We start from the raw sequence: 57,671 nt of genomic DNA on the forward strand, positions 1-57,671 counted from the left end.
AGGTAATAAAGATTTATTTGTTGAGATTTATTGGTTTTGCAAGAAGGTGTTTCGCCCTGCACCAGAATATTTAGAGGTGAGGAAAAGAAGAGGAAACTCGTTGATATTGCAAAGAAGAATAATCTAAAACCGGGATGGTGGATTCGTGTGAAAGATTTTGTAGCTTTTGACTTTGAAACGGCTAATCGTGCAAGACACAGTATATGCTCAGTCGGAATGGTGTTTGTAGAAAATGGTGAAATTGTTGAGTCCATTTACCAATTAATCGATCCGGAAGAAGGATTTGATAGGTTTAATATCAGAATACATGGAATTAAACCACAAGATGTTGCAGGCGCGATGACGTTCGATGCTTTCTATCATTCTATCAAGGACAAAATAGAGAATAAGTTGATGATTGCTCATAATCTTTCCTTCGATGGATACGCTTTGAGGGATAATTTAGCTCGTTATGAAATGAAGCCCGTATACAACCAATTTCTCTGCACATATCAAATGTCCAGAAAAATGGTGAAGGGTCTTCCTGCCTATCAGCTATCATCTATTTGTACTTATTTTGGAATCGAATTAGATAATCACCATCATGCTGCAGATGATGCTAAAGCATGCGCTCAATTAATGCTAAAGCTAGGAGAAGAGTACAAGATTACGGACTTTGATTCTCTCTACAATAAGACTCGAATTAAACCGGGAGAAATATCCGAAGGCATCTATCGCTCTTCACTAGTAAGTAAATCTGCTAAATAACTCAACTTTCCGAGAATCTTTATCTTATAATGATATTCAATTGTGGCATCCTCCAGGGGGCTTTTTGTTATCAGTTTCTATTGAATATATTAAGAGATTGGTGTTGAGATGGATGGAGAACACCCACACTCTGACAGTTGATTTCCGCTGCAGGTGCTCAACTCACGCCCCGCGGAAAGCGAGCACCTGCAGCGGAAATCAACTACTGCTATCCTCGTGAAAGTTTTTGAGAGAAAAGACATATATATAGTACAAACCCACCAACTACCAACGAATTCCCATTAACGAACCACCAATTTTATTGTAGAATAAATGAATGGGAGGTTACGAATCATGAATTTGAAAGCAGGACTTTTTCAAAATCAACAATTAAAACTTCAAATGACACAGCAGCTTTCTCAAGCCATCACCATCCTCCAATATTCAACGATGGAACTGAATGCTTATATAGAAGCTAAGCAATTAGAGAATCCCCTTATACAATTAGAACCGCCAAAGCAAGATCCCCTTCATCAACGAGAGCCTCATACGTTTAAACGAAATGCCGGAAATCACGAAAACACGGTGGATTGGTATGAATATGTATCCGTACCAAAGAAGTCCCTTGCGGATGCACTATCTGTTCAATTAAATTTGAAATCGCTTACTTCTTCAGGAAGAAAGATAATGGAAGAATTAATATACAGCTTGGATGACAATGGATATTTAAGAGTAGACGAAGAATCCTTCATTCATAAACATGGTTTGGAAGTGATTCAACTAGATAACTATATTAATAGGCTGCAGGAATTAGAACCAGCCGGTATAGGAGCGAGATCCCTGCAGGAGTGCATATCCCTTCAGTTGCAGAGGAAAGCCGATGTTCCTCCTCTGGTTACAAGGATTGTAGAGAATCATTTTCAAAACTTTGCCGAAAAGAAGTGGAAAGTCATCGCCAAGGATCTTTCGGTAGAGCTTAAAGACATCCAAAAGGCGGCTGACTTCATTCAACATTGCAATCCGAGACCCGGCTCAAAATATTCTCAGCATATCGCTGAATTCATTATTCCTGAGCTGGTCGTGAAGGTGATCGATGGTCATACCGTGGCCGTATCGTTGTATGATGGCACAACCGTTAACGTCACATATAATGAAGAGTACACAGATTTCCTTGAGCGTCACCCTGATAAGGAAGTTCAGTCCTATCTTCAGGAAAAGGAGCAGGACTTCCAGTGGCTGCTGCAAAGTTTAAGGCAGCGAAAGCAGACAATCCTGAAAGTAGGGAAGATGCTTGCTGAAAAGCAAAAAGCCTTCTTTCTTAAAGGACCATCAGCCGTCCAGCCTTTGACCTTGAAGCAGGTGGCTGATGAAATCGATGTTCATGAATCCACTATAAGCCGGGCTGTAAAAGGAAAGTATATGCAAACACCATATGGAATTTATGAATTGAAGTATTTCTTCACCTCAGCCATCAAATCGGTCAAGCTTGAGGATTCCGAAACGGTATCCGCGACGAGCGTGAAAAATGAGCTGCAAAAGCTGATTGATGAAGAAGACAAGAAGAAACCACTATCAGACCAGAAAATGGTCAACCTTTTATTGGATAAAGGCTATGATGTATCAAGAAGGACGATCGCTAAATACCGCGATCAATTAGGGATTGCTTCTTCCACGATGAGGAAGAGATATGAATAGATCGGTTTGGGTCGGTGCCAGGCACAAGCCCAAATCACAGACCGCACATATCCATTCCCGATCACCACAACCTAGCACAAAGTGAGGAACCAAGATGAAACAAGTCCTATTCTACACGCGAAACCAATGCGGACTATGCGAAGACGCAAAAATCACATTAAAGCTCCTCCAGGATGAACTGGGATTCGAGACAATCGAAATCGATATCGAGGAAACTGATGAACTGACCGAACGTTTCGGACTCATGATCCCTGTCGTGGAACTGGACGGGGAAATCCTACAATATGGGCAAATTGATTATTTTACGCTCAGCAAGCGTTTACATGAAAAAACCCGATAGTTTCTAGTTGAATTCCGATTCATACCCTGATAAAATGAATTTTGAAAGCAGGGATGAATTTTTTTTGGAGGTAGTGGGACATAATATGTCTATGTGGGACTTTATAAGTCCATCATATCCACGCACTTCATTTGAAGGAGCTTTTCTATATGGAATCTTTAATTGACATACAAAAGCGATTATTACCTGACCTGCTTGAAGTTATGCAAAAAAGGCATCAGATTCTTCGTTCCATCCGGTTCATGCAGCCTGTCGGGCGCAGAAGTCTTGCTCAGAACATGGGCCTGACCGAACGCGTACTGAGAAGCGAAGTGGAATTCCTGAACAATCAAGATCTCATTGATATCAAAACCTCTGGAATGATTATGACGGAGGATGGTATTCAGCTTTTAGAAAGCCTTGAAACCATGATGAGAGAAGTTTCGGGAATCAACGTAATGGAGCGGGAATTAAAATCTTTACTTAATCTTCATGAAATTGTAATCGTTCCTGGGAATAGTGATGAGTCTCCTTGGGTAAAAGAAGAATTAGGGCGTGCATCAGCTTCTAGTATGAAACGTCGCCTAAAAGGAAATACTATCATCGCTGTGACTGGAGGTTCGACGATGGCCGCTGTAGCAGAGATGCTTACACCGGATTTCTCTGACGAAACCTTGTTTGTTCCTGCTCGGGGTGGAATTGGAGAAGACGTTAAAAACCAGGCTAACACCATATGTGCCAAGATGGCTGAGCATACGAGAACGCGACATCGTGTTTTATATGTGCCGGATCAGGTTAGTAAAGAAGTATACAAGTCCTTCTTGAAGGAACCGATGATCAAAGAAGTTTTAAATTTGATCAAATCGGCTAACATGGTTCTCCATGGGATTGGGGATGCTATCACAATGGCTGAAAGACGAAAGACCACTGATGAGGACTTTGAGAAAATCACGGATGGTCATGCTGTCGGGGAGGCATTTGGTTATTATTTTAACGAAGCGGGTGAAGTGGTACATAAGGTGCCAACGATCGGCCTGCAATTAGAAGATTTAAGTCACATCGAAAACGTCATTAGCGTCGCAGGCGGCAGCTCGAAGGCGAAAGCGATTCGGGCGTATATGAAGAGTGCTCCTACGGGAACCGTGCTTATCACGGATGAGGGAGCCGCAAGAGAGCTTTTAAAAGGGTAAGCCCTTTTGAAATATAAAAAAAATCATCCTTAACTATCTAAAGGAGGAAATTATTCATGGCAACAAAAATTGGTATTAACGGATTTGGACGTATCGGACGTAATGTATTCCGTGCAGCACTTAAAAATAACGACGTAGAGGTAGTAGCGGTTAATGACTTAACTGATGCAAACATGCTTGCTCACCTTTTACAATATGATACAGTTCACGGAACTCTTCAAGAGAAAGTAACTGTTGACGGCGACTACCTTGTAGTTGGCGGTAAAAAAGTAAAAGTATTAGCTGAGCGCGATCCTGCTCAACTTGGTTGGGGAGATCTTGGTGTAGATATCGTTGTTGAATCTACTGGACGTTTCACAAAGCGTGCTGACGCAGCGAAACATATCGAAGCTGGTGCGAAGAAAGTCATCATTTCTGCTCCTGCATCTGATGAAGACATCACAGTGGTTATGGGTGTTAACGAAGACAAGTATGACGCGGCTAGCCACGATGTTATCTCTAACGCTTCATGTACAACAAACTGCTTAGCGCCATTCGCTAAAGTTCTTAACGATAAATTCGGAATCAAGCGTGGAATGATGACAACGATCCACTCTTACACAAACGACCAACAAATCTTAGACTTACCACATAAAGATTACCGTCGTGCACGTGCAGCTGCTGAGAACATGATTCCAACAACTACAGGTGCTGCGAAAGCTGTATCTCTTGTTCTTCCTGAGCTTAAAGGGAAACTGAATGGTGGAGCGGTTCGTGTTCCAACTCCAAACGTTTCTCTAGTAGACTTAGTTGCTGAACTTGATAAGAACGTAACAGCTGAAGATGTGAATGCTGCGCTTAAAGAAGCGGCTGAAGGCGATCTTAAAGGAATCCTTGCTTACAGCGAAGAGCCTTTAGTATCTACTGATTACAACGGTAGCCCGGCTTCTTCTACAATCGATGCATTATCTACAATGGTTCTAGAAGACAACATGGTAAAAGTAATCTCTTGGTATGATAACGAGAGCGGATACTCTAACCGTGTAGTTGACCTTGCAGGGTTTATCGCTTCTAAAGGACTTTAATCGATAAAATTTTGTAAATTGACATCATTAGTATGGTGATTGATGGATAAATTTTGTCCCACCATCTATAATGAAGATGTGATGAAGGGGAGCGGGGAAGATTCCCCTCTCCCTTTTCTTATTGCTATTTCTATTTTTTTGAAAAAGATGTAGAAATTGAAAACTAAAGGAGGCCTTTTACGATGAACAAAAAGTCGATTAAAGATGTCGATGTAAGAGGAAAACGCGTATTTTGCCGTGTAGACTTCAACGTACCGATGTCTGAGGGCAAGATTACAGATGAAACTCGTATTCAAGCTGCACTTCCAACTATTAAGTACTTAGTGGATGGCGGAGCTAAAGTCATTCTGGCTAGTCACTTAGGTCGTCCTAAAGGTGAAGTCGTGGAAGGGCTGCGCTTAACCCCGGTAGCCGAAAGACTTTCCGAACTTCTTGGGAAAAAGGTAGCAAAAGCGGATGAAGCGTATGGAGAAGCTGTTCAATCCAAGATCAGCGACATGGCTGAAGGCGACGTTCTGGTACTGGAAAACGTCCGCTTCTACCCGGGAGAAACGAAAAACGACCCTGAACTTGCAAAAGAATTTGCAGCTCTTGCTGATCTTTATGTAAACGATGCATTCGGTGCTGCTCACCGTGCTCATGCTTCTACTGAAGGAATTGCGAAGCATCTTCCAGCTGTAGCGGGCCTCCTGATGGAGAAAGAGCTGGACGTATTAGGGAAAGCCCTGTCCAACCCTGAACGACCATTTACAGCGATCGTTGGTGGAGCAAAAGTAAAAGATAAAATCGGTGTCATTGACAACCTATTAGATAAAGTGGACAACCTGATCATTGGCGGAGGACTTGCTTACACATTCGTGAAAGCCCAAGGCCATGAGGTAGGAAAATCCCTTCTAGAAGAAGACAAGATTGATTTAGCCAAGCAATTCATGAAAAAAGCAGAAGACAAAGGTGTTAAATTCCTTATGCCTGTCGATGTAGTCGTTGCTGATGACTTCTCAAATGATGCAAATACGGAGGAAGTGGATATCGATTCGATTCCTTCTGATTGGGAAGCACTTGATATCGGGCCTAAAACAAGAGCGTTATTCCAGGACACAATCAAAAGCTCTAAGCTTGTCATCTGGAACGGACCGATGGGTGTATTCGAATTAGAAACATTTGCAAATGGAACGAAAGCCGTGGCTGAGGCGTTAGCCGATGCAACAGATACATATTCTGTTATCGGTGGCGGTGACTCTGCAGCAGCCGTTGAGAAATTCGGATTTGCTGACAAGATGAGTCATATTTCTACAGGTGGTGGAGCTTCACTAGAGTTCATGGAAGGAAAAGAACTTCCTGGAGTAGTGGCTCTTAACGATAAATAATCGCTTTTCAAAGACCAACAATTTTGTGAACCGATTATAAAACAGAAAGGATGAGTACAATGCGTAAACCGATCATTGCAGGTAACTGGAAAATGAACAAGACGTTATCAGAAGCAAAATCTTTTACTGAAGAAGTACAAGGATTAGTTCCTGATCAAGAGGTTGTCGATTCTGTCATTTGTTCTCCAGCCCTATATTTAGAAAGCTTAGTGAACATTTCGAAAGAATACAAGGTAGAAATTGGTGCTCAAAATATGCACTATGAAGAAAACGGAGCATTTACAGGGGAAGTCAGTCCTGTAGCGCTTTCTGATTTAGGCGTAAAGTATGTCATCCTTGGACACTCAGAGCGTCGTGAAATGTTCAATGAAACAGATGAGTCAGTGAACAAAAAGACTCTGGCTGCTTTCAAACACGGCTTAACTCCAATCGTTTGTGTAGGGGAGACGCTCGATCAACGCGAAAACAATGAAACAAAAGAACTTGTTGGTAACCAAGTGAAAAAAGCACTTGCCGGTCTATCAGCAGATCAAGTGAAACACACTGTCATTGCTTATGAGCCAATCTGGGCAATCGGAACAGGTAAATCGTCTACAGCTGAAGATGCTAACGAAGTATGTGCTCATATCCGTCAAGTGGTTGCAGGAGAATTTTCTCAAGAAGCGGCAGACGCAGTGAGAATTCAGTACGGCGGTAGTGTAAAACCTAATAACATTAAAGAATACATGGCTCAATCGGATATCGATGGTGCCCTTGTAGGTGGAGCAAGCCTTGAACCACAAAGCTTCTTGCAGCTTTTAGAAGGGGCAAGCACACATGAGTAAGTCACCAGTAGCGTTAATCATCTTAGATGGTTTTGCTTGCCGTAACACAAAAGAAGGAAACGCTGTAGCCCAAGCGAACAAGCCAAACTTTGATCGTTTGTGGAATCAGTACCCTCACAATCAATTAATTGCAAGTGGAGAAGCAGTAGGACTTCCTGAAGGGCAAATGGGGAATTCCGAAGTCGGTCACTTGAATATTGGTGCCGGACGTATCGTGTACCAAAGCTTAACCCGCGTGAATTTAGCGATTCGTGAAGGGGAATTCGAAACGAACGCCACTTTCCTCGATGCGATCAATCACGCGAAGGAAAAAGGCACGAATCTTCATATCTTTGGATTACTTTCGGATGGCGGAGTGCACAGCCATATCGAACATCTTTATGCCCTCTTAGGTTTAGCGGCCAAAGAAGGAATGAAAGATGTCTATGTCCATGCCTTCCTTGACGGTCGAGACGTCGGCCCTCAAACGGCAAAGAAATATATTGAAGATGCTGAAGCTAAAATGAAAGAAATCGGCGTTGGCCAATTTGCAACAATTTCTGGTCGTTACTATTCCATGGACCGCGACAAGCGCTGGGAACGTGTGGAGAAATCTTACCGTGCCATGGTTTATGGTGAAGGCCCAAGCTACCATGATCCGATGGAACTTGTGAACGATTCATACGAAAATGGGATCTACGATGAATTCGTCATTCCATCCGTCATGACAAAAGAAAACGGGGAGCCGGTTGCAACGATCAAAGATGACGATGCTGTCATCTTTTACAACTTCCGTCCTGACCGGGCGATCCAGATTTCGAATACATTTGCGAATGCAGACTTCCGTTCATTTGAGCGTGGAGAGAAGCATCCGAAGAACCTTCACTTTGTCTGCTTAACACGATTCAGTGAAACAGTTGATGGATTTGTTGCATTCAAACCGACAAATCTTGATAATACACTTGGTGAAGTCCTTTCCCAAAACGGACTGAAACAATTGCGTATCGCCGAGACGGAGAAATATCCTCATGTCACGTTCTTTATGAGCGGTGGTCGTGAAGATGAATTCCCTGGGGAAAAACGGATTCTGATCGATTCTCCTAAAGTGGCAACGTATGACCTGAAGCCTGAAATGAGTGCTTATGAAGTAACGGATGCCCTGCTGGAAGAAATTCGTGAAGACCGTCAGGATGCGATTATCCTGAACTTCGCAAATCCGGATATGGTCGGACACTCAGGAATGCTTGAGCCTACTATCAAAGCAGTGGAAACAGTGGATGAGTGTCTAGGGAAAATCATTGACCTTATCACTGAAAAAGGCGGAACAGCCATCATCACAGCAGACCACGGAAATGCAGATGAAGTTTTGACCGAAGAAGGCAAGCCTATGACGGCCCACACAACGAACCCGGTTCCTGTCATCGTAACGAAAGAAGGAATCGAGCTTCGTGAAGGTGGAAAGCTAGGAGATCTTGCTCCAACTATGCTAGATTTATTAAATGTTAATCAACCAGATGAAATGACTGGAAAAACACTAATTAAAAAATAAGGAGAGATTTTACATGCCATTTATTACAGACGTTTATGCACGTGAAGTATTGGATTCACGCGGTAACCCAACAATCGAAGTAGAAGTTTACACACAATCAGGTGCTTTTGGACGCGCACTAGTTCCATCTGGAGCTTCAACTGGTGAATACGAAGCCGTTGAACTTCGTGACGGAGAAAAAGACCGCTACCTTGGTAAAGGGGTACAAAAAGCAGTCGATAACGTAAACAACGAAATCGCTGAAGAACTGATCGGCTATGACATCACTGAACAAGTAGCAATCGACCAAGCGATGATCGCTCTTGACGGTACAGAAAACAAAGGTAAACTAGGTGCCAACGCCATCCTTGGTGTATCCATGGCTGTTGCTCGTGCAGCTGCTGACTTCTTCGGAGTGGAATTATACCAATACCTTGGTGGATTCAACTCGAAGCAGCTTCCAGTACCGATGATGAACATCGTTAACGGTGGAGAGCACGCTGACAACAACGTAGACATCCAGGAATTCATGGTAATGCCTGTAGGAGCTTCTACATTCAAAGAAGGTCTTCGCATGGGAACAGAAATCTTCCACAGCCTGAAGTCAGTTCTTAAATCTAAAGGCTACAACACTGCAGTTGGTGACGAAGGTGGATTCGCTCCAAACCTTAAGTCCAATGAAGAAGCACTTTCAACCATCATCGAAGCAATCGAAAAAGCTGGATACAAGCCAGGAGAAGAAGTTCTTCTTGCAATGGACGTAGCAGCTTCTGAAATCTACAACAAAGAAGACGGTAAATATCATCTTTCTGGAGAAGGCGTTGTTCGTACTTCAGCAGAAATGGTTGATTGGTACGAAGAAATGTGCAACAAATACCCAATCATCTCCATCGAAGACGGTCTTGACGAAAACGACTGGGATGGTTTCAAACTACTGACTGACCGTATCGGTAAAAAGGTTCAATTAGTAGGAGATGACTTATTCGTTACAAACACCACTAAGCTTTCTCAAGGTATCGAGCAAGGTATCGGTAACTCAATCCTAATCAAAGTGAACCAAATCGGTACACTGACTGAAACCTTCGATGCAATCGAAATGGCGAAGCGCGCTGGTTACACAGCAGTCATCTCTCACCGTTCTGGTGAAACAGAAGACAGCACAATCGCTGACATTGCAGTAGCAACAAACGCTGGTCAAATCAAAACAGGTGCACCATCACGTACAGACCGCGTAGCGAAATACAACCAACTTCTTCGTATCGAAGATCAATTGGCTCACACAGCTCAATATCTTGGAGCGAAAACATTCTATAACGTAAATCGCTAATACAAGCAATTTGAAAAGCAGCTCCGTCTTTGGATGGGGCTGCTTTTTAGTTTGAATGGCATTGCTGTTTCTAAAATCAATGCCAAGTTTGCCAAGACACCTTACAATTAAGGGGTTTTTAGCTGAAATAGGCGTTTGACAAGCTAATGAAGAACGTTTCAATGGTGATGTACCCCATTTTATTTGATTCTATATGGATAAGACTGGCCCAGGTGTCTTTTTGAGGTGGTGAATCGATGGAGATCCAGCCGGTTTTGGTCAAAATCCGGCCGTTTTCGAGAAGAATCCAGCCGTTCTAGGTGAAAATCCGGCCGAAGTTACCCAAAATCCGGCCGATTAACATATAATCCCAAAAACGAAATGCACATCTAATCCTAATCCACACCGACGCACACTCTAATTCCTAACCAACTCTTTCCACAATTCAAACAATATTACCTTGTCCACTACATAATCCCTATGGTAAACTAGTAGTAATGTTATGTTCGTATCAGGAGGTGGGACTCATGCACACTTTATTAGTCACTTTACTTATTATTGTATCAATCGCACTTATCGCCATTGTATTACTACAGTCAGGTAAAAGTGCTGGACTTTCAGGGGCCATCTCTGGTGGTGCAGAACAACTTTTCGGAAAACAAAAAGCTCGTGGTATTGACTTAGTACTGCACAGAATTACAATCGTATTATCGGTACTATTCTTCGTACTAACCATTGCCATCGTAGCTATCTAATACGTACAAAAACCTGATCATTAAGGTCAGGTTTTTTTATTTATCATGCAAGTGGTGTAGCTGAGGGATGCCTCATATGCATGAAAAGAAACTTACTTTTCAAGCGAAATATTGGATTGTCTGACCAATGTTTGCTAAAAATAGAGAAGAAGAGTGGGTTAAACGATCGTTTAACTGTACGAGGCCTGTAATATCAAGCTTCCATCATTACTAATCAAACGTTTGTTTAATAAAAAACCCACTAAAATCTGATTACATAACAAAATCATTTAAACAACTGTTTAACAGTATGGAGCCTTTAAAATCAAGGTTTCTCCCAGCTAATCAAACGTTTGTTTAAAATGAGATAAGGAGTCACTAGCTATGAAAACCGTATTACCAAAACCATTCACATTTGAAGCAGGTCCCCGTGCCGTCTTATTGCTTCACGGATTCACAGGAAACTCAGCCGATGTCCGGATGCTTGGCCGTTTCTTAGAAAAGAAAGGCTATTCATCCCATGCCCCTCACTATAAAGGACACGGTGTACCGCCGGAAGAGTTGGTTCATACAGGACCTGAAGATTGGTGGCAGGATGTCATGGACGGATACGAGCTTTTAAAGAGTAAGGGATATGAAGAGATTGCGGTTGCCGGCCTTTCTCTTGGAGGGGTATTTTCTCTTAAATTAGGTTACACTGTACCTGTAAAGGGTATTGTCCCTATGTGTGCACCGATGTATATAAAAAGTGAAGAAGTCATGTATAAAGGGGTCGTGGATTACGCCCGTGAATTTAAGAAATTTGAAGGAAAACAAGAAGAACAAATTGAAAAAGAAATAGAAGAGTTTAAGAAAACGCCGATGAATACTTTGAAGGCCCTGCAGGAATTGATTGCAGACGTGCGTGGAAATGTGGATATGATCTATTCACCGACGTTCGTGGTACAGGCAAGGCATGACCATATGATCAATACGGATTCTGCGAATATCATCTATGATAACGTTGAATCCGATGAGAAAGACATGAAGTGGTATGAAGAGTCCGGTCATGTGATTACATTAGATAAAGAAAAAGAACAGCTTCATGAAGACGTCTACGATTTCTTAGAGAAATTAGACTGGACGGTTTGATGAATTCGATGATCAGGAGGGATTGTCATGGACGAAAATATTAAAGAGCATGTGGATAGGCTCCTTTCTTATATGAAGGAAGAAGCATACAAGCCATTGACGGTACAGGAGCTTGAAGAAGCATTCGGAATTGAAGGGTCTACGAACTTCAAGGAATTCGTAAAGGCTCTTGTCGTAATGGAAGAGAAAGGGCTGGTCGTACGCACAAGGAGCAATCGCTACGGCTTACCTGAAAAAATGAATCTGGTAAGAGGGAAAGTATCCGCTCATGCAAAAGGTTTTGCGTTTGTGATACCGGAAGAATCAGGAATGGACGATATCTTCATCCCTCCTAATGAAACGAATAACGCCATGCACGGCGATATAGTATTAGTAAGAGTTTCTACTTCTTCTTCGGGTTCCAGAAGAGAAGGGACCGTTGTGAGAATCGTAGAGCGCGGTGTCGACCAAATGGTTGGGACGTTCACGGAAAGTAAACATTTTGGATTCGTCATTCCGGATGATAAGAAGTTTGCGAGTGACATCTTTATTCCGAAATCTGCACAAATGGGTGCAACGGAAGGACATAAGGTCGTTGTGAAATTAACTTCCTATCCTGAAGGCCGCAAGAGTGCAGAGGGTGAGGTCATTGAAATCCTTGGTCATAAAAATGATCCAGGAGTCGATATCCTTTCCATCATCCATAAACACGGGATTGACGTTGAATTTCCTGAAGAGGTCATGGAACAGGCAAATAATGTGCCAAGTGAAATTGACGAATCGGAAATTCCAAACCGAAAAGACCTGCGCGACCAGACAATCGTCACGATTGATGGTGCTGACGCAAAGGATTTGGACGATGCTGTCACCGTAACGAAGCTGGACAATGGAAACTACAAACTTGGGGTACATATTGCAGACGTAACGTACTATGTGAAAGAAAGCTCTCCGATTGACCAGGAAGCGTTTGATAGAGGGACATCCGTATACTTGGTAGACCGGGTCATCCCCATGATACCGCACCGATTATCGAATGGTATTTGTTCTCTTAATCCTCAGGTCGATCGTTTGACTCTATCCTGTGATATGGAAATTTCACCTGATGGCGATGTCGTGAAACACGAAATCTTCCAAAGCGTCATTAAGACAACGGAACGAATGACATATTCAGATGTGAATAAGATTCTTGTGGATAAAGATGAAGAACTTCGTAAAAAATACGAGCCTTTGGTGCCGATGTTCGAGGAAATGGAAGACCTGGCACAGGTTCTTCGTACGAAACGCATGAAGCGTGGAGCCATCGACTTCGATTTCAAAGAAGCGAAAGTGCTTGTCAATGAAGAAGGAGAACCGACGGATGTGGTGCTTCGTGAACGTTCGGTCGCCGAAAAGCTTATCGAAGAATTCATGTTAGTGGCAAATGAGACGGTTGCTGAGCATTTCCACTGGATGGAAGTGCCGTTCATCTATCGTATCCATGAAGATCCGAAAGAAGATAAGCTTCAGCGCTTCTTCGAATTTATAACGAATTTCGGCTTGATTGTAAAAGGAACAGCCAATTCGATTCATCCACGGGCTCTTCAGGAAATTGTCGAAGACGTTCAGGGAGAGCCGGAAGAAATGGTCGTATCAACAATGATGCTGCGTTCCATGCAGCAAGCGAAATACGATCCTGAAAGCTTAGGTCACTTTGGACTCGCGACAGAGTTTTATACTCATTTCACCTCACCGATCCGTCGTTACCCTGATTTGATTGTTCATCGCTTAATCAGGACTTACCTGATTGAAGGCAAGGTTGATCAAGCAACACGGGAAAAATGGGGTGCCCAAATGGGCCATATCGCTGAGCACACGTCAAGCCGCGAACGCCGTGCTGTTGATGCAGAACGTGAGACCGATGAACTGAAAAAAGCAGAGTATATGGAAGACAAAGTGGGAGAAGAGTACGACGGTATCATCAGTTCCGTTACGAACTTCGGAATGTTTGTCGAACTGCCTAACACCATTGAAGGTCTTGTCCATGTGAGCTATATGACGGACGACTACTACCGATTTGATGAACGTCATCTTGCCATGATTGGTGAAAGAACGGCAAACGTATTCCGAATCGGAGACGAGATCACCGTTCGTGTCGTGAGTGTCAATAAAGATGAGCGTGCCATCGACTTTGAAATCGTAGGAATGAAGAATAATCGCAAGGAACGTGAAGACCGTGTGCGCTCGATCCGCTCTGATAAAGGTAAATCGGACCGTGGAAAATCGAATCGATCTTCAGACCGGAAAAAGGACGGAGAATGGTCAACGCGTCCACCGAAAAACAACAAGAAGAAAAAGTCGAATAAGAAACACTTTGAAAATGCGCCCCGAAGCAAACGTAAAAAGAAGAAATAAGAGGACAGGAGCAATGGGACATCCTTTGCTCCTTTTCTTTTCCAAGTGTAACATTACAATTTTTCTAAAGAATATGAGATAATAATGAGTAAACCAAAGGAAATGACTAGGGGGATTCCAATGCCAAAGGGAGAAGGCAAGCTTATTGCCCAAAATAAAAAAGCGCGTCATGACTATGCCGTAGAAGAAACATATGAGGCCGGTCTTGTGCTGCAAGGAACCGAGATCAAAGCGATCCGGGGCGGTCGCGTGAACTTGAAGGATTCTTTTGCCCGTGTTCAAAATGGGGAAATTTTCGTTCATAATATGCACATCAGTCCATATGAGCAGGGAAATCGATTTAATCACGAACCTCTCAGAACACGTAAGCTGCTGCTTCACAAAAAACAAATCAATAAATTGATCGGTGATTCGAAGGAAGCAGGATACAGTATCGTTCCATTAAAGTTATACATCAAAAATGGTGTGGCTAAACTTCTGATCGGTCTAGCCCGTGGTAAGAAAAAGTTTGATAAACGGGAAGATCTAAAACGAAAAGAAGCGAATCGTTCGATCCAGAGAGAACTGGCACAGCGTCAAAAAGGTATGTAATTGTACAGATTTCCGGAATCTGGCATTTGCAATTATCTCAGGATTTGTTATACTAATAGATGTCGCGAGGTAATCTTGTGGCTGTAAGAACAATTGAATAAGTGACTTACACGCTGAACTTATTCTTTCCCGTTCTTCCCTTTCTATCATGGGGACGTTACGGATTCGACAGGGATAGTTCGAGCTTAGGTTGCGAGCCGTGGGGATCGTCCACGATAAAACGTCAAAGCCAATAATAACTGGCAAAACTAACAATAACCTAGCTTTAGCTGCATAATAGCGCTTTAGCTGTTCCTCCCTCCATCGCCTATGTGGTAGGGTAAGGGACTCACTCTTAGTAGGCTACGCCGGAGTCCACCGTCTGAGGACAAAGGAAGAGACCAATCAGACTAGCTGCACGGACGCCCGTTGATAGGCAGAAGCTGCAGTGAACTTGCGAATATATCGACTACGCTCGTAGACGCTTAAGTGGCGATGTTTCTGGACGTGGGTTCGATTAGTTATTAGTCGCCTTATGTGGTAACACATAAGTGAAAATTTGGCTTTATCGGTGAAACCTAAGTCACACACTGTGTGATAAGGCAATGCCGAGCGGTATGTGGAGCAATCCAACAGCCGTGTATCGACTTATAGGCTGCCAATCTTGGTAGTACTAGGATGCGGGATTCTATCTGACAACAGATAAATCTATATTTCGCATAAGACGCCAAAGGACCTCTACTACAAGGTTCAAGATATAGTCAGTGCCATGTCGAAAGCATGGAAGTGCACGTCCCACCGTCTCCACCAAATACATATTTGGTGGTTTTTTATTTTTTATAATTTGAAAAACTCTTCTTCAAATGTTAATTTTTGCTTTAGACATTCTGGATTGTATTTTCCATTTCTAATTGTTACTCTATCATAATGTGTAAGGATCCACTCCGCACGTTTTTTCTTTTTTTCCACTCTAAGAAAAGGTAGAACGAATTTAAATAAGGATAGAACTTGATTTTTGGTCTTAATGGTTAGTGTAAAGGAATTCAGATGACGATCGGGATGGTAGTTTTTCTTTTTAGTAATGTGACCGTTTGTTAGGTTTTTGAGGTATTCTAGAAGTTCTAGGTCTGTCGAGGCAACAGTAATACAAGGTCTCCTATGTTCCTTATCATGCATACGTGTTAATGTTATAGAACCTTCCCCGTCGATAATCCCAGCAAGATAGGCTGCTTCCCATTCTTTCAAACCTTCCAACTCCTTTCATTAAATCTAACTCTTTCCTTTAGTTTCATTACCCATACAGTGGTTGTATTAAATACATTAGATAAAATTTTTTTAATAATTATTAGGTTTATCTAATTGAAATTTAGTTTTTTCAAAGCGATTTTGAGAATAACTGTAAAAGTATTTGAGAATAAACACCCCTTAAACTTTCACAATAATCAACCTATAAACCGCTCTCAAAATTATTCTCGAATAATTTTGAGAGTTATTTTTTTGAGTTGTGAGCAATTCTTTCCAACATTGTTACCGTTCTGTGAATAAACTTCGACAGAATTTCGAAAATCTGTTTAAAGTTTAGTGAAACAAGGGTACCTTTTAATAGAATTTGATAGTATAGGTCTACAGTGATAAATCCGACATAAAGGAAGGTGAATTCCCTATGTTTAATAAATTCAAGCCATACTTGATTGTGTTGATCAGTCTGGTTTCATTATTTTTCATCATTATATTCAGTTCGGGAAGTGAAATGATCATTCTCGATCCTAAAGGACCTGTTGGGGCCCTGCAGAAAGATCTGATCATGCTGTCAATCTACTACATGCTTGGCATTATGGTTGTCGTTCTTTCCTTCTTTACTGTTATTCTCCTAAAATATCGTAGCAGTAAAAAGGATAGTGATTACAAGCCCGAAATGCACGGGAGTACGAAATTAGAAATTATATGGACGCTTATTCCTGTATTGATTGTAATTGCCTTGTCTATCCCAAATACAAAGGCATTATATGAATTAAGGGAAGCTCCAAAAGCAACGGCTCATAAAGATCCGATTGTGATCCATGCCACTGCTGCTGACTGGAAGTGGATCTTCAGTTATCCGGAGGAAGGTATTGAGACCGTTAATTATATCAACGTTCCCGAGGATCATCCGATTTTATTCAAAGTGACGGCTGCCGATTCCATGGCTTCTTTCTGGGTGCCGCAACTTGGCGGACAGATTTATGGGATGCCGGGAATGGTGAATGATTTATATTTACAGGCTGATGAGCCGGGTACTTATGATGGAAGAAACTCAAACTTCACTGGTGAAGGAATGACACACCAAAAGTTTGATTTTGTTGCGTTAGAAGAAGAGAAGTATGAAAAGTGGGTAAAAGATTCTCAGGAAAATGAGCCGAAATTAACCGAAGAGACATATGAAAAACTCATGCTGCCTGATACGGTTGATAAAATGACCTTTTCATCCACTCATTTAGCCTTTGTCGACCATGGGAAGAATTCTGAATATGCCATGGCAATCCGTGAGAAATATGGTGTGGAGGCATCTTCACATGGTGCGGATAAAGATGCTGAGTCAAGTCATGAAAATCACGGAGACATGGAGGATCATGATAATCATGGAGGCATGAAAGATCATGATGGCCATGAAAATGACGAACAGAAAGACAAAGAAAATAACGAAGGACACGAGCACTAAGAAAGGAGGACTCTAGATGTTTGATTTTATTAAAGATAATTTAATCCTCAATGATCCGTTGATTCTTGGAGCCAACATTTCCATCGTTTTCACCGTAATTGGGATCGTCGCGACCCTTACGTACTTTAAAAAATGGAAATGGCTGTGGAATGACTGGATCACGAGTGTTGATCATAAAAAAATCGGGATCATGTATATCATTGCTGCATTGATCATGCTCTTTCGCGGAGGAGTCGATGCCCTTTTAATGAGGGCGCAATTAACGGTTCCAAATAATGAATTTTTATCATCACAGCACTACAATGAAATCTTTACGACTCATGGTACGATCATGATTTTATTCATGGCGATGCCATTCTTACTTGGACTGATGAACGTCGTAGTCCCTCTCCAAATCGGTGCAAGGGACGTCGCATTCCCTTTCCTGAATAACTTAAGTTTTTGGTCATTCATGTTTGGGGCGATCCTTTTCAATATGTCTTTCGTATTCGGTGGATCACCGGATGCAGGTTGGACGAACTACGCACCACTGGCGATTGAAGGAAGTCCGGGACCGGGAATTAACTATTACCTCCTTGGCCTGCAGATTTCCGGAATTGGTACGTTATTAACGGGAATCAACTTTGTTGTCACGATTATTAAGATGCGTGCACCAGGCATGACGCTTCTACGTATGCCGATGTTCACGTGGACGACATTGATCACAGCATTCATCATCGTATTTGCTTTCCCGATCTTAACGGTGACATTGGCGCTGATGACGTTTGACCGATTATTCGGTTCGCATTTCTTCACGCTGACAGACGGCGGGAATCCGATGCTTTGGTCGAATTTATTCTGGCTATGGGGACATCCGGAAGTATATATCGTTATTTTACCTGCTTTCGGTATTTTCTCAGAAATTATTGCTACATTTGCAAGAAAAACATTATTTGGTTATAAATCGATGATCATTTCACTTGTTGCCATCTCAGGGTTAAGCTTCGTTGTGTGGGTTCACCATTTCTTCACAATGGGCGGAAGCGCTGCGGTTAACAGTGTATTCTCGATTTCGACGATGGCGATTGCCATACCGACCGGGATCAAGATATTTAACTGGTTGGGTACCCTTTATAAGGGACGGATTGAATTTACCGTCGCCATGATGTGGTCGGTCGCCTTCATTCCGACATTCCTGATCGGTGGAGTGACAGGGGTCATGCTCGGTATGGCTGCAGCAGACTTCCAGTATCACAATAACTACTTCCTGGTTGCTCACTTCCACTACACGCTGATTGCCGGTGTAGTATTTGCCTGCTTCGCAGGACTCGTGTACTGGTATCCAAAAATGTTTGGACATAAGATGAATGAACGCATAGGGAAATGGGCTTTCTGGTTCTTCTCTATCGGTTTCAATGTATGTTTCTTACCCCAATTCGTCTTAGGTTTTTCCGGTATGCCAAGACGTGTGTACACGTATGGACCGGAAGATGGCTGGATGGCATTGAACGTCATCTCTTCTGTCGGGGCATTCGGAATGGGAGTAGGATTCATGATCATCGTCTATAACGTTTACTATAGCTACCGCTTTGCGAAACGGGAATTATCCGGGGATGCTTGGGATGGACGTACGCTTGAATGGGCGACCAGCTCTGCCATTCCACCTCATTATAACTTCGCTCATGTTCCTGAAGTGAAGAGTGCGGATGCATTCTACTATATGAAACAAGAAAGAAAAGAATCCGGTAAGCCTGAAAAGGTGGAGTATAAACCGATTCATATGCCGAGCAATGCAGGGACACCATTCATCATGTCCGGGTTATTCTTCGTTGGAGGATTCGGATTGGTGTTTGAACTGTGGTGGATGGCGATTCTTGCCCTTATTGGTATCTGCGGATGCATGGCATACCGCTCGTTATTTTCACACAAACAGGATGAAGGTTACTATGTAAGTGTGGAAGAAATAGAAAAAACTGAAAATCCGTATAAGAGGGAGGCGTGAATATGGCACATAGTACGAATGTAGATCCAAATACGCCACTTGAATATCAATCGGAGATCGGCAAATTGAATATATTCGGATTCTGGGTTTTCCTGGGGGCGGAAGTAGCTCTATTTGCCACTATTTTCGCGACATTCTTTGCCCTTGAAAGCGGCACGGTTGGAGGTCCGCTTCCATCTGAAGTGTTTGATCTGAAGAATACAATCATCATGACGCTACTATTATTGATCAGTAGTTTCACGTCAGGTTTATCAATAAATGAATTAAGAAGGAGAAATGTCAAGGGGATGATGGTCTGGTTGATCATCACCCTGCTCTTTGGCGCAGGATTCCTTTACATGGAAATCACGGAATTCCTTCACCTGATTCATGAGGGAGCCGCCATGGGAACCAATGCATACTGGTCTTCTTTCTATCTATTGACCGGGACGCATGGTCTCCACGTAACAATAGGTATTTTATGGATAATGCTTGTGATGTTCCAGGTGAAAAGACAAGGATTAAATCCTGATACCGCTAAAAAACTATTTGTATCCAGCTTGTATTGGCACTTCTTGGACTTTGTATGGATCTTCGTGTTTACAAGCGTTTACTTACTAGGGATGGTGGGATAATGGAACACAATACAGCGAATCATAGTCGTATTCCCTGGACACAGATCATTGGTTTTGTCTTATCCATTGCATTGACATTTTTGGCCGTTTGGTTCGGACTTTACGCAGGACTCGCGTACAATGTGATGGTGGCTCTTGTATTTGTTCTTGCCTTTATCCAGGCAGCAATCCAGCTGTTTATGTTCATGCACGTAACAGAAGGAGAAGGCAGATGGCAGGTAGGAAAAATGATGTCAGCTGCTTTCATCGCCCTTGTAATAGTACTTGGATCGATTTGGGTATTGAGCAATATGCATTAATGGATAGAATTCAACTTGATATATATAAAGAGGTCGTTGAACGCATTCAACGACCTCTTTTTAACGTTTTTTTCTAATAGGCTTTTTCATCCTCATAGTTAAACTGCCACTGAATACCGAACTTATCGGTCACCTGACCATAAAGCTTACTCCAGAAGGTCTCCTGAAGCTCCATGTCCACCTTACCGCCTTCTTTCAGTTTGTGGAAACGGGTCGTCAACTCTTCAGTATCCTTGCTTACCAGGGCCAGGGTGATATTGTTTCCTTGTACAAAGGGCATATCAGGAAACACGTCAGAAAACATGACGTTGCTGCCATCGATTGTCAGTCTTGTATGTAATACCAGGTTCTTGGCTTCTTCAGGAAGGGGATAATCGGGGTGGGGAGGTGCTTCTGCAAATGTCATGATCTGTGGTGGCTCTGTACCGAATACTTCTGCATAATACTCAACAGCTTCTCGACAATTCCCATTAAAATTAAGGTAAACATTGACTGACATGTCTATCACTCCTATTGATTATAATGACTACATTTTTTATTGTAGTATCATCTTGTTCTTATCGGTCAAAAAATATGAATAATCAAAAAATTTATCCAAATAAAAGAGCGTCAACCTCAACGTCGGAGGTGGCGCTCACTACCTTCAGTCTGCTTTTAATTCCTTCAAGACATTGATTCCAAACAAAAGGACACCGACCGTAGTCACTACACCACCGGCAGCAATAACCGGGACGACACCTTCATTTCCAAGCACTAAGAAAAACAATCCAATCATCATAAGGGGCAAGCCGACATTATGAAGCCAGAAATGAGCTTTAGCCAGTTTAGTAGAAGATACTGCCGGGAATAAGTGATAAATAAGACCTGCTAACGTTAGGGCAGTCCAGCCTAATAAGTTAATGTGAACATGGACCGGAGTCAAACTGTAGTCATGGACCATTGACATATATAGCCCGATACATACACCAATCATGAAGTAGACGACAGAAATCCTGATCAGTTTAATGCCCATCTAATAATCCCTCCTTTTCTTTGGTAATATATGAGAAAATAGACCTATGTAGAACTCGGATTTTCCCTCCATATATCTAATTAAATCTCAATAGAAAGGCAGCTTGTGTTGAATAGGTGTTATACTGAAGAAAGAAATGGTTATTCATCTGTCTTTACAGAATTTTTGAAGCCTCTCATAAAGTTAAAGGATGGAAAAAGCGGGATATACCTGCAAAGGGTGTCGTTTTCGAGTGCAATTTGATTAAATGACGTGTTATACGTTTCGTGAATCGACGCGAGACGTTTTTTTTCTGAGAATTTCACCTTTTTAGAACCGTTTTTAAATGGAGAGTAATGAAATTATTTGGGGTTTTGGCATAAATCGTTGCCTACTGTGTCAGGAATTGATAGAATCATCAATTAGAGTAACTGTAATTCGAAAATGAGGAGAAAAAAATGATAAATGTCACCAGTGGATTTAGAATCGAAAAAGATTTTCTTGGAGAAAAAGAAGTACCTGAAGATGTGTACTATGGAATACAAACGTTACGGGCAGTAGAAAACTTTCCGGTTACCGGCTATAAAATTCATAAAGAGATGATTGATGCCTTAGCAGTCGTGAAGAAAGCGGCAGCACTGGCAAACATGGAAACCACACGTCTTTATGATGGGATCGGTCAAGCCATCGTGCAAGCTTCTGATGAAATATTGGAAGGAAAGCTTCATGAATTCTTCATCGTCGATCCCATTCAGGGAGGGGCAGGGACTTCCATCAATATGAACGCCAATGAAGTCATTGCCAATCGTGCCCTGGAGCTCATGTCCCATCGAAAAGGTGAATATGGAAAGGTAAGCCCGAACAGTCATGTGAATATGTCACAGTCAACGAATGACGTATTCCCGACAGTCATCCATATTTCCACACTGAAGTTATTAGAGAAACTACTTGTCACGATGGAACATATGCTGAACGCCTTTAAAAAGAAAGCACAGGGGTTCGATCACGTCATTAAGATGGGGCGTACCCATCTTCAAGATGCTGTTCCGATTCGCCTTGGCCAGGAGTTTGAAGCGTATAGCAGGGTGGTGGAGCGTGATATTAAACGTATCGGACGAACACGGGATCACCTCTATGAAGTAAATATGGGGGCGACTGCAGTAGGAACTGGATTAAACGCGGATCCTGTTTATATCAAGAGCGTCGTCAAACATCTGGCTGATATCAGTGGTTTGCCATTAACGGGGGCTGAGCACCTTGTCGATGCTACGCAAAATACCGACGCATACACAGAAGTTTCGGCTGCACTGAAGGTATGTATGGTCAATATGTCCAAGATTGCCAATGACCTGCGTATGATGGCTTCGGGCCCGCGCGCCGGACTTGGTGAAATATCACTGCCATCCAGACAGCCCGGTTCTTCTATCATGCCCGGTAAAGTCAATCCGGTCATGCCTGAACTAATCAATCAAGTAGCCTTTCAGGTCATGGGAAATGATCAGACCATCTCCTTGGCATCAGAAGCTGGTCAGCTTGAACTGAACGTGATGGAACCTGTACTGGTATTCAACCTCCTTCAATCCATCAGTATCATGAACAATGCGTTCAGAAGCTTTACGGACAATTGTCTTGTCGGGATCGAAGCGAACGAAACACGTATGAAGGAATATGTAGAAAATAGTGTGGGGATCATCACAGCGGTGAATCCGCACTTAGGTTATGAAGTTGTGTCACGTATTGCCAGGGAAGCTATCCTAAAAGGAAAATCAGTGAGAGAGCTATGCTTGGAATATGATGTTCTGACAGAAGAAGAGCTTGATTTAATTCTGAATCCTTATGAAATGACGAATCCAGGGATTGCGGGACGAGTGTTATTTGATCGGGATTAGGTTTTAACCAGTATTACGAATGAAGAGAAGTTTTCCTCTACAAATAGGGAAGGTTTCTCTTCTCTTTTCTTATTTATAGAAATCACACTTGGGAAAGTTTAATAGCGTTCTGATTCTCCTTATACTATAACCATAAGACTTTCGTAGGGTTTAATTGGTTTATACATTACTCCCCATAAACTCATAAAATCCTGTATCAAAATGATTTAACAGATATTATTTCTAAAGGTGTCCCTATATCAGAAGGGACTATACTCCTGCCTTATTCCCCCCATACACCACCCCTTGGCCCTATGCTATATTCTAAATGTTAGAAAATTTAGATAAAAGGGGATGCCATCATTTATGAGTCCAAAAAAGAAAATTCTTGTTTGTGCATTGGGAGCCGGAATGATTATAAGCTCAGCCAATATACCAGGTATCAATGTATTAGCCGAAAAGACGGACACAATTGAATCAGTATTATCCAGCATGACTCCTCAACAATTGGAAAACTATAAACAGCTGCAGTCGGTTGAAAGAGAAGGATTGTACTTATCACAAACCGTAGATCTGGAAAGTGAGGAGCCTATCAAAGTCATTGTACAATTGGACCACCACCCAGAGAAAATAGCACAATTAAAAGCAGAGCTAGAAGGGGAAAGCCTTTCTTCAACTGAAGCGAAAGCAAATATAGAGCTGGATCAAAAAACATTTAAAAACAATGTAGCTGACATGTTTAAAGGAAAGAATGCTAAAGGCTACAAGCTTGGAAAAACATACAAAAATGCCATGAATGGTGTTTCCATGGAGCTGCCTGCCAACAAAGTAAAAGAATTGTTGAGTTTAGACGTAGTAAGGTCCGTTTGGAGCGATGTCGAAGTACAAGTAGAGCCTCCTGTTGAAGATGAAAATCAAGAGAATAAACAAGTGAAACCTTATATGTTGGAAAGCATTCCTTATTTAGGAATTGATAAATTACATAATGAAGGGTTTACGGGTAAAGGCATCAAGGTTGGGGTGCTCGATACTGGGGTTGATTACAATCACCCCGATCTTGATGGAGTATATAAAGGTGGATATGACTTCGTAGACGATGATGATGATCCAATGGAAGCCACATATGAGGATTGGAAAAAGTCGGGGAATCCAGAATTTGCAGGTAGCAATAGTTATTATACTGAACACGGAACCCATGTCGCCGGAACCATTGCCGGTGAAGGCGATAATGAGAGTGAATATCAAATAAAGGGTGTTGCTCCAGAAGCTGATTTATACGCTTATCGTGTTCTTGGACCTTATGGAAGTGGATCAAGTGAGGGGGTCATTGCGGGAATCGACCGAGCCATTGAAGATGGTATGGATGTCATCAATTTGTCTCTTGGAGCCATGATCAATGATCCGCTTTATCCGACTAGTATAGCGGTTAACAATGCGGTCCTAAGCGGTGTCACTGCTGTAGTCTCAGCAGGGAATTCCGGTAGTGGTAGGTTCACTTTAGGTTCTCCCGGAACAGCCGCACTGGCTCTGACCGTCGGAGCAAGTGATGTCCCCGTAGATATTCCGACGTTTAATGGACAATATGGTTCTGAGAAAGTCAATCTTCAGTTGATGGCTAGAAACTATAGTGATAAATTAGAGGAATTTGAAGGTCTGAGTTCAACTGTGGTTGATGTAGGTCTTGGGAAAAACACAGATTACTATGGGAAACCAAGTGTAGCTGGAAAGGTCGTTTTGATCAGCCGTGGTGAAATTGCTTTTGTTGACAAGATCAAAGTGGCTAAAGAGAAAGGAGCCAAAGCAATCCTACTTTATAACAACAATGCGGAAGAAGGGCAAATCCCTCATTACCTGGGAGAGGGAGTCGACTTCATACCGACGTTCACATTGACGAAAGAACAAGGAGAAACACTGAAAAATAGCCTGGAATCAGATAAGGATTTCACGTTTAGCGATTTGGGAGCCATCACGACGGAGGGTGACCGATTGGCAGATTTCAGTTCAAGGGGGCCGTCTAGATCTAACTATGATATTAAGCCTGAAATCACGGCGCCAGGAGTGGGTGTTCTCTCAACAGTTCCTTCATATATAAATGATAAAGAAAACGGTAGCTATGATTATGCTTACGCCAGACTTTCCGGGACATCCATGGCATCACCACATGTTGCAGGAATCTCAGCGCTCCTCTTACAATCGAACATGGAGTACAAGCCGGAAGATATCAAGTCTATCCTGATGAACACTTCAGATCCCCTGAACGGTGATTACAGTGTGTATGAAGTGGGTGCCGGTAGAGTAAACCCATATGAAGCGATTCATTCGGATATGAACTTCCAGGTCATAGATGAGACGACCAATCTTCAGAACGGGGAACGTATGACCATCGATGAGGTAACAGGCGGTATGAGTTTCGGGTTACAATACGTGGGTGAAAAATCACTCCGAAACCAGCGTACGATTTCAGTAGAAAATAACGGTGAAGAAAACAAAACATTTATCGGAAAAGTAGAATTTACTAATCAGTCTCTCAATGCCGATGAAAATGGTGTACAAGTATCATTCGATGACAAACTCACAGTGAAAGCTGGAAAGAAAAAGAAAACGAATGTATTCTTAAATGTCCCTAAATCAGCTGAAAAGGGGTACTATGAAGGGTATATCCATTACGTAAACGAAGCGGATGAGTCAGAGAACTATCAAATTCCATTCGGCATACGTGTTTCTGAAAAAGGCATCGAATACGTCAATGCATTAAATTTTTCTACAAAAGATAATAATCAATTCAGGCCGGTAATCCAATTCACTCCAATGGATTTCGTCCTTAAATCACCAATGGATCAACTCAGTGTTGTCCTGGTCGATGGAAAAACGAATGAAGATTTAGGGTTAGTGGGAGTCATCAATTCTAAAGGTATTCCAGAAGGACAGAGGATTATTTTGAATGATGCGTTTTCAGGAAACTATTATCCATACGAGGATCATTCCATCTCCATTAATCCAACGATGGCACCTGAGGGTCATTACAAACTTAAGTTGGTGGGGGTAAACAGTGAAGGTGAGACCTTTACTTCTGAAGCCGATACGTATATCGATAATACCGCTCCTGAATTCTCGAGCTCCTTACCGACAGGTGTCTATGAATATGAGAATGTAGAAGACACGATGGCATTTTCTATGAAACTTTATGATAAAACCATTGAGGATATGAAAGCAGCGGGATTACAAATCGATCAATCCAGAAACGGGATTGAATATTACTACGGATCTCCTTTTCCAACGGGTATGTTATATCCTGACGCAAATGGAAATCTTTCAGATGAAATTCAAATGAATAGTCGTTTGGGTGCATATCCATTAGGATTCTTTGGATATGACTCAGTGGGCAACTTTAGTAAGCCGGTTATAAACTTTTTTGTTCCAAAAGGTACTCCTTACGTAACGGCATCGATGAATCAGGATGAAGCAAAAGCTGGTGACCTGGTAAAGTATACTTTATCAGCAAAGAATGTGGAGAAATTAAGCGATATCCATTTCTCTACAACGTATGATACGAACCAGCTGAAATTGGTCGATGTAAAGATTCATCCGGATTTTGAAAAGTATGGTCATTCCAGTTTAGAAAAGGTAGTAAAGAAGAAAAATGCATCGACAGATCAAATAGACATTGACGTATCCATTGACGAGAATTCCGAAGTGGAGGCAACGGGAGATATTCCGGTTGTAGAAATCACTCTTGAAGCCCAAGATGCTGATTATAACAAAACAAGTTTTATTACAGGTCCAACCATTTCAGGAACGTATACAAATGTAACGGGTACAGATACAAACCTGCGAGGTTACTATGAAGGGGAGTATACGGAACTATTACGAAGCCATTCAGAGGTAAGAGGAAGCATCGTGCCACAAGGATTCTATGGTACGGATGGTAAATTTGACTATGATATGGATTTCTCAAATGCTCCAATCACCATTGACGTAACAGATTTTGAAGGGAACGTGTTTGCTGGTGAAATTAAAAATGATAATAGATTCAGAGTGGAGCTTCCTGTAACGGATAAGCCATTTAACATGGCGGTAAAGGTTCCCGGTCACTTCCCGGTTAACACGACATTTCATGTGTATGAACAACGTGAAGACAAAATTGTCGCAACTTGGAGTAACCTTGCCCTCAGAACGCAAGATGCTGGAGATATTACTCAAGATAGCGTAATTGATATCTTAGACGCCCTTGCATTAAAAGAACACTGGGGATCGGATAAACAAGAAGCGGATCTAAACTTTGACGGAAATGTAGATGAAAAGGACTTTGAATTAGTAGAGTTTAACTTCCTGGAAACAGATCCAGGGGTGAAAGATGCTCCAAAGCCGATGGATAAATATAAAGGTCAAACATTAAATGACATAAAAGCTGAATTGGGAATTGAATAATTAAAGATAAAAAGCTGGCTCTCTTAGAACGGAATAAGAGCCAGTTTTTTAGCATTTACCTATAAAAGGTAAAAATGTATATTTATTTATAATTTATATATATTATCCACATGGATGAGAATAATTACTTACCATTAATAGCTTATAAGAAACTATTATCCTATGTATAATGAAAGATATATACAAGGGGGAAGTGAAACGATGTCTATCGGCAGAATTATTTACTATCATCGAAAAAAACAAAATAAAACACAAGAGCAACTTTGCAAAGGGATATGTTCAACCACTCATTTAAGTAAGATTGAGAATAGTTCTAAAGAGGGGAACCTGGAAACATTAGAATTGCTTTGTAAACGACTCGGTGTATCGATTGAAGAGGAAACGGCCAAAACGCTATATTTAAAACGGCAGCTGGCACAATTCTATGAAGCGATCGAAAGACTTCATCGAGATCATGCCGAAAGACTGTATCAGGAGTTAGAAAAGCATAGAGATTATATTCAATGTACGGAAATGGTTTACTTATATGAACTTTACATGCTTCGATATCTATTATTCACGAATAACCCGACCGAGTATCAACAAGCTTCTCTAGGACTAAAAAAGAATATGAGCAAATTTTCTTCGTTTGAAAAGTACCTGTGGGAGTTCTTTCAGGGGATCTATTATGGACAGAAACAGCAATATTCCACGGCGATTTCCATTTTTGATAAAATAGAGGATAAAGCCGATCTGTATAGTGAAAAAGTTACGGATTACTATTACTATAAAGCGGCCAATCATGGATTATTGAAGCATTTTACCCTGTCTCTTCACTACTCCTATAAGGCTTTGCGGATTTTTCAGAACACAGGGAATATCTTACGGATCCTTCATGTGAAAATAGGACTTTCAGCTAACTTAATCTATATTAACGATCTTGAACGTGCAGAAGTGATGCTGAATACGGCCTTAAACGATGCGGAGATGTTAAAAGATAACGAAACGAAGATTACAGCTCTTCATAATTTTGGCTTGTTAAACAGAAAAAAAGGAAGGCTACAAGAGTCGTTAGAGTATTTCTCCCAGTCGCTCACATTGAAAAAGAAGCAAACAATCAGTTATTATGGCACATTGGTGGAAATGGTACAAGTATTGCTGGACTTGAAAGAGAGTGAGCTGGCGATTAATCTTTTGCAGGAGAATCTAAGAGACTTTAAAGATCAGCAGTCCAGTAAATATGTAGAATTGATGGTGCTCTATTTAGATGCGATAAAGGATGACAAACGGCTTAGTGATTTCTTAATCGATCGTGGTCTGCCTATGATGAAACAATATGATCTTTATAAGGCTGCAGCATTTTCAGAGCGATTAGCGGTATATTTTAAAGAAAAGGGAGACCTGATTTCTTCCAATCAATATCTTCATTTATCCAATGAACTATTAAAAAAATTGATTTTTAACCATAATGAACCAATCTAAATGAAACGTTTAAGCAAGCAACTGTTAAAGGTTGCTTGCTTTTGATTTTTTTGAACTTTAATAGGTGTTAAATATTCTTTTTGAATAGTAGAATGTACCTGTTTCGTGAGCTGGGAATATGACTATATAGGTATAATTACTTCTTAATCAGAAACTTTCCCAACTTTGCCCCACCCCTGACCTCTTAAGTTACATTAATGACTTCATGAAATGAACAGGAACTTGTAAGAAGTGTCGAAATATATTAAGAATTTTCCCAATTAACAGACTCCTCGAAAATGATTACTATTTAGGTTGTAAACAAATCTGCGTCACGGATGAATATTAGAGGGGGAAGAGTATGAATAAGAAACGTTCAGCTAAGATCTTGACGGTTGCACTGACTGCAAGTCTATTAGGAACATCAGGAATTCCATTTAACGTTATGGCAGAAAGTGCGCCTAATACATCTAAGTTCACACAGGTAAAAGATGTAGAAGAGACGTTGATGAATCTATCGGATGAGCAAAGAAAGGCTTTGAAACAAATCGAAGCAAAACCGGATTTTGAAGTCGCTCCGAATATCAATACGGAAAGCGAAGGGCTTGTTGATGTAATCGTTGAATTTAAACAGGCACCTGCGAAAGTTGAAGTGATGAAACAGGCGGCTAAAGGGGTTCGTACGACTACGAAAGCAGCGGCTGAAAAGGTAGAGAAATCTCACAGTGAATTTAAACAAAACTTCCAGTCTATGAAAAATAAAAAGAGTGCAAGCCCCGGGTTACAAGAGGCAAAAATCACGAAAGAATATCGTTCTGCCATCAATGGTGTAGCGATGTCCATCCCGGGGAATGAGATTAAGAGTTTACTGGATTCCGGGGTAGTGAAACGGGTATGGAAAGATGAAGTCGTTCAGCTTGATCTTCCGGAAATGAAAGGGGAAGCTTCCGAATCCAAAATGATGGACAGTATTCCGCAAATTAATGTGGACAAGCTTCATACTGAAAATATAACGGGTGAGGGAATTAAGGTTGGAGTCCTCGATACAGGAATTGATTATCATCACCCTGATTTGCAGGGTGCCTATAAAGGTGGATATGATTTCATTGATAACGATAATGACCCTATGGAAACCACCTATGAAGATTGGCAGAATTCAGGTAAACCTGAGGTCAATCCTGCTTCTGGAACAGTCTACTATACTGAACATGGTACACATGTCTCAGGAACGATTGGTGGCGAACAGAAAAATACAGTCGACTATGCGGTGAAAGGAGTAGCCCCTAATGTAGATTTATATGGATATCGAGTTCTTGGTCCTTACGGTTCTGGAACATCCACAAGTGTACTTTCAGGGATTGAACAAGCCGTAACTGATGAGATGGACGTCATGAACCTATCTTTGGGTGCTTCTACGAATGATCCGCTATATCCGACTTCCGTTGCAGTTAACAATGCTATGCTCTCTGGTGTGGTAGCAGTAGTCGCTGCAGGTAACAGTGGACCGGAAGAAGGAACACTTGGGGCTCCAGGTGCAGCAGCCCTCGGCATTACGGTTGGGGCAAGTGATTTTGACATGGATATCCCCACCTTCCAATCCATGAGTGTAAATGGTGAAACATTTGAGAACGTTTTATTACTAGGGAAGAATTTTTCAGATGATTTGACATCTCTTCAAAACCAGTCCAAACAAGTGGTTTTTGCCGGACTTGGTTATGAAGCTGATTTCGAAGGGAAAGATGTAACGGGTAAAATCGCCTTGATTCAACGAGGGGAAATTGCCTTTGTCGAGAAAATGAAACATGCGAAAGAAGCAGGGGCAGAAGCTGTCATCATCTACAATAATCTAGACGGAGAGATTCAGGCTTATCTGGGAGAAGGATCAGAATACATCCCGACCTTCCGTATGACAAAAGCGGATGGTGAGCGTTTGAAAGGGTTAGGTGATAACGCGTCCATTGCGTTTGGGGAATTAGCGACTGTTCAAACAGAGGGGGATAACCTGGCTAGCTTCAGCTCAAGAGGACCTGTTGCTGGAAGCTATGATATTAAACCGGATGTTGTAGCACCTGGGGTAGCGATCTTCTCAACCATTCCTGAATATATCAATAGTCCGGAAGAAGGGGAAGACTATTCTGCAGCATATGCCCGCCTTCAGGGGACATCCATGGCAACGCCTCATGTAGCAGGTGTAGCAGCCCTGATGCTTCAAGAACACCCTGAGTATTCTCCATTTGATGTAAAAGCAGCACTAATGAACACGGCAGAAGACTTGAATGGTGACGTATCCGTATTCGAACAAGGGGCTGGACGTGTTGATGCCTATGATGCGGTACATGCCGATGTATCCATCAAAGTGATGGATACAACAAAAAATCTAAATGAAAATGGTGAAGAGGTAGAGATTAATGAAGAAACGGCTTCCATCTCTTTCGGAAGTCACTACAAAGATGACAAAGGAATTAAAGCAGAAAGCAACATGATCATTGAGAACAACGGTGGAGAAGAAAAGTCATTCGAGGTAGAAGTGGAATACCATGGAGAACGTACAGGCATCAAGGATTCAGTCGAAAACGGCATTGTGTTAGACGTTCCAACCAGTGTAGCCGTCTCCGCTAAGGGTTCGAAAGAAATTTCACCAGCGATCACGATTCCGGAAGATGCAGAAGAAGGTCGATATGAAGGGTATATTCACCTTACGAATGCAAGTGATGCGAGTGAAACGTACCAGGTTCCGTTTGCTATTCGAGTAACTGGAAAAGGTTTCGACTATCTTGAAACAGATAGACCAGCACTAGCAAATAATACACCGAAGTGGCAGTACTACAATCCATTCATCTCAGCAGCATTTCAAATGAAAAACCCGTTGACGAGGATAGACATTGTGTTGAAAGATGGAAAATCAGGTGATGCAATTGGATTCATTGCTTCCCTCCAACAAGCGGATGCAAAGCCTGACTTCAGATATTACATTCGTGGTGTTTTTGCTGGAGTCGTGTATCCATTTACAAATGATGAAGAAAATCCGATTTCCGAGCAATACGTTGATCTGCCTGAAGGGGACTATGATATGGAGTTCATAGGGTACGATGAAGAAGGAAAAACGTATAATATCGACACACCTGTCATTGTAGACAATTCAAAACCTAAAGTGAAATTTGATAAAGCTCCTGGTGTGTATGAAATCAGTGAAGATATGTACACAGAAGAGTTTGGAAAGAAAGCATTCTGGATCCACGGGAATGTGCAGGATGAAACAGTGGGTGTATTACGATCAAAAGGAATGGAATATGATCAATCTTCGAACAAATTCTTAATAGCAACCGGCTTCCGTGAGTATTTTAATTGTTGTTTCCCTCCAGCGGATTCAGAAGGAGACACAGAGTTTGGTATAGAGCCTTCTGATATTGCAGACGAGCCATTAAGATTAAGTTTGGCAGCTACTGATATTGCAGCAAACGTTAATTACCAAAGATATATCTTCCTCCAAGAAGGCACTGAGTACCTGACTTCTAAGTACAACAAGGAAGAAGTCGGGTTAAACGATACTGTGACTATGACGCTGAGCTTGAATAACGTGAAAGATCTTATTTCCGGAGAGTACACGATTCAGTATAAAGGGGAAATGTATTCATTCGAATCTGCAAAGCTAAATGAGCAATTTAAAGCCTATGCAGAAGAAAACGGACTTCAGGCATCAATTCTTGATCCTGTTGAGAGCGATTCTGGATATTACGCTAACGTCACGGTAGGGGCTACACTGAGCGGAGAAGGGTACTCAGGTTTGAATGGTGACATGCCTGTTGTGGACGTGACGTTCAAGGTGAATCAAGATGACTGGTTTTATGGATCTGACAAACTTGATGTAACAAAGTCAACTTACACAAAAGCAGGTGAGGATGATGCCGTAACTCTTCCATATTACAGCACTTCATCATATGATTTCGTGTCCAAACATTCAAGGGTTGAAGGGAATATCAAACCAGAAGCATTTTTGAAGAAAAGTGGCAGTGGCAATCTTTTTTTACCAAATGGTGTAGCTCAAACTATCGGAGCGAAGGTATATGCCTTGTCAACGGATGGTGAGAAATATGAGGGCAGCATCGCTTCAAATGGGAAATACACGATCTATGGTGTCCCGGCTACACGTGAGACATACAATGTCGTAGTGGAAATTCCAGGACATTTAAAGACCTACACGCCATTCATAAGTGGATTTGAATTGAAAGGTGAAGACTATGGAAGGTTCGTTTCAGCAGGAACTAAGATCAGTCTTGCTGGAGATGTGAACAACGATAGCTTGATCGACATCAAAGATATCAGTGACATCGTTGAGTATTACGGTCAAGAGAACCCAGAAGTCCAAACATTCGATGTAAATCAGGACGGTATCGTGAACGAGACGGACGTACGTTTCATTGAGAAGAACTTCCTGACGAAGGGACCGGATGCTCCTAAAGGGAAATCACCTAAGGAAACAAACGGGAAAAAAGATCTGGCCTATTATTTGAATATGATTGGATTAGAGCTAACTGAATAAAAGCTTCTCATGAGAAACTAAATCAAAAGGGGGGGAGAACGCTGTCCATGGACAGCGTTCTCCCCCCCTTTTCTGCTATCTATCATTTGAGGAGATGACCCATTACTCTCGTTTAAAAGTAAATGCTATCAGTAGATTGAGCCTATTTTCATAAAACAAATTCTTTTAAAGTGTTCCTACAGGTTTTTCCTCCAAATGTAGAAAATTACCCCAATAAATTAATTGAATATTCCTTCTATTCTCCTACTATTTGATGCTGTAAAAAGGAAATGTAAATCAATCTTGACTATTTAAGGGTGAAACGACCCATTATTCGCCTCTCAATAGACTGGGACTCCCCCAACAGGATACATGATCATTTAATAGAAATGGTTACGTGGTACTCCAAATACGAAAAATAAAGGAGGGGAACGTTTAGGGGGGGAGTATCCATGGCAGGCACTGTCATTAGGATATCTACAAAGGAGGAAGCGAGAGTACTAGATAGAGCTTTGATCATTGTAAGCTTCTATCAAGCTATGAAAAAAGGAAAATACTAATTTTAATAAAAGGGGGAAATAAAGTGGTTTCTAAGAAAAATACGTTATCTATTGGATTGATGTCCGTACTCCTAAGCAGCAGTATGGTTTCGCCAGCAAGTGCTGAATTCTATCAGTCGAAGGAAGAAAAGGCACCTGCACAAATCCAAAAGGCACAGCTTCCATTGATGGATATGGAAAAAAAGGCGACCGATGATCCATTATATGGACAGGATCTAAAAGCATTCAACCCTAATGAGAATATTCGCCTAATCGTTGAAGTGGACGTCAATAAGAAACTGAAAACGTCACCTGAAAAGCAGGTTGAGAAGATTCAAAATACGTTTATGAAAAAGAGGGATGCTTCTTCTAAAGTCATACATACGTATTCAACAGGATTCTATGGATTCAGTATGGAAACGACGATGAAAGACGCTGAAAAGATTAAAGAAATGGAAGGCGTTAAGGATATTCGCGTTGCGAAAACGTACGAACATATGGACGTAAAGAGCAACGAACTAGTCGAAGCGATGAATGTATGGACGAAATATAATTACAGCGGTGACGGGATGGTCGTAGCGATCGTGGATTCGGGAATCGATTATCGACATGAAGCCATGACGCTTTCGGATAAAGGAAAGAAAAAAGCGAAGTATAATGAAACCAACGTCCAAGAGAAGCTTGATGAGTCGGAAGTAAATGATGTTTGGTATACAGACAAAGTACCGACAGGCTATGACTGGGCGGACCATGATACAAATGTCATCCCGGCAAGTAATTCCCATGGAACCCACGTAGCCGGCATTGTCGGGGCATACGAAGAATCCCAGAAAAAGGCGATGGGGGTCGCACCGGATGTACAGCTATTAGCTGAAAAGGTATTCTCTGATAAAAGAAGCGGTGCCTATGACGATGATATTACAGCGGGAATCTATCATGCCGTGGAGTTCGGTGCGGATGTCATCAATTTAAGCCTCGGATCTGATGCAGGAAGCGTAGATGCGAATGATCCGGTACAACGTGCCATTCAATATGCAACAGAGCATGGTGTGTTGGTCGTAGCTGCGGCAGGGAATGCATCTTATAGTACAAAACAAAACTTGCTGGAAAGATCTCAATTACCTCTGGCTAAAAATCCGGATATCGGTCTAGTAGGTGACCCAGGTGTCACGCCCTCCGCACTGCAGGTTGCTTCATCTGAAAATGATCAGATGAATGTCAATGCTTTTAGTTTGAATGATGGAAGTAAGCTTGGGTACCAAACGCAGTACAGTTCTAAAAAGTTCAGTGATGAACTCGAAGCCGATAAAGAATACGAATTGATTTTCGCAGGTGAAGGTTTTGGCAGTCATCTGGATGGCTTGGATTTAGAAGGGAAGATTGTAGTTGCAAAGCCAAAATCGTATTCTGTTTATTCGACCCTTCAATATGACTCTGCAAGAAAAGGGGCAGTCGGCATCATTGTCATTCCACCGGATAAGTACCCATCTTATGCAAGTTTAAATTTCTCAAGATACACTATTCCAGCTGTTACGACTGGACATACAGAGGGAGATAAACTGGTAGAACGATTACAAGGCGGAGAGAAAATCTCAGTAGAATTATCAGAGGAAGGTGTTTGGGTGCAAAATCCGACAACTGAACCGATGTCTTATTTCTCTTCTTATGGTTCACCAACAGATCTTAGCTTTAAACCTGAAATCACAGCACCTGGCGGAAAGATCAGCTCAACAGTACTCAACAACGAATATGAAGTCATGAGTGGAACGTCCATGGCCACTCCACATGTAGCAGCTGGAGCGGCTTTACTCCTTGAAAAGTATTACGAGGAGTTAGGTTTACCAAAAAATGAAGATACGGTCTTAAAAGCGAAGAATGCTTTAATGAACACGTCTGAGGTGTTAACGAATCCAGATGATGAGAACTCCTTATACTCACCAAGACGCCAAGGGTCAGGCTTGATGAAGATTGAGCAGGCGATTAAATCTCCTTATCTTGTAGAACATGTAGGGGCTCCTTTAGAAAAGGCAGCATCTGTTGCATTAAAAGAAGTAGGCAGAACATTCGATTTCACATTGGATGTCGAGCCGCTCTCGAGGAAGCTTGAAAAAGCCAATGACCAGTATGAAATCGTCGTAGATGTGCTAATGGATGAAACAGAGAAGAAGACATATAACGGAGTGGAAAGAGACTATCTAACCTTACACTCGGTTCCTATCGATGGGGCAGTTGTAAAAATCAACGGAAAACAGCTGGGTGACCAGAAATTTCAATACAAACCACGTCGTGATGGCGAAGTAAAGATCTCTGTCACATTGCCGGAAGAGCTAAGTGAAGGACGTTTTGTTGAAGGGTTTGTTCGCTTTGTTCCTAAGGGAAGCTCTGTAAAAGATTTAGCGACTTTAACGATGCCGTTCATGGGATACTACGGTGATTGGGGTGCCATTGATAATATTGATGAGAGCCCGGTTAATGGAGATCCTTTCTTAGGATACACTGTTCTTTGGAATGACATGCTGAACTTGCCTATGGGATATAACACTTCTACTGGAACATTTGATCCGGATGAGATCGGTTATTCCAAGAATGCAGTCCCTACAGGTATGTACCCATCCTTCACAGCGTTTCGAAATTTGAAAGAAATGTCTCTAAAGGTGGAAGATGAAAATGGAAAAACGGTTGCCCATATCACGAATTTTGGTGAGTTCACGGAAGACGGCAGTCCTTATCCTTTCAGAAAGAATATCATGAGCTATGGAGATTATTCCTATAAGTTCGATGGGATGTACTGGAGTGGTAAAGATGACGAAGGAAACCAACTTCCTGACGGTAACTATACGTATGTATACGAAAGTACCTTGAATTATGAGGGGGCTGATCCTCAACAAACGAAGATTCCGATTAAACTTGATTCTGGTGCTCCCGTTGTTAAAAATATCAACATTGCAGAACTTGCAGATGGGAAGTATAAGGTCACGTGGGATGTACAAGAAGAAGGAACGAAACATATCGGGAATTTCATCTGGGTCAATGATGGCTATCAGAAGTCAGTAAGCGCGGATTCAAATGAGTATATTACCGAAGAGAAACCTGAGATTGTCATGATTTCAGCAATAGATGGTCTTCGGAATGTTGGCGTCGGGTATACCGGAAATGAAGAATTGCTACATGCAGGTCCTTTTATCAATTATTTGAACATTTCTGGAACCAATGTAAATGAAACAAAACCTGCTTCCATCTTAATCTTTGGATATAAACGAATGGATTGGCATATTGAGATTTCAAATGCAGAAGGCGATATGATCGAGTATGCCGATATTGAAAATGAACACTCTATTTATGGTTTGAAATGGTATGCTGGGACAGAGTATCCAGACGGTGACTATTATGTGACTGTAACAGGAACGGATGAGACAGGATTATCCTTGACGTCTGAGAAGAAGAAAATTACTGTGAAACATTAAATGACAAGCCAAGAAGATCCTGTAGAATGGGATTTTCTTGGCATTCTCTATTTAGAATAAATCTGTCTGCCTCTTATCCTGTGAAAATACTTCACACGAAGATACGATTATCATTTTTTATTAGTTTCAGAAATCACTGTTATATTTTGGTGTTGATGGTATCGGCTTTCAATAAATACGACATTGTAACCAAGTATCCCCCAAGTTTAGTAGAACAAAAGATATGGTCCTTATGTACTATTTTGTGTGAGGAGCCCTTAGCTATCTTTCGGAAATAGTTGATTTTTCTGATTTTCTTCGTTAGGTATACACAAAAACCATCATATCCGGTCTCCCTAATTTGACAAAATTCCCCCCAATGACTGATTTATCTTTCGACCTTATAATTGAATTAGAAAGAAAAAGGGGTTGAAGTCATGAAAGCTAGCAAATATTCAAAAATTGTATTAAGTGCGGGGCTTCTTATGGGTGGAGTTGCACCTTTAAGTCATGGGCCAGCGGTACATGCAGAAACACAGTCTGATGCGATGAAAATCTTGGCGGGTTTGTCAACAGAACAACGTGAGGCCTTGGACAAATTAGAAGCCAATCGATCAATGAGGGGTTTGCAATTATCAAGAGACATTGATTTGAAAAGTGAAGAAGAAGTGACCGTCATTGTCGAATTTGAACAACTTCCTGCAAAGACAGAACAAATTCAACAATCTTTAAAGGGGAAAGAAGTTTCTTTTGAGAAGGCAAAGAAACAGGTAGAAGAGTCACACGCAAAATTTAATAAAGACTTAAATGAAAAATTAGTGAAAAAGACGAAATCGGGGAAAGACAACTACGAAATTAAGCACACGTATAAAGATGCGTTTAATGGTGTAGCGATGACTCTACCAGCCAATGAAGTTGAAAACCTATTAGAATCAGAAATCGTTAAGGCTGTATACAGTGAAGAGGAAGTCCAGCTTTCTCCACCACCGAAAACGGATGAAGAAGAAGGATCAACCACAAAAGTGGACAGTATTCCTTTCATGAATATTGACCAGCTACATAAAGAAGGGTTCACTGGCAAAGGAGTTAAGGTTGGTGTTATTGATACAGGAATCGATTATAACCACCCTGATTTAAAAGATGCCTATAAAGGCGGATACGATTTTGTAGATAAAGATGATGATCCGATGGAATCGACGTATGATGACTGGAAAGCTTCTGGATATCCTGAGAACAATCAAGGGAACAGTTACTACACGGATCATGGTACACATGTTTCAGGAACGATTGTGGGTCAAGCTGTAAATGATTCAGATTACAAAGTGATTGGTGTCGCTCCAGATGCGGAATTGAATGTATACCGGGTATTAGGACCATACGGATCTGGATCAACGAGTAACATTCTTGCAGGAATCGACCGTGCCGTGGCAGATGGAATGGATGTCATCAACCTCTCCCTTGGAGCAGCAACGAATAACCCTTTATATGCAACGAGCATAGCCGTTGATCATGCCGTATTAAGTGGTGTTACAGCAGTTGTTGCCGCGGGGAACTCTGGGGATCAAGGGAATTATACGTTGGGATCTCCAGGTGCCGCTGCCCTTGCTTTGACGGTAGGAGCAAGTTCTGCACCATCTTTTGTCACGACGTATGATGGCGTGTTCTCTGTGGAAAGTAAGGATCTGGATGGAGTTCTACAGTTAATGACGAACAAATGGACGGATGAGTTTAGTAAGCTCCAAGGCCAAAGCTTTGAAATGGTTGAAGTAGGAGAAGGTGGACCTGCTGATTACAACGGGAAAGATGTCTCTGGAAAAGTAGCCTTCGTGGCTCGCGGCTCCTATGCACTCATCGAAAAAATGGAATACGCGAAACAAAATGGTGCAAAAGCCGTCATCATTTATAATATGAATCCAGATGAAGGGCATATCCCTCATTATTTAGGCGAAAGCAATGACAATATCCCTACTTTTTCATTAACGAATCAAGATGGTTTAGCAGTGAAAGAACTATTCAAAGATGGAACACCAACCATCACTTTGGGAGAAATGGGGGAAGCGGAAATCAGCGGTGATGAGCTTGCATCCTTCAGTTCAAAAGGTCCTTCAGGAACATTGTATGATATCAAGCCAGAGGTAACGGCACCTGGGGTCAATATTCTCTCAACCGTTCCATCCTATATGCAGAATAAAGAAGATTCATCGGATTATTCACATGCCTATCAACGGTTATCAGGCACATCAATGGCGTCACCTCAAGTAGCGGGGATTGCAGCATTATTACTTCAAGCACATCCTGATTATACGCCAAGCGAAATTAAATCTGTGTTAATGAATACGGCAAATCCATTGAAGAATCAATATAGCGTATTTGAAGTTGGAGCGGGAAGAGTCGATCCAATGCAAGCCATCCATTCGGACACGATGATTTCCGTTCTGGATGAAACACCATTTATTGAAAACCAGGAAGAAATCATCATTCCGGAACAAACCGGTGGTCTAAGCTACGGTTTTATCCCAATGGGGGATGAACATATTACAAAAACGACGAATCTATCGATTACAAATAATAGTGATAAAAATAACAAATATGATATTTCAGTAGAATTTAATGTGGGCGCAAAAGCTTCTGATTCCCTGGATGCAGAGAAAAACGGTGTGAAGCTCGATGTGCCAACCTCCATGAAAGTCAAGAAAGGGAATGTGGAACAATTCAACGCAGTAATCACCATCCCGAAAACGGCTCAAAAAGGAACATATGAAGGATACATCGTGATTCAAAATCAAAAGGATCCAGAGAACAGCTATCGTATCCCATTCGGAGCGAAAGTCGTGGAGGAAGGAATCGGCTACTTTGATGTTTATACGAAAAGTATTTCGACTAATCGCGTGAACAATCCTTATAGCAGAAAAGAAACCGATCTTGATTTCAGATTGAATTCCCCGATGGAAAGATTGGATTGGGTACTGGTTGATCCAGATACGAAAGAAGACCTGGGATGGATTACAGGTGTGAATGCAACAGGAGCTGCAATCGATGTCGATTATTATATTGAAGAGGGGTTCTATGGATATTATTATCCATTAACAGGACATGATAAAAAGCCGATCAGCTATACAAAAGTGAGAGTGGAAGATGGCATTTATGATGTGAAGATGATCGGAACGACGAAAGATGGAAAGCAGTTTGCCAAAACATCCACCATTAGCTTAGATAACGGGGCACCGACAGTCGTTTATGATCAGACGAATTCATTGCCAACCGGTGACTTTCCGATTGTAGAGCTGGAAGAGGGCCAAGAAACAGTCACTTTATCAGGAACTTTATTGGATTCAGAAATAGAGGAAACGGCAAAGACCGATATCCCGCTCACTCAAGCAAGTAATAATATATGGTATGGGACGAATGGTCCAAGCTATCGACTACAAGTGGATGAAAATGGACAGTTTTCAAAGGAAATCAATGTAAAAACGTCATCCATCAGAGAAATGCAATATTTAGGAGCTGATTATGCTGGAAATACAGCTATTCCTAAAGTGGTCTACTATGCACCTAAAGGACTTCAATATGTTTTCGCGAAACCGGATAAAGAGTCTTACCAAATGGGTGACAAGATCACTTATACATTCTACGCTAACAATTTGGAAGAAGCCCATGACTTTTCAATGTATACCTATAACTCAAGTAAGCTTTTGGATTCTGTTGAATTCCAATTAGCGGATGGGTTACCAGAGGGATCAGAATTGAATGTGACAAAAACCGGTACAACAAGTGTCAGAAATGATATTGAGATAAAAATTCCAGATGAAGGCGTATCAGGAGACGTTGCATTATTCAAGATTGTAGCTGATACGAATGAGCAGGAGTTTTTCAATACGTATTCTCCATTGTTCAGTAGTGTAAGTACGATGAAGATTAATAACGGACCACGGATCCCGACGAAAATGGGAGCTCACCCAGTCTATCCGAAAGTATCAAAGGTTAATGCAGGATTTATAGGCGCAGAAGGACTCCTGACAGATGCAGGTCGGTTTGATTATAGCCGGGATTACACACAAATAGGTGCCACTATACACTTAGAGGATACAAATGGAAATACTTATCCTGTCACCATACCGAAAAACGGTGTTATTTCTATCGAACAACTACCATCATCTGTACAGAAGTATACCGTCGTTACGGATGTACCAGGACACTACACAACATATACACCACTTGAAGCGGGACGTACAGAAAATGGTGTAGATATTGGTGAATACATCACTTATTATATGGCCGTTTCCAAGCCTGGAGATATCAATAAAGACAATGCCATCGATATTCACGATGCACTACTGCTTCAAGATCATTGGGGAACGGACTATCGAAATACGGATATCAACTTCGATGGTACGACAGATGAAAAAGACTTTACACTCCTTGAGAAGTATTACTTGTCTGAAAATGATTTTGTATTAGATACTCCAGATCCTCAATCTGAAGTAGATGGTAATACGATTGACACGATTAAAGAGGAACTGGGAATTAATCCTTAACGGTTTCATTTCGAAACATTTTGATGAACGTAATCAACCAGAAGAAAGGGTAGTCCGTTAAGGGCTGCTCTTTTTTCGTGAATGAAAATTCATCGAGATTACACTTTACTCCTACTTTGGAAAAGTCCGAATAGACAAAAAATAACACTATTTCATTAAAGAATGAAAAGGTATGATAATAAAAAGAGGTAATGAGAAGAAATTTTTCGGGAGTGATCATGATGAGTTTAGGACTACTTATAAAATTTTACAGAGAGAAAAAAGAACTAACACAAGAAGAACTTGGAAAAGGGATTTGTTCCGTTACACATATAAGTAAAATTGAGCGTGGAAACACCCAATATTCCTCTGAAATCACACAATTGCTAATCAATAAACTGGGTATAGATCTTGAAAAGGAATTGCAGTCTCTTCAGAAATATGAGCGTTTGCTTGATCAATGGCATGAAAGCATGGTTTTACAGCAGGAAAATGAAGTAGAACGCTTGAAGAGCGAGGTAGAAAAGAATTCATTATTTCTCATCCAATCCGTTAAGAATAAATATTTTTTATTACAAACAAGATATTATCTTCTGCAAGGGAACATAGCCCAGGCGGAAAACTTGCTGGATAAAATGAAAAAACACCGTAAAGAATTAAACTCCTATGAACATCACCTGCTTCATCATCTTCTAGGTATCTCAGAAATGTTAAAAGGGGACTTCAAGAATGCCCTGGAGTATCTTCTTAAAATTAATGAAAAAGAATATTTAAATCATGAGTTCTTCTATCAAATCGCAATAGCCTATCATAACCTTCAATTTAAAGTAAAGGCCTACCACTATAGCGAAGTGGCACTTGATTATTTCAGGAAAACGAATAATTTTAAAAAGGTCATAGATGCTGAAACCATCAAGTTAATCAATGAAGGAAGAAACGAACTGTGGGATTTTGAGGAACTGGTAGAGCGGTATAATCGCTTAATTGCACAATGTGCTGTTTTAAATGAATCATCTAAAAAGGCGGTATTATTAAGCAACTTAGCATATGAACATTCGTTTGCAGGAGATAATGAAAGGGCGAAAATGTATTATAAGAAGACATTGGCATTATTGGAAACGAATAAAAAGTCGCCTGTCTATCTCAATAATTTGATTGGGTACGTTTATAGTTGCCTTCATATCGAAGGAGTTCAAGGAGAACGAAACCTCAAACAACTGATAGAAGCAGGAAGTCAAATCGCAAGGGAGATCCAAGATCAGAGCAGTTTCCTTTTCTTCAAGATGCTTCATTTATTACATGACGATAAAAAAGAGTTGTATTACAAATTTATTGAAGAAAAAATCATTCCCATGTTGGAGGAAAACGGGAAAAACCAACAATTACATACATATGTAAAAACAATGTATCAGCATTATTTAAGTCAGGAAAATTCGAGAAAAGCCTTATATTATGCGAACAGATTGATTCAAAATTGATTGATATACTTAGGGGAATGGAGGTCCACCCTGGATACGGTTTGACTAAAAATAGCATTATGAACATCAGTAGCAAACTAATAATGGGTAATAAAAAGATGATCTGCAATAAGTAGTATATCCCCCCAATGATGTTTGAAAAGACAATCTATAGGAGACAATCCTGATAGATTGTCTTTTTCATTCCGAAAAAAAGGAGATATAAATGTTATGGAGAAGTGCTACAAGAGACTAATTATGGTGTTTTCACTTCTATATCTTGTTGGGTGCCAAGCTGACAACGGAGAGAATGCCTATCAAATGGACCAAAATGGGGTGGAAGAAACAATGAATTTGCCTATAAAAGTAGATCCGGCGATTGACTTATCAAATGGAGAGGTTATTTCAATCATCATTGAATTTAAGGTCAAACCTGCAAAAATAGCCGTTTTAGAAGCAGAAGCTCTTGGAGCGGAGATGACATTGGAAGCAGCTAAAGAACACGTTGAACAAAGTCATCAGGCTTTTGAGAAAGAACTTAAAGACTTTTTGGATGATAATGATGTTAAATATCTCATCAAGCATCGATATAAAACAACCTTTAATGGAGTGTCAATGGAATTACCGGCCAATGAAATTAAGAGATTAATGGGCTCTTCTGTTATTTCAAAGATTTATCCAAACCAGGAAATCCAATTGGATCCTCCTATCCAACCTTCAGATCAAATGTAAATAAAGATAACCCTCACACCTTGAATCAGTAAGGTGTGAGGGTTATCTTTTTATCTAATCATAAAGATCACAATCATTTTCGAAAAATAGTATAAAAAAGTGAGAGAAATCGGGAAAATAGATCAGGTCCAAAGAACCACTCTCTTATTGTTGAAAAAGCCATATAATTGAAAAACTATAAAAATTTATAAGATTCAGTGCCGGTATATCATTGGGAAGCACTAAAAACAGTCAACTGAACAGTAAATAGTGAAAAAAGAACCGGGTGAAAAGCATTGTTTCGAGTGTTGAGAACCCTGCTGAAAACCCCAATTTTTTCATGATCACTTATTAGTATAATAGGAGTATCACTTATATTAAAATAAAGAATTTGAATGAAATGATTTATCGTATACTACATCACCCTGGAGGTTAAATCATGCATATTGGGACATTTATTAAGTATTATAGGATCTTTAAGGGGATGACCCAAAAGCAGGTGGGAGATGGGATCTGTACACCTGGACATATCAGTAAGATTGAAAGCGGGCACTTACAGATTACGGAAGATAAAATTAACTTGTTCAATCAAAGGTTCAATATTAACGTTGAGAAAGAGTTAAAGGCGTATAAAAAATTACAATTAGATTTGGAACTGTGGCATGATGTCATGATCAAGCAGGTAAACGGAAAGATTGAATTATTGAAGGAGACGATCGAACAAAATCCCTTAACCAAAATTGAAACCCTGAATGGCACCTTTAAGCTACTGAAAGCAAGGTACTTTATCATGAAAGGAGAGGTAAAAGAAGCTGCTTTCTATTTAAGTCAGTTTTCTAATAAGCGTCTGTCCTTCCATATGTTCGATTACGATTTTCAGTTATATTATCATATAAAAGGCATGTATGAGCTTGCAAAAGGAAATCCACAAACAGCCCTGAAGTATTTGGAGAGAATAGATCGAGATATTTATGCAAACCCTGAAGCCTACTATTATATGTCAGTTGGCTACCATGATCTTGGGCAGCATGACAATTCCCTGCAATATAGTGAGCTGGCTCTGAACTATTTCAAGGAAACGTTTAATTTTACAAGATGTATAGACGCTGCTACGATTCAGTTGGTAGCGGAGGGCAAAAGCGAAGAATCGAGTCTGGCCTCGTTGGAAGAGAAATATGATGAGTTGATCCAACATTGTGATAATCTGCATGATCATAGGAGAAAAGCCGTTCTTCACCTGAATTTAGGGAATCTTTATCGAGATGTCTTTGATGATAAAAAGGCAAGAGATGCATTTCAAATGGCATATGGATTATTGAAGCATGAGTCCGATAAAGAAATGTATGCAAAAAGCCTTTTGGGTTATATTGATAGTTCCATGGATGTAGACGGTTCCGCAAATAATGAAAAATATGCAAGTTTAATAGGAGAGGGACAGGCATCTGCGAGAGATATAAAAAACCCCTGCATGGAAACATTCTTTACGATGCTTGAGGTCAGGGTTCATGAGGGAGAGCAAGCATACTATCAATATGTAGAGAATGTCATCATCCCCCTATTGAAGGAAGAAGGGCAATACGCTCAGTGCAACTATTACATTCAAAAACTCTCCATTCATTATCGAATGGATGGGAGAGAGTCAAAAGGAAAGGAATGCGTTTTAAGCTGATGGTTATATGAACAGAAATTACAGTAAAGGAGTGGTTTGATGGAAAACCCGGATCGTTTAATATCATCATTTGATGAGGTGACATTAAGTGATTATAAGATGCCCATCATCTGTATATATTCCAGCCCGCAAGATTATCAAGGCATGTTTGTAGCAAGGATATTCGATGTCAATCAACCGACTCATTATATTTTGATGAGACCTACATTAGAAGCAATCAGAAGTGAAATTCCCGAACGCTTCTCGCTTATACCGAAAGCACAAGGAGAAGATTCCAGTATCGTCGAAACATGGATTTAATTCCTGGTAAAAAAGCTTCATCTCATTAATAGAGATGAAGCTTTTTACGTGTTTTCGTTGGCATAAGGGTAGAATTTACTTTCGATTCTCTTATATTCCCTAAGGTTTTCAGTTAGGCGTGCCAGCTTATGAACTTCTTGAAGAAGAAAGGTTTTATCTAATTCATAAATGACCTCTCTTTCAATATGATCAATGGTATTACAGGCAAATTCCCAAATGTCCTTGTGTTTGGATGGCTGGATGGATTCTGCAATGAGCGCCAGTGCCCGCACAATGTCAGTAATAATTAAATGATTGTCTTTAGCATAATGCCGGATATAGCCAAACCCGCGATACAGGTAATAATCAAATGCTTCGGACTGGAGAATGACCCGCACTCTTCTTTCCCGGTCGATCAAATGAGGAGTGAAGGATAAGTGATCCTCCACCGTCAGCATAAGGTCAGCCATTTGGTCAATCGTATTAGAAGCCGTTTTTGGATCATCATTTCCGAGTGCTTTGATCGCAACTTCAGCCAGCTTATGAATCCCCATTTGGAGGTCCTGGATTTCGGTCTCTTTATGCCCCATTTCAATGAAAGTGAGATAAAAACCATCCGAAATATCGTTGGTCTCAGGTCCCCAAATACTCATGATTTCATTGCCGGCCAATATATAATCTCCGACTTTGTAATGAAGTTGAATGATGATGTTATCCTGCATAGCCCGTTCGATCATTCCATGGAAATCGATTAACTGAATATATCCCGATTCCCTTGCCTGTATGTGAATGATGTTCTCCTTCTCATGTTCCATAAGGTCGCCATTATCTGTTGTTCGATGGGTTTCTAAATCATTTTTTAACGTCTGGTGGATCATCACTTCAGAAACCTGCTTCATATTGTACGTAATATTGTGTACCTGCATCCAAGTAGACGCATGGTTAATGAAGAAGATAAAGGTGACAGAAGTAAGAAAAGCGAGTCCGATCGTCATGATCGGGGCAGCCACAAACAGTTCTTCCTTTGAATTTCCGATAAAAAGAAAGAGGAGCAATACATATACAAAGCTGCCATTGAAAATCCCGAGGGCGTGCTGTGTTTGTTTGTCCGAAATGAAATCCAGGAGCATCCTGGGTGAAAATTGACCACTGAACATCGTGAGCACAACAAGCAGTGAATTCAAGGTGAAAGCACTGAGCGTCAGGATGGCCCCGATGAGTGTACTGACAAGCATGCGTGTAACAGATGCATCCATACTTAAGAAGTTAAAGGTATATTGAGAGATGTCAGCATACAGATCTAAATAGAGTGTGAGTGCTACAAGCAGTATGGAAAAACAAATATAAAAGAACGGCATATACCATATGGTCAGCCGAATCTCACGCATTCTCTGCCGTTTGGACATAAGCATATATTTTTTGATGGATAAGGGGAGCATTTTTTTCAGCATTATTGATCCGGTTCCTTTCAAATAAAGGGATATGGAATAGTTTTCCCTGGCAGAACAGGTTAAAACGTCTCTTTGCAAATTAGATTGATAAACTCCCAGACAGGGAGCAAATTTAAGTAAACCGATAGGGAATGAAGAGGTCTGTAATATTAGAAAGAATTTTTTAAAAATACTAAAAATAGTATTGACGAAGGAATGAATCCCCTTTATAATCCAATTCATACTCAAATAGAAAGTAATACCAAAACGAAACATTATATCTCTTATCAAGAGCGGCGGAGGGATAGGCCCGATGAAGCCCGGCAACCTGCAGGATCAGACTGTAAAGGTGCCAATTCCTACAGATTCCATGTGGATCTGGAAGATAAGGGGAGGAGCATGATCATTTAGCCCTCTTCTTAAAAGAAGAGGGCTTTTCTGTATACCTTTTTCTTTTCCGCTCATATCCCTCGAGTGGGTCTTCAACTGGAATGAATCATTCTTACGTATAAAGTGAAAAGTCGATAAAAGGAGGCTGAATGATGTCAACGATTAATGTGGCACTTCTAGGGTTCGGCACAGTAGGGCAAGGGGTCTGTGAAGCAATCGATACTCATCAGGACAGATTGAAGGAAGTCCTGGGTAAAGAGGTGAAGGTTAGGGCGATCCTGATTAAAGATCCCACAAAAGAGCGGAGCATTGAACCATCCATCAACGTCACAACGGATTTCCAAGACATCCTGGATATCCCGGACCTCGACGTGATCTTTGAAGCGATCGTAGGGGAAGAGCCGAGCTATACGTATTTAACCGAAGCCATTGAGAAGGGGGTTCATATCGTCACGGCCAATAAAGCGATGTTTGCCAAATATGGTCCTGAGCTATTGGAGAAGGCGAAAAGGAAGGGGATATCGGTCGGATTTGAAGCGACGACAGCCGGGGGAATCCCGGTGATCGGCAGTATCAGGCAGCTTCTGAAGGTGAATGAGATCAGACAAATTCAAGGGATCCTGAATGGTACGTCCAACTTCATCTTATCTCAAATGAGAAAAAGAGGTCTTGCCTTTGATACAGCCTTAAAGATTTCTCAGGAGAAAGGATACGCTGAAGCCGATCCGACAAATGACATCGAAGGCCATGATGCGTTCTATAAGTTGCTTATTTTAAGTCAAACAGCTTTTGGCAGACAGCCCGATTGGAAGAATATCCGACGTAAGGGGATATCCCACCTGACTGCAGAGTGGCTCCAGGCAGCGGAATCCTTTCGATTACGGTTTAAGCACGTAGGTTCTCTCCGTCGGGATTCAGTCGACCATATCCAAGGTGCAGTAGAGCCCATCCTTGTCCATGACACCCACCCTTTTTACGGTGTGGAGGATGTGGAAAATGCCATATCTCTTAAGGGCAGTCTTGTAGGGAGGATTACCCTGCTTGGTCCGGGAGCTGGAAAATTGCCTACAGGCAGCGCCATGGTAGAGGATTTCCTGTCGTTGATAGAGAGGAAGTATACAGACTCTGCCGTAAGTACCGTGAATACGGAAGAGGTTGTTGAAGAGAGCAGCCACCAATGGGTCTTAAGAATCCGTGAAACGGATGAATATCAAAACTGGCTTCCATCGTTCATTTTAAAGGATCGTATTCAGCTGGACGATTACTTGTACGTATTTGTTGAAGGCAGGAAAGAGACATTGGAATCGCTTCTTCGGACGCATGACCATATTCAAGCCGTCCCTATTTTAAAAGAAATACCGTTGGAAAATGAAGTGAAGACTGGAGCTGTTGTTTCTTAAAAGAAATCTTTAAAAATTTGGTCTGATGGAAAGTAGGGGTATCATTGAGTATGATCGTTCAAAAGTTTGGTGGAACCTCTGTTGGTTCTACAGATCGAATCAAACGCATGGTCTTTCATGTCATGAAAGAAAGAGAAAAAGGTCATGATGTCGTCGTTGTGGTATCAGCAATGAATAAAACGACTGATACACTTGTACGATTGGCAGGGGAACTTTCTTCAGATCCCAGTAAGAGAGAAATGGATATGCTCTTAAGTACCGGGGAGCAGGTGGCAATCTCCCTTTTGACAATGGCCCTGCACCATAAGGGACTGGAAGCCGTATCCCTGACAGGCAGACAGGCGGGAATCCAAACCGATGGAGTATTTGGGAATGCCAAGATTAACTCGATCGATACTGATCGGATAAAATCGGAGTTATCAAAAGGACGAATCGTCGTGGTAGCCGGTTTTCAAGGGATCACGGATAAAGGAGAGGTGACCACATTAGGCAGGGGTGGTTCGGATACGACCGCAGCTGCTCTTGCGGCCGCTTTAAAGGCGGATAGGTGTGATATTTATACGGATGTAGATGGAGTGTATACGTCGGATCCGCGTATCGTTCCCCGGGCTGCAAAAATTGACACCCTCTCCTATGATGAGATGCTGCGTTTAGCCACCATGGGGGCTGGTGTCCTGCATCCAAGAGCAATTAAACATGCGAAGGAACATCATGTGCCGCTTGTGGTTTGTTCCAGTTTGAATGAAGGAAGGGGGACCGTCATTAGCGGAAGAACACAGAGAAATGCCCCTATTGTCGGGGTAGCCTATCAGAAAGACATTTCTGTTCTGACAATGTTTGACTGTCAGGGTGGAGAGTCACTGATTCTGTATGATCTCGATTCCCATCATATTGAAACAGAAATCATTAAATACCAGGAAAATCTTGTTCTCATCGTTAAAGATCAGGATTTTCATGAGTTGAAAAGAATCGTTGGACAGTATGACCAAGCTTACTCTCATACAGAAGAAAGAGAGGATCTATCTAAGGTATCCGTGATCGGTCAGATCAAATCCACACATGAGGTAAAAGAGAAGGTTACCAACGTTTTTCATGACTACCATATTGCAAAGGCGTCCCTTTGGGAATCCCCCGTAGGATTAAGTGCACTGGTTGATAGAAATGATGTAGAAAAAGCAGCCAGGGTCCTTCATATGCACTTTGGTTTGGATTACGTGGAATCAAGGAGAGCTGTTTTGTGAAAGGATCGGAAGGTGGAACATTCTGTCTTTCACCACATGAAATAAGTGTATAGGCACTCCTATACACTTTTTCATTTATGGACTGATCAAAACAGGCGTACCGATTGGAACGATTCCCGCTAACTCCTCTACGTCTTTGTTATTCATTCGTATACATCCCTTGGACACGGCATTTCCAATCGAGCTTGGGTCATTGGTTCCATGAATCCCGTAGCTTTCTTTCGATAAACTCATCCACATCGTTCCAAAAGGTCCGCCGGGATTTGGTGCTTTGTTAATGATGATAAACTCCCCAATGGGAGTTTCAAAAAGTACTCTCCCCACTGCAATCGAATACTGCTTGATTTGAACCCCATCCTTGAACAAACGCAGCCACCGGTTGTTAACAGAGACCTGAATGCGGTAAGGGTTATTAGTTGTATCCGGAATCCCTGGTATCGTAATCGTTTGACCCGGATAGATCACATCCGGATCAATACCGGGATTGGCATTAAGTATGGAGGGGAACGGAGTCCTGTAATCTCTTGAAATTTGACTCAGTGTTTCTCCCACCTTGACTGTGTGAATCAGCTCAAACACCTCCCCATTTCACTCTCCCTCTATCCTATGTGCGTGAGAGAAAGTCGTTCAAGAAGATGAGCAAGTGAAAAAGCCTGCTCCTCTTAAATGGAAAGAGGAGACAGGCGCTATTGCGGCATGTTTGGTTGTGGAACGGTTGTATAGCTTTGGAGCATAAGGGTCATATCCTGTTCGTTTAATTGAGGAACCTGATAATAGCCATGCTTATTTTGATAGAGGAAAATCTCATAGCTCATTTCAATGAAATTCGGGACGCTGTCAGCTACGACACGTCGTAATACAGGGTTGGTCATCTCAAGGGCCGTCATGGCAAGAAGCATGGCCAATGACTTGGTTTGCCCCAGCATATAAGCAGACAAGCCTTTATCGGAAAGGTCGTTGACCGATTGATTCGGCTTCTTAGGTGCTCCGGGCTTGATGCCGTATGTGGTCGTATTGGTTTGAGTCATTTTGTATTGCTGGGTTGGCACAGTTGGGTCATGCCCTGTCGAAAAGCTGCCGACAATCGTATTATACATAGTCGTGACGAAAGTTGACTGGCGCTTAAGTATACCTTTAAGTTCAGGATCCTGAATGTGCTGATCATACATTTGATACTGATCGAGCATGCTGATGATCCCGGCTATGATCTCATGGGCATCAAAGAGCTCATGGCCCCCGTGGTTTTTACTTTCAGAGTTCATCATATTCGGCGGCATCTGAGTTCCTGGTGGTGTCATATTCGATGGTTGTCCTTGGTTTTGCATCTTTTTTCCCTCCTTGAAAATAGCATCGATGATTAGAATATCCTTAAAAAGCACAATTATGTATTTCGGTTTAATACTTGGCAGCCTGTCCGAATACAATAGGAAGAAGTCAATTTGAGGGTGGTCGAAGATGAGTATATTCATAAGCTATATCATTTTGGGATTATCGCTTTCTGCCCCTATGGGACCGATTAATGCCGCTCAATTGGACAAGGGGATCCGATTCGGCTTTTTTCATGCCTGGCTTGTGGGGGTAGGGGGAATGGTAGCGGACGGGATCTTTATGCTTCTCATATATTTCGGAGTCTCTCAATATATTGATACCCCGGTCATTAAATTGTTCCTGTGGGTATTTGGGTTCTTTGTATTGACGTATACAGGGATTGAAAGCATCCAGAAGTCGGAATCCATTACAAAGCCCTCTCATCAAAATCCCCATGAAACAAAAGGAAAGGCTTTTCGCACAGGATTTTTTATGGCCATTTCCAATCCATTAAGCATTCTATTTTGGCTAGGTATCTATGGTTCTATATTGGCTCAGACTTCCGGTTCCTATGAAGCAGGACAGCTCTTCCTGTACAGCATGGGGATCTTTCTTGGAATCACCCTTTGGGATCTAACAATGGCCGGTGTGGCGACAGGGGCAAGGAAACTGGTCAGTCCTGGGATTTTGCGGGCCATATCCATTATGTCCGGTCTCATTCTGATGGGCTTTGGTATCTACTTCGGTGTCCAGGCCTGCCGTTTATTATTCGGCTAGACAGACACCCAATAAGTTCTCTCCTAATAGGATGAATGTGTACTATTTAGGAGGGATCGGCTATATGTTATGGTCTAAAAGTTTGATCGATCAGCAAGGGGAGAAACTTACCCCATGGCAAAAAGCAGCCTACGGGCATTTCTCGGCTGTCATGTGCGACGAAGAACATCCTTACCCGTGTGTACCTGGAAAACAGGGCTTTCAGACAGATACCTTACGCTTTGGATTTGCAGGTGATCCAAGAAATCAAGCAGCTTCTGAAAAACTGACCTGCTTACTCAAACAATATGGTGAAATATCAAGGGATACAGGGAAGTATGCATCACTTGTAGTCTTTTTTAATTCAGAGGAGATAGTGGCTGATAACCAATCGATTGATAGTTATCAGGATATTTTCTGGAATTTATTGAATCGGGTTCATGAATTGGATGAATCACCATGGCCGGAAGATATTGCGAAGGATCCCCATCATCATACCTGGGAATTTTGTTTTGACGGGGAGCCTTACTTTGCCTTCTGTGCAACACCTGCCCATACGATGCGGAAAAGCCGTCATTTTCCTTATTTTCTTGTAGCCTTCCAGCCCCGGTGGGTGTTCGATGAAATCAACTCTTCCACTTCATTCGGCCAGAAATTAAAGAAAGTGATACGGAAGCGGCTCATTGAATATGATGAGGCAGAACCCCATCCCAGCCTTAAATGGTATGGTCAGGAAGACAACTATGAGTGGAAGCAGTATTTTCTTAGTGATGATGATTCGACTCTATCCCAATGTCCGTTTCTAAATATGCAAAAGAAAATCAAGAGTTAAAGCGTTCAGGCTTTAGCTCTTTTTTCCTTTACAATGGTCGCAATCGCAATCAGCACAATAAAGGCGATGCTTACAAAAAATCCAATGCGGCTTACATGATCAAGAAACGTGCCGCTGATCGCCAATAATATGAGGATGAGTGCAAAGATTGATTGGATACGGTCCCACCAACTTTTGCTCATCAGCTTGTAAAAGGAGGCAAGGATAAAGATCCATGTATAAAGAAGCATGAGTCCCGCTGCTGTAGTGATATACTCGAACAGTTTGTCCGGCAGGAGCATGGCGACCGCAATCGAAGCCGCAACAACAAGGGTGGTCAGACCGAATGCGGGGAGGGGCACCTTCCATTTTCCCTTCTTGGCAAAAAATTTGGGAGCATCCCCTTCTTCTGCCAATGCCACCAGCATCGTCGTAACTGCATATAAGGAAGCAACCATGGTGGAGAACCCGGCAATAACCAGAATGGCGTTGAATACATGGGGGACCCAGGGTAGATCATATTGTTTAAGAGCCGTTAGAAATGGACTTTCATTCGCATTGATCCTGCCTGCCGGTACGAGCTTTAATACGAGATAAAAGGATAAAAGGTAAAGGATGGTCAAGATAAGAAGCATGATATTCCCTGACTTTGGTGCATCCTTCGGGTCTTTCAGCTCCTGAGCCATCAACCCCATCACTTCAATTCCCCCGAATCCATAAAAGGCAAAAAGAAGGGCGAGCCATAAACCCTTTCCATCGTGTGGGAGTATCTCTGTTAATGGAGATGGAGGCGGATGGGCAACAGCTCCCGTTCCCAACCACCCGAACATGGCGGCAGTAGCGATGATGACAAACATTACGATGGCTGCTACTTTCATGATGCCAAACAGATTCTCCATCTGTTCCACTTTCTGCACACCCATCAAAATGACAAGTAATCCAACACCGGCAAATCCGGCAGTGAACATCCACAGAGGAATGGCAGGAAGCCAGAATTGAGCAAAGAGGGCAAGAGCGGTTAGTTGACTCCCCATAATGAGCATTTCTGCCGACCAATAGACCCATCCGTTACTGAAGCCTGCCCATGATCCGTAAGCCTGCTTTGCATAAGTTCGGAAGGACCCCTTTTCAGGATGATGGGCCGTTAATTTTGCGAGGGCTTGAAACACCATCCATGTTCCAATTCCGGCCACTAAATAAGCAATCAAAACTGAGGAACCCGCCTTTTGAATAGGGATGGCTGAACCCAGAAAGTAACCGGTTCCAATGATACAGCCCACCCCGATAAAAGACAGCTGCCACCATGTAAGATTTGATTGATTTGTACATTTACTCATCTGTTTTTCACCTGACCTTTCCCCTTCATAGTTTGACGTAGAGATTCATGAATTATGTGAAGGCAGAATGATTTTTCGGAGAAAGGAGAAAAATAAGGGAGACTGATACTAAGGAGGCTTGCTCATGGTAAAGATTCATCCTAATTGCTGGAGTGAACATGGAGAATTAAAAACGGTGATGGTGTGCTCGCCTTCTTCATTGGATATACCTGATCAAAGAACGGCGGATTACGTTGGTTGGGAAAAACCTGTCAACCAGGAAACAGCGAAAGAAAACCATGAAGGTATGATAAAGGCAATGGAAGACGCAGGGATAACAGTTATTGATTATTCCCTGTACTTAAAGGAAGACAAGGCTGAACTTAATCATCAGCTCATCAATAGGGTATTTGTAAGGGATCTGGCATGTGTGTATGGAAATACTGTCATCCCGGGTGATGCAGGGATTACAATGAGGGCACCTGAATACATACATAGTCATGAGCTTTTTCAAACATGGTTTGACGAAAAGACGTTTTCGATTAAGGATAATAACCAATTGAAGGCATTGGAAAATGGGGATGTATTCGTTCTGAATAAAGAGGCTGTCTTTATTAATACAGGAATGCGGACAAGTATTGAAAGTATTGAAGAGGTCCAACAGGAGATCTTTCGGGCCGGATTCTCGGAGATCGGGATTATCGACTTGCCGCGAACCGGGGAAACCATGCATTTGGATATGAACTGCAATGTAGCCGGATCCGACCTTCTTATAGCCAAAAGCTATATGAGGCTATTTCCAGTACAAATCATCACAGAAAAGGGTGCCCGCTACGTGATGATGGAGGAATTCCTCCGACGTCAGGGCTTCAACGTTCTATGGACCGATGATATAAAACATACCGTCGCGGATATCAATTTTCTGAACTTGGATCCGGAAACCCTGTTAGTCAGCACCAAGGCCAATAAGAAGATATTTAAAGGTCATCCTAAATTACAAGGAAAGAAATTGATAGAAGTCGATGTAAATGAACTTGAAAAAGGTGGCGGCGGGATAAGGTGTATGACGCTGCCTTTAGAAAGAAACTGAATCATTAAGAGCGGATCAGAACAAGTAGACAGGAGATTTTTTCTCCGGTTTTTTCTTTTTGTAAAGTTTGTTGTTTTATAACAAAAGATCTGCTGATTTCTTCTAAAGAGGTGTTTTTCAAAATAAAAAAACCATTCTTAGAAAGTTGATTGGAGCGGAAGGTGCTCACCGCCCGCCCCGCGGAAAGCGAGCGTCCTGTAGCGGAAATCAACTTCTACTTTTTCTGTAAAAAAACAACAATCAAGCATTCTCAATTAACCGTATTAGATGAAAAACGTTCTCAATTAAATAAAATTAACACTACTATTATACCGGTTTTGAGACCGGGTCAATAGACTTAAATATTACTTTACGTAAAATTGTAATTATATTAATCTGTTAATTCTATCACTTAAAGCCTAGGTATAACACGAATTCGATGACCATTGATAGAAAAGTACCTTTCTCATACGAAATGACTAGATGAAGATAAAATTAATTGAGAATAGTTATCAACTACCATTGACATTGATAATCATTATCAATTAAGATGACGTTGGAAGCAAAAGCCAATCAATCACGAAAGGAAGATTTGATGATGAGTATACAAAATGCCATTTCAAATAGAGAATTACTGGACCAACAAGAGAGACGCGAGTCGAATGCGAGATCCTATCCGAGAAGAATTCCACTGGCCATCAGTGAAGCAGAGGGAATCTATGTGACGGACATGGAAGGGAATAAATACTTGGATTGCTTAGCGGGAGCGGGAACATTAGCGCTGGGACACAATCACCCGGCGGTCATTGATGCCATGGAGCAAGTGATCCGTGATAAACGACCATTACATACGCTAGATATTACGACGCCTGTGAAAGAGGAGTTTGTGAATGAATTATTCTCTTCTTTGCCGGAAGGGTTTCGTGATCGGGCGAAGATCCAATTCTGTGGGCCGACAGGCGGCGATGCGATTGAGGCTGCGTTGAAATTAGTGAAGACGGCAACCGGTAGACAAAGCATCCTCACGTTTCAAGGTGGATATCACGGTGCTACTCACGGGACTATGGCGATCAGCGGAAACCTGGGTCCAAAAAAGAACGTGCAAGGGCTGATGCCTGATACTCACTTCTTACCTTATCCCTATACATACCGCTGTCCATTTGGAATAGGAGGAGAAGAGAGTCATCGCATCAGCAGTCAATACATCGAGAATCTCCTTGATGATCCCGAGAGCGGAATTTTACCTCCGGCTGCCATGATTTTTGAAACGGTCCAAGGTGAAGGTGGTTCGATACCGGCACCGATCGAGTGGATCCGGGAAATGAGAAGAATTACTGAAGAACGGGGAATTCCACTCATCATTGACGAAGTACAAACGGGAATCGGACGTACCGGGGAACTGTTCTCTTTTGAACATGCAGGAATCGTACCGGATGTGTTTGTTCTTTCAAAAGCTATTGGAGGAAGTCTTCCCCTATCCGTCGTGATATATGATCGTGACTTGGATGCCTGGGAACCGGGGGCACATATCGGCACATTCAGAGGAAATCAAATGGCCATGGCAGCAGGGACTGCAACATTAAAGTTCATTAAGGAAAATCGTTTGGTTGCCCATGCCGGGGAAATGGGAGAGAGACTTCTTTCATCCTTGAGAGAGCTTCAACAAGAATTTCCTGAGATAGGTGATGTAAGAGGCA

40 protein-coding genes, 1 other RNA gene and 1 riboswitch (1 of these 42 running past the window's edge) are annotated in these 57,671 nt (G+C 41.6%); of the genes, 34 read left to right on the forward strand and 7 right to left on the reverse strand.

Translation table 11 applies throughout. From position 1 onward, the window contains the following. Positions 1-147: 147 nt before the first annotated feature. The 14 genes from ACOSV2_RS16430 to ssrA all read left to right on the forward strand — a co-directional run bounded on the left by ACOSV2_RS16430 (position 148) and on the right by ssrA (position 15,323). Complete coding sequence (locus tag ACOSV2_RS16430) at positions 148-747, forward strand: 3'-5' exonuclease (RefSeq protein ID WP_428976078.1); 600 nt, start codon at positions 148-150, stop codon at positions 745-747. Positions 748-1,080: 333 nt separating this feature from the next. Next, on the forward strand, positions 1,081-2,421 hold the full coding sequence (gene rpoN / locus ACOSV2_RS16435; RefSeq protein ID WP_428976079.1) for an RNA polymerase factor sigma-54: 1,341 nt from the start codon (positions 1,081-1,083) through the stop codon (positions 2,419-2,421). Positions 2,422-2,515: 94 nt separating this feature from the next. Next, entirely contained in the window at positions 2,516-2,761 is a 246-nt protein-coding gene (locus tag ACOSV2_RS16440; RefSeq protein WP_428976080.1) for a glutaredoxin family protein, read from the forward strand. Positions 2,762-2,910: 149 nt separating this feature from the next. Then, the gene (locus ACOSV2_RS16445; RefSeq protein ID WP_428976081.1) at positions 2,911-3,930 is read left to right on the forward strand and encodes a sugar-binding transcriptional regulator; all 1,020 of its coding nucleotides are present in this window, start codon (positions 2,911-2,913) and stop codon (positions 3,928-3,930) included. Positions 3,931-3,986: 56 nt separating this feature from the next. Further along, positions 3,987-4,994 (forward strand): type I glyceraldehyde-3-phosphate dehydrogenase, encoded by a 1,008-nt coding sequence (gap, locus tag ACOSV2_RS16450; RefSeq protein ID WP_113969132.1) that lies wholly within the window; start codon positions 3,987-3,989, stop codon positions 4,992-4,994. A gap of 182 nt (positions 4,995-5,176) precedes the next feature. Beyond that, entirely contained in the window at positions 5,177-6,361 is a 1,185-nt protein-coding gene (locus tag ACOSV2_RS16455) for a phosphoglycerate kinase (RefSeq protein ID WP_428976082.1), read from the forward strand. Positions 6,362-6,420: 59 nt separating this feature from the next. Beyond that, positions 6,421-7,185, forward strand: coding sequence for a triose-phosphate isomerase (tpiA, locus tag ACOSV2_RS16460; RefSeq protein ID WP_428976083.1), 765 nt, complete (start codon positions 6,421-6,423; stop codon positions 7,183-7,185). Continuing rightward, the gene (gene gpmI, locus ACOSV2_RS16465; RefSeq protein ID WP_428976084.1) at positions 7,178-8,713 is read left to right on the forward strand and encodes a 2,3-bisphosphoglycerate-independent phosphoglycerate mutase; all 1,536 of its coding nucleotides are present in this window, start codon (positions 7,178-7,180) and stop codon (positions 8,711-8,713) included. The genes tpiA and gpmI overlap by 8 nt, the downstream gene beginning before the upstream one ends. A 13-nt stretch (positions 8,714-8,726) precedes the next feature. After that, on the forward strand, positions 8,727-10,019 hold the full coding sequence (gene eno, locus ACOSV2_RS16470; protein ID WP_428976085.1) for a phosphopyruvate hydratase: 1,293 nt from the start codon (positions 8,727-8,729) through the stop codon (positions 10,017-10,019). A gap of 506 nt (positions 10,020-10,525) precedes the next feature. Next, on the forward strand, positions 10,526-10,753 hold the full coding sequence (gene secG / locus ACOSV2_RS16475) for a preprotein translocase subunit SecG (protein WP_148995353.1): 228 nt from the start codon (positions 10,526-10,528) through the stop codon (positions 10,751-10,753). 363 nt (positions 10,754-11,116) lie between these two features. After that, complete coding sequence (locus ACOSV2_RS16480) at positions 11,117-11,863, forward strand: alpha/beta hydrolase (protein WP_428976086.1); 747 nt, start codon at positions 11,117-11,119, stop codon at positions 11,861-11,863. A 27-nt stretch (positions 11,864-11,890) separates the two neighbouring features. Then, the gene (gene rnr / locus ACOSV2_RS16485; RefSeq protein WP_428976087.1) at positions 11,891-14,233 is read left to right on the forward strand and encodes a ribonuclease R; all 2,343 of its coding nucleotides are present in this window, start codon (positions 11,891-11,893) and stop codon (positions 14,231-14,233) included. A gap of 120 nt (positions 14,234-14,353) precedes the next feature. Next, on the forward strand, positions 14,354-14,824 hold the full coding sequence (smpB, locus tag ACOSV2_RS16490) for an SsrA-binding protein SmpB (RefSeq protein ID WP_113969124.1): 471 nt from the start codon (positions 14,354-14,356) through the stop codon (positions 14,822-14,824). A gap of 158 nt (positions 14,825-14,982) precedes the next feature. Beyond that, positions 14,983-15,323: a transfer-messenger RNA gene (gene ssrA, locus ACOSV2_RS16495) on the forward strand. A 317-nt stretch (positions 15,324-15,640) separates the two neighbouring features. On the opposite strand, the gene ACOSV2_RS16500 is transcribed toward ssrA, so the two are convergent. Beyond that, complete coding sequence (locus tag ACOSV2_RS16500) at positions 15,641-16,048, reverse strand: LAGLIDADG family homing endonuclease (RefSeq protein ID WP_428976088.1); 408 nt, start codon at positions 16,046-16,048, stop codon at positions 15,641-15,643. 418 nt (positions 16,049-16,466) lie between these two features. Between ACOSV2_RS16500 and qoxA the strand changes: the two genes are divergently transcribed. Genes qoxA through qoxD form a run of 4 tightly spaced genes read left to right on the forward strand, consistent with a single transcriptional unit; the run spans position 16,467 to position 20,395 of the window. Next, positions 16,467-17,501, forward strand: coding sequence for a cytochrome aa3 quinol oxidase subunit II (gene qoxA / locus ACOSV2_RS16505; RefSeq protein WP_428976089.1), 1,035 nt, complete (start codon positions 16,467-16,469; stop codon positions 17,499-17,501). Between the two features lie 16 nt (positions 17,502-17,517). Further along, positions 17,518-19,482, forward strand: coding sequence for a cytochrome aa3 quinol oxidase subunit I (gene qoxB / locus ACOSV2_RS16510; RefSeq protein ID WP_428976090.1), 1,965 nt, complete (start codon positions 17,518-17,520; stop codon positions 19,480-19,482). 2 nt (positions 19,483-19,484) lie between these two features. Further along, the gene (gene qoxC, locus ACOSV2_RS16515) at positions 19,485-20,096 is read left to right on the forward strand and encodes a cytochrome aa3 quinol oxidase subunit III (RefSeq protein ID WP_428976091.1); all 612 of its coding nucleotides are present in this window, start codon (positions 19,485-19,487) and stop codon (positions 20,094-20,096) included. Further along, positions 20,096-20,395: a cytochrome aa3 quinol oxidase subunit IV gene (qoxD, locus tag ACOSV2_RS16520; RefSeq protein ID WP_149156577.1), complete on the forward strand. Its 300-nt coding sequence runs from the start codon at positions 20,096-20,098 to the stop codon at positions 20,393-20,395. Before qoxC ends, qoxD begins: the two co-directional genes overlap by 1 nt. Before the next feature lie 73 nt (positions 20,396-20,468). On the opposite strand, the gene ACOSV2_RS16525 is transcribed toward qoxD, so the two are convergent. Both ACOSV2_RS16525 and ACOSV2_RS16530 read right to left on the reverse strand, forming a co-directional pair. Next, positions 20,469-20,894 (reverse strand): VOC family protein, encoded by a 426-nt coding sequence (locus tag ACOSV2_RS16525; protein WP_428976092.1) that lies wholly within the window; start codon positions 20,892-20,894, stop codon positions 20,469-20,471. 144 nt (positions 20,895-21,038) lie between these two features. After that, positions 21,039-21,407 carry a cytochrome-c oxidase gene (locus ACOSV2_RS16530; RefSeq protein ID WP_428976093.1) on the reverse strand — a complete coding sequence of 123 codons (369 nt, stop codon included), beginning with the start codon at positions 21,405-21,407 and terminating at the stop codon, positions 21,039-21,041. Positions 21,408-21,844: 437 nt separating this feature from the next. Between ACOSV2_RS16530 and aspA the strand changes: the two genes are divergently transcribed. The 10 genes from aspA (at position 21,845) to ACOSV2_RS16580 (ending at position 46,274) form a co-directional block, all read left to right on the forward strand. Beyond that, entirely contained in the window at positions 21,845-23,275 is a 1,431-nt protein-coding gene (aspA, locus tag ACOSV2_RS16535; protein WP_428976094.1) for an aspartate ammonia-lyase, read from the forward strand. 345 nt (positions 23,276-23,620) lie between these two features. Next, a complete protein-coding gene (locus ACOSV2_RS16540; protein WP_428976095.1) occupies positions 23,621-27,682 on the forward strand; it encodes a S8 family serine peptidase in 4,062 nt (1,353 codons plus the stop codon). A 201-nt stretch (positions 27,683-27,883) separates the two neighbouring features. Then, a complete protein-coding gene (locus tag ACOSV2_RS16545) occupies positions 27,884-29,143 on the forward strand; it encodes a helix-turn-helix domain-containing protein (protein ID WP_428976096.1) in 1,260 nt (419 codons plus the stop codon). Between the two features lie 340 nt (positions 29,144-29,483). Further along, positions 29,484-33,662 (forward strand): S8 family serine peptidase, encoded by a 4,179-nt coding sequence (locus tag ACOSV2_RS16550; RefSeq protein WP_428976097.1) that lies wholly within the window; start codon positions 29,484-29,486, stop codon positions 33,660-33,662. A 562-nt stretch (positions 33,663-34,224) separates the two neighbouring features. Continuing rightward, entirely contained in the window at positions 34,225-37,644 is a 3,420-nt protein-coding gene (locus ACOSV2_RS16555; protein ID WP_428976098.1) for a S8 family serine peptidase, read from the forward strand. Between the two features lie 416 nt (positions 37,645-38,060). Beyond that, positions 38,061-42,158: a S8 family serine peptidase gene (locus ACOSV2_RS16560; RefSeq protein ID WP_428976099.1), complete on the forward strand. Its 4,098-nt coding sequence runs from the start codon at positions 38,061-38,063 to the stop codon at positions 42,156-42,158. A gap of 218 nt (positions 42,159-42,376) precedes the next feature. After that, positions 42,377-43,615, forward strand: a complete 1,239-nt coding sequence (locus ACOSV2_RS16565; protein ID WP_428976100.1) for a helix-turn-helix domain-containing protein — start codon at positions 42,377-42,379, stop codon at positions 43,613-43,615. Between the two features lie 210 nt (positions 43,616-43,825). After that, complete coding sequence (locus tag ACOSV2_RS16570) at positions 43,826-44,326, forward strand: protease inhibitor I9 family protein (RefSeq protein ID WP_428976101.1); 501 nt, start codon at positions 43,826-43,828, stop codon at positions 44,324-44,326. A 418-nt stretch (positions 44,327-44,744) separates the two neighbouring features. After that, positions 44,745-45,974: a helix-turn-helix domain-containing protein gene (locus ACOSV2_RS16575; protein ID WP_428976102.1), complete on the forward strand. Its 1,230-nt coding sequence runs from the start codon at positions 44,745-44,747 to the stop codon at positions 45,972-45,974. Between the two features lie 39 nt (positions 45,975-46,013). After that, complete coding sequence (locus tag ACOSV2_RS16580; RefSeq protein WP_428976103.1) at positions 46,014-46,274, forward strand: hypothetical protein; 261 nt, start codon at positions 46,014-46,016, stop codon at positions 46,272-46,274. Positions 46,275-46,318: 44 nt separating this feature from the next. On the opposite strand, the gene ACOSV2_RS16585 is transcribed toward ACOSV2_RS16580, so the two are convergent. Then, a complete protein-coding gene (locus tag ACOSV2_RS16585) occupies positions 46,319-47,704 on the reverse strand; it encodes a DUF2254 domain-containing protein (RefSeq protein ID WP_428976104.1) in 1,386 nt (461 codons plus the stop codon). A gap of 260 nt (positions 47,705-47,964) precedes the next feature. After that, a riboswitch (SAM riboswitch) is annotated at positions 47,965-48,075 on the forward strand. Between the two features lie 150 nt (positions 48,076-48,225). On the opposite strand from ACOSV2_RS16585, the gene ACOSV2_RS16590 reads away from it, so the two are divergent. Further along, entirely contained in the window at positions 48,226-49,473 is a 1,248-nt protein-coding gene (locus ACOSV2_RS16590) for a homoserine dehydrogenase (RefSeq protein WP_428976105.1), read from the forward strand. Positions 49,474-49,517: 44 nt separating this feature from the next. After that, positions 49,518-50,714: an aspartate kinase gene (locus ACOSV2_RS16595; protein ID WP_428976106.1), complete on the forward strand. Its 1,197-nt coding sequence runs from the start codon at positions 49,518-49,520 to the stop codon at positions 50,712-50,714. A gap of 75 nt (positions 50,715-50,789) precedes the next feature. Here the strand turns inward: ACOSV2_RS16595 and ACOSV2_RS16600 are convergent, their stop codons facing one another. Together ACOSV2_RS16600 and ACOSV2_RS16605 are read right to left on the reverse strand one after the other, a co-directional pair. After that, on the reverse strand, positions 50,790-51,284 hold the full coding sequence (locus ACOSV2_RS16600; RefSeq protein WP_428976288.1) for a L,D-transpeptidase family protein: 495 nt from the start codon (positions 51,282-51,284) through the stop codon (positions 50,790-50,792). 116 nt (positions 51,285-51,400) lie between these two features. Next, positions 51,401-52,039: a spore coat protein gene (locus tag ACOSV2_RS16605; RefSeq protein WP_428976107.1), complete on the reverse strand. Its 639-nt coding sequence runs from the start codon at positions 52,037-52,039 to the stop codon at positions 51,401-51,403. 130 nt (positions 52,040-52,169) lie between these two features. On the opposite strand from ACOSV2_RS16605, the gene ACOSV2_RS16610 reads away from it, so the two are divergent. Further along, complete coding sequence (locus ACOSV2_RS16610; protein ID WP_428976108.1) at positions 52,170-52,799, forward strand: LysE family transporter; 630 nt, start codon at positions 52,170-52,172, stop codon at positions 52,797-52,799. 64 nt (positions 52,800-52,863) lie between these two features. Further along, entirely contained in the window at positions 52,864-53,610 is a 747-nt protein-coding gene (locus ACOSV2_RS16615) for a YqcI/YcgG family protein (RefSeq protein WP_428976109.1), read from the forward strand. A gap of 5 nt (positions 53,611-53,615) precedes the next feature. Here the strand turns inward: ACOSV2_RS16615 and ACOSV2_RS16620 are convergent, their stop codons facing one another. Further along, on the reverse strand, positions 53,616-54,926 hold the full coding sequence (locus ACOSV2_RS16620; protein WP_428976110.1) for an amino acid permease: 1,311 nt from the start codon (positions 54,924-54,926) through the stop codon (positions 53,616-53,618). A 124-nt stretch (positions 54,927-55,050) separates the two neighbouring features. Between ACOSV2_RS16620 and ACOSV2_RS16625 the strand changes: the two genes are divergently transcribed. Beyond that, positions 55,051-55,995 (forward strand): arginine deiminase family protein, encoded by a 945-nt coding sequence (locus ACOSV2_RS16625; RefSeq protein WP_428976111.1) that lies wholly within the window; start codon positions 55,051-55,053, stop codon positions 55,993-55,995. A gap of 577 nt (positions 55,996-56,572) precedes the next feature. Then, positions 56,573-57,671, forward strand: partial view of an aspartate aminotransferase family protein gene (locus ACOSV2_RS16630; protein ID WP_428976289.1) — the 5' portion only. 251 nt of this gene lie beyond the right edge of the window; the window shows 1,099 of its 1,350 coding nt (coding positions 1-1,099); its start codon is at positions 56,573-56,575; its stop codon lies beyond the right edge, outside the window.

The organism is Rossellomorea sp. DUT-2 (assembly GCF_052665285.1).

Coding starts and splice junctions, on each gene's coding strand:
- rpoN (WP_428976079.1), top strand. CDS start 1,081: ATGAATTTGAAAGCAGGACTTTTTCAAAATCAACAATTAAAACTTCAA.
- ACOSV2_RS16440 (WP_428976080.1), top strand. CDS start 2,516: ATGAAACAAGTCCTATTCTACACGCGAAACCAATGCGGACTATGCGAA.
- ACOSV2_RS16445 (WP_428976081.1), top strand. CDS start 2,911: ATGGAATCTTTAATTGACATACAAAAGCGATTATTACCTGACCTGCTT.
- gap (WP_113969132.1), top strand. CDS start 3,987: ATGGCAACAAAAATTGGTATTAACGGATTTGGACGTATCGGACGTAAT.
- ACOSV2_RS16455 (WP_428976082.1), top strand. CDS start 5,177: ATGAACAAAAAGTCGATTAAAGATGTCGATGTAAGAGGAAAACGCGTA.
- tpiA (WP_428976083.1), top strand. CDS start 6,421: ATGCGTAAACCGATCATTGCAGGTAACTGGAAAATGAACAAGACGTTA.
- gpmI (WP_428976084.1), top strand. CDS start 7,178: ATGAGTAAGTCACCAGTAGCGTTAATCATCTTAGATGGTTTTGCTTGC.
- eno (WP_428976085.1), top strand. CDS start 8,727: ATGCCATTTATTACAGACGTTTATGCACGTGAAGTATTGGATTCACGC.
- secG (WP_148995353.1), top strand. CDS start 10,526: ATGCACACTTTATTAGTCACTTTACTTATTATTGTATCAATCGCACTT.
- ACOSV2_RS16480 (WP_428976086.1), top strand. CDS start 11,117: ATGAAAACCGTATTACCAAAACCATTCACATTTGAAGCAGGTCCCCGT.
- rnr (WP_428976087.1), top strand. CDS start 11,891: ATGGACGAAAATATTAAAGAGCATGTGGATAGGCTCCTTTCTTATATG.
- smpB (WP_113969124.1), top strand. CDS start 14,354: ATGCCAAAGGGAGAAGGCAAGCTTATTGCCCAAAATAAAAAAGCGCGT.
- qoxA (WP_428976089.1), top strand. CDS start 16,467: ATGTTTAATAAATTCAAGCCATACTTGATTGTGTTGATCAGTCTGGTT.
- qoxB (WP_428976090.1), top strand. CDS start 17,518: ATGTTTGATTTTATTAAAGATAATTTAATCCTCAATGATCCGTTGATT.
- qoxC (WP_428976091.1), top strand. CDS start 19,485: ATGGCACATAGTACGAATGTAGATCCAAATACGCCACTTGAATATCAA.
- qoxD (WP_149156577.1), top strand. CDS start 20,096: ATGGAACACAATACAGCGAATCATAGTCGTATTCCCTGGACACAGATC.
- ACOSV2_RS16525 (WP_428976092.1), bottom strand. CDS start 20,894: ATGTCAGTCAATGTTTACCTTAATTTTAATGGGAATTGTCGAGAAGCT.
- ACOSV2_RS16530 (WP_428976093.1), bottom strand. CDS start 21,407: ATGGGCATTAAACTGATCAGGATTTCTGTCGTCTACTTCATGATTGGT.
- aspA (WP_428976094.1), top strand. CDS start 21,845: ATGATAAATGTCACCAGTGGATTTAGAATCGAAAAAGATTTTCTTGGA.
- ACOSV2_RS16540 (WP_428976095.1), top strand. CDS start 23,621: ATGAGTCCAAAAAAGAAAATTCTTGTTTGTGCATTGGGAGCCGGAATG.
- ACOSV2_RS16545 (WP_428976096.1), top strand. CDS start 27,884: ATGTCTATCGGCAGAATTATTTACTATCATCGAAAAAAACAAAATAAA.
- ACOSV2_RS16550 (WP_428976097.1), top strand. CDS start 29,484: ATGAATAAGAAACGTTCAGCTAAGATCTTGACGGTTGCACTGACTGCA.
- ACOSV2_RS16560 (WP_428976099.1), top strand. CDS start 38,061: ATGAAAGCTAGCAAATATTCAAAAATTGTATTAAGTGCGGGGCTTCTT.
- ACOSV2_RS16565 (WP_428976100.1), top strand. CDS start 42,377: ATGATGAGTTTAGGACTACTTATAAAATTTTACAGAGAGAAAAAAGAA.
- ACOSV2_RS16570 (WP_428976101.1), top strand. CDS start 43,826: ATGGAGAAGTGCTACAAGAGACTAATTATGGTGTTTTCACTTCTATAT.
- ACOSV2_RS16575 (WP_428976102.1), top strand. CDS start 44,745: ATGCATATTGGGACATTTATTAAGTATTATAGGATCTTTAAGGGGATG.
- ACOSV2_RS16580 (WP_428976103.1), top strand. CDS start 46,014: ATGGAAAACCCGGATCGTTTAATATCATCATTTGATGAGGTGACATTA.
- ACOSV2_RS16585 (WP_428976104.1), bottom strand. CDS start 47,704: ATGCTGAAAAAAATGCTCCCCTTATCCATCAAAAAATATATGCTTATG.
- ACOSV2_RS16590 (WP_428976105.1), top strand. CDS start 48,226: ATGTCAACGATTAATGTGGCACTTCTAGGGTTCGGCACAGTAGGGCAA.
- ACOSV2_RS16605 (WP_428976107.1), bottom strand. CDS start 52,039: ATGCAAAACCAAGGACAACCATCGAATATGACACCACCAGGAACTCAG.
- ACOSV2_RS16610 (WP_428976108.1), top strand. CDS start 52,170: ATGAGTATATTCATAAGCTATATCATTTTGGGATTATCGCTTTCTGCC.
- ACOSV2_RS16615 (WP_428976109.1), top strand. CDS start 52,864: ATGTTATGGTCTAAAAGTTTGATCGATCAGCAAGGGGAGAAACTTACC.
- ACOSV2_RS16620 (WP_428976110.1), bottom strand. CDS start 54,926: ATGAGTAAATGTACAAATCAATCAAATCTTACATGGTGGCAGCTGTCT.
- ACOSV2_RS16625 (WP_428976111.1), top strand. CDS start 55,051: ATGGTAAAGATTCATCCTAATTGCTGGAGTGAACATGGAGAATTAAAA.